Annotated in this window: 53 protein-coding genes and 1 pseudogene (1 of these 54 cut by a window edge); 27 read left to right on the top strand and 27 right to left on the bottom strand. The window is 71.4% G+C overall.

Annotated features, from left to right (window positions below):
* Both ME121_RS16215 and kce read left to right on the top strand, forming a co-directional pair.
* Positions 1-897: the 3' portion of a 3-hydroxyacyl-CoA dehydrogenase gene (locus ME121_RS16215; protein ID WP_024829645.1), read on the top strand. The gene continues 27 nt to the left of window position 1, outside the view; the window shows 897 of its 924 coding nt (coding positions 28-924); its start codon lies beyond the left edge, outside the window; it ends in the stop codon at positions 895-897.
* A gap of 2 nt (positions 898-899) precedes the next feature.
* Entirely contained in the window at positions 900-1,829 is a 930-nt protein-coding gene (gene kce, locus ME121_RS16210; protein ID WP_059409195.1) for a 3,5-dioxohexanoate:acetyl-CoA acetone transferase, read from the top strand.
* Positions 1,830-2,002: 173 nt separating this feature from the next.
* On the opposite strand, the gene ME121_RS16205 is transcribed toward kce, so the two are convergent.
* From ME121_RS16205 to ME121_RS16195, 3 genes are read right to left on the bottom strand one after another with little or no spacing between them, the layout of a single operon-like run.
* Entirely contained in the window at positions 2,003-2,284 is a 282-nt protein-coding gene (locus tag ME121_RS16205) for a DUF167 family protein (protein ID WP_024829646.1), read from the bottom strand.
* A 10-nt stretch (positions 2,285-2,294) separates the two neighbouring features.
* Positions 2,295-3,662: an FAD-binding oxidoreductase gene (locus tag ME121_RS16200; protein ID WP_234740629.1), complete on the bottom strand. Its 1,368-nt coding sequence runs from the start codon at positions 3,660-3,662 to the stop codon at positions 2,295-2,297.
* A 37-nt stretch (positions 3,663-3,699) separates the two neighbouring features.
* Entirely contained in the window at positions 3,700-4,893 is a 1,194-nt protein-coding gene (locus ME121_RS16195; RefSeq protein WP_059409194.1) for a fumarylacetoacetate hydrolase family protein, read from the bottom strand.
* Positions 4,894-5,169: 276 nt separating this feature from the next.
* Between ME121_RS16195 and ME121_RS16190 the strand changes: the two genes are divergently transcribed.
* The 6 genes from ME121_RS16190 to ME121_RS16165 all read left to right on the top strand — a co-directional run bounded on the left by ME121_RS16190 (position 5,170) and on the right by ME121_RS16165 (position 12,385).
* On the top strand, positions 5,170-6,231 hold the full coding sequence (locus ME121_RS16190) for an ABC transporter ATP-binding protein (RefSeq protein WP_029357517.1): 1,062 nt from the start codon (positions 5,170-5,172) through the stop codon (positions 6,229-6,231).
* Positions 6,232-6,304: 73 nt separating this feature from the next.
* The gene (locus ME121_RS16185) at positions 6,305-7,615 is read left to right on the top strand and encodes an ABC transporter substrate-binding protein (RefSeq protein WP_059409193.1); all 1,311 of its coding nucleotides are present in this window, start codon (positions 6,305-6,307) and stop codon (positions 7,613-7,615) included.
* Between the two features lie 23 nt (positions 7,616-7,638).
* Positions 7,639-8,595, top strand: coding sequence for a carbohydrate ABC transporter permease (locus ME121_RS16180; RefSeq protein ID WP_012319844.1), 957 nt, complete (start codon positions 7,639-7,641; stop codon positions 8,593-8,595).
* Complete coding sequence (locus ME121_RS16175; protein ID WP_012319843.1) at positions 8,592-9,530, top strand: carbohydrate ABC transporter permease; 939 nt, start codon at positions 8,592-8,594, stop codon at positions 9,528-9,530. Before ME121_RS16180 ends, ME121_RS16175 begins: the two co-directional genes overlap by 4 nt.
* Positions 9,531-9,730: 200 nt before the next feature.
* Positions 9,731-11,359, top strand: coding sequence for a dihydroxyacetone kinase subunit DhaK (locus tag ME121_RS16170; protein ID WP_059409192.1), 1,629 nt, complete (start codon positions 9,731-9,733; stop codon positions 11,357-11,359).
* A 69-nt stretch (positions 11,360-11,428) separates the two neighbouring features.
* Complete coding sequence (locus tag ME121_RS16165) at positions 11,429-12,385, top strand: D-2-hydroxyacid dehydrogenase family protein (protein WP_024829650.1); 957 nt, start codon at positions 11,429-11,431, stop codon at positions 12,383-12,385.
* 26 nt (positions 12,386-12,411) lie between these two features.
* On the opposite strand, the gene ME121_RS16160 is transcribed toward ME121_RS16165, so the two are convergent.
* The 4 genes from ME121_RS16160 to ME121_RS16145 are packed head-to-tail and all read right to left on the bottom strand — an operon-like array spanning position 12,412 to position 16,464.
* Entirely contained in the window at positions 12,412-13,521 is a 1,110-nt protein-coding gene (locus tag ME121_RS16160; RefSeq protein WP_024829651.1) for an ABC transporter permease, read from the bottom strand.
* Positions 13,518-14,441, bottom strand: a complete 924-nt coding sequence (locus ME121_RS16155; RefSeq protein ID WP_059409191.1) for an ABC transporter permease — start codon at positions 14,439-14,441, stop codon at positions 13,518-13,520. The genes ME121_RS16160 and ME121_RS16155 overlap by 4 nt, the downstream gene beginning before the upstream one ends.
* Positions 14,438-16,024 carry a peptide ABC transporter substrate-binding protein gene (locus ME121_RS16150; protein ID WP_059409190.1) on the bottom strand — a complete coding sequence of 529 codons (1,587 nt, stop codon included), beginning with the start codon at positions 16,022-16,024 and terminating at the stop codon, positions 14,438-14,440. Before ME121_RS16150 ends, ME121_RS16155 begins: the two co-directional genes overlap by 4 nt.
* Before the next feature lie 2 nt (positions 16,025-16,026).
* Positions 16,027-16,464: a GlcG/HbpS family heme-binding protein gene (locus tag ME121_RS16145; RefSeq protein WP_024829654.1), complete on the bottom strand. Its 438-nt coding sequence runs from the start codon at positions 16,462-16,464 to the stop codon at positions 16,027-16,029.
* A gap of 175 nt (positions 16,465-16,639) precedes the next feature.
* Here ME121_RS16145 and ME121_RS16140 point away from each other — a divergent pair, with 175 nt between their 5' ends.
* Positions 16,640-17,374 (top strand): dihydrofolate reductase family protein, encoded by a 735-nt coding sequence (locus tag ME121_RS16140; RefSeq protein WP_059409189.1) that lies wholly within the window; start codon positions 16,640-16,642, stop codon positions 17,372-17,374.
* Here the strand turns inward: ME121_RS16140 and ME121_RS16135 are convergent.
* The gene (locus ME121_RS16135; RefSeq protein WP_059409188.1) at positions 17,343-18,371 is read right to left on the bottom strand and encodes an alpha/beta fold hydrolase; all 1,029 of its coding nucleotides are present in this window, start codon (positions 18,369-18,371) and stop codon (positions 17,343-17,345) included. The two genes, ME121_RS16140 and ME121_RS16135, sit on opposite strands and share 32 nt — an antisense overlap.
* Before the next feature lie 80 nt (positions 18,372-18,451).
* Positions 18,452-19,516 (bottom strand): WcbI family polysaccharide biosynthesis putative acetyltransferase, encoded by a 1,065-nt coding sequence (locus ME121_RS16130; RefSeq protein ID WP_059409187.1) that lies wholly within the window; start codon positions 19,514-19,516, stop codon positions 18,452-18,454.
* A 718-nt stretch (positions 19,517-20,234) separates the two neighbouring features.
* On the opposite strand from ME121_RS16130, the gene ME121_RS16125 reads away from it, so the two are divergent.
* A complete protein-coding gene (locus tag ME121_RS16125) occupies positions 20,235-20,900 on the top strand; it encodes a hypothetical protein (RefSeq protein ID WP_059409186.1) in 666 nt (221 codons plus the stop codon).
* 67 nt (positions 20,901-20,967) lie between these two features.
* Here ME121_RS16125 and ME121_RS16120 read toward each other — a convergent pair whose 3' ends face one another.
* Complete coding sequence (locus ME121_RS16120; protein WP_024829658.1) at positions 20,968-21,822, bottom strand: LysR substrate-binding domain-containing protein; 855 nt, start codon at positions 21,820-21,822, stop codon at positions 20,968-20,970.
* A gap of 92 nt (positions 21,823-21,914) precedes the next feature.
* On the opposite strand from ME121_RS16120, the gene ME121_RS16115 reads away from it, so the two are divergent.
* Positions 21,915-23,219, top strand: a complete 1,305-nt coding sequence (locus ME121_RS16115; protein ID WP_043073942.1) for an aspartate aminotransferase family protein — start codon at positions 21,915-21,917, stop codon at positions 23,217-23,219.
* 69 nt (positions 23,220-23,288) lie between these two features.
* Here ME121_RS16115 and ME121_RS16110 read toward each other — a convergent pair whose 3' ends face one another.
* The gene (locus ME121_RS16110; RefSeq protein ID WP_059409185.1) at positions 23,289-25,154 is read right to left on the bottom strand and encodes an ABC-F family ATP-binding cassette domain-containing protein; all 1,866 of its coding nucleotides are present in this window, start codon (positions 25,152-25,154) and stop codon (positions 23,289-23,291) included.
* Between the two features lie 268 nt (positions 25,155-25,422).
* Here ME121_RS16110 and ME121_RS16105 point away from each other — a divergent pair, with 268 nt between their 5' ends.
* Entirely contained in the window at positions 25,423-26,487 is a 1,065-nt protein-coding gene (locus tag ME121_RS16105; RefSeq protein WP_059409184.1) for an HD-GYP domain-containing protein, read from the top strand.
* A 27-nt stretch (positions 26,488-26,514) separates the two neighbouring features.
* On the opposite strand, the gene ME121_RS16100 is transcribed toward ME121_RS16105, so the two are convergent.
* The gene (locus ME121_RS16100; protein ID WP_058606833.1) at positions 26,515-27,417 is read right to left on the bottom strand and encodes a UDP-3-O-acyl N-acetylglycosamine deacetylase; all 903 of its coding nucleotides are present in this window, start codon (positions 27,415-27,417) and stop codon (positions 26,515-26,517) included.
* A 245-nt stretch (positions 27,418-27,662) separates the two neighbouring features.
* On the opposite strand from ME121_RS16100, the gene ME121_RS16095 reads away from it, so the two are divergent.
* Genes ME121_RS16095 through ME121_RS16080 form a run of 4 tightly spaced genes read left to right on the top strand, consistent with a single transcriptional unit; the run spans position 27,663 to position 31,153 of the window.
* Positions 27,663-28,349, top strand: a complete 687-nt coding sequence (locus tag ME121_RS16095) for a Crp/Fnr family transcriptional regulator (protein ID WP_012319827.1) — start codon at positions 27,663-27,665, stop codon at positions 28,347-28,349.
* 4 nt (positions 28,350-28,353) lie between these two features.
* Positions 28,354-29,415: an ABC transporter ATP-binding protein gene (locus ME121_RS16090; protein ID WP_179240028.1), complete on the top strand. Its 1,062-nt coding sequence runs from the start codon at positions 28,354-28,356 to the stop codon at positions 29,413-29,415.
* Positions 29,412-30,383 (top strand): ABC transporter permease, encoded by a 972-nt coding sequence (locus ME121_RS16085; protein WP_059409182.1) that lies wholly within the window; start codon positions 29,412-29,414, stop codon positions 30,381-30,383. Before ME121_RS16090 ends, ME121_RS16085 begins: the two co-directional genes overlap by 4 nt.
* On the top strand, positions 30,380-31,153 hold the full coding sequence (locus ME121_RS16080) for an ABC transporter permease (RefSeq protein ID WP_029357495.1): 774 nt from the start codon (positions 30,380-30,382) through the stop codon (positions 31,151-31,153). Before ME121_RS16085 ends, ME121_RS16080 begins: the two co-directional genes overlap by 4 nt.
* Before the next feature lie 6 nt (positions 31,154-31,159).
* Here the strand turns inward: ME121_RS16080 and ME121_RS16075 are convergent, their stop codons facing one another.
* Both ME121_RS16075 and ME121_RS16070 read right to left on the bottom strand, forming a co-directional pair.
* Positions 31,160-32,620, bottom strand: a complete 1,461-nt coding sequence (locus ME121_RS16075) for a sodium:solute symporter family protein (protein ID WP_012319823.1) — start codon at positions 32,618-32,620, stop codon at positions 31,160-31,162.
* Positions 32,617-32,820, bottom strand: coding sequence for a DUF3311 domain-containing protein (locus tag ME121_RS16070; protein ID WP_012319822.1), 204 nt, complete (start codon positions 32,818-32,820; stop codon positions 32,617-32,619). Before ME121_RS16070 ends, ME121_RS16075 begins: the two co-directional genes overlap by 4 nt.
* 197 nt (positions 32,821-33,017) lie before the next feature.
* Between ME121_RS16070 and ME121_RS16065 the strand changes: the two genes are divergently transcribed.
* Positions 33,018-33,248, top strand: coding sequence for a hypothetical protein (locus ME121_RS16065; RefSeq protein WP_012319821.1), 231 nt, complete (start codon positions 33,018-33,020; stop codon positions 33,246-33,248).
* 50 nt (positions 33,249-33,298) lie between these two features.
* On the opposite strand, the gene ureG is transcribed toward ME121_RS16065, so the two are convergent.
* The 6 genes from ureG to ME121_RS16035 form a co-directional block, all read right to left on the bottom strand.
* Positions 33,299-33,916 carry an urease accessory protein UreG gene (gene ureG / locus ME121_RS16060; RefSeq protein ID WP_059409181.1) on the bottom strand — a complete coding sequence of 206 codons (618 nt, stop codon included), beginning with the start codon at positions 33,914-33,916 and terminating at the stop codon, positions 33,299-33,301.
* Between the two features lie 9 nt (positions 33,917-33,925).
* On the bottom strand, positions 33,926-34,636 hold the full coding sequence (locus tag ME121_RS16055) for an urease accessory protein UreF (RefSeq protein ID WP_245337862.1): 711 nt from the start codon (positions 34,634-34,636) through the stop codon (positions 33,926-33,928).
* Positions 34,602-35,096, bottom strand: coding sequence for an urease accessory protein UreE (locus ME121_RS16050; RefSeq protein ID WP_059409180.1), 495 nt, complete (start codon positions 35,094-35,096; stop codon positions 34,602-34,604). The genes ME121_RS16055 and ME121_RS16050 overlap by 35 nt, the downstream gene beginning before the upstream one ends.
* Before the next feature lie 12 nt (positions 35,097-35,108).
* Positions 35,109-36,836, bottom strand: a complete 1,728-nt coding sequence (ureC, locus tag ME121_RS16045; RefSeq protein WP_012319817.1) for an urease subunit alpha — start codon at positions 36,834-36,836, stop codon at positions 35,109-35,111.
* A gap of 2 nt (positions 36,837-36,838) precedes the next feature.
* On the bottom strand, positions 36,839-37,459 hold the full coding sequence (locus ME121_RS16040; RefSeq protein ID WP_012319816.1) for an urease subunit gamma: 621 nt from the start codon (positions 37,457-37,459) through the stop codon (positions 36,839-36,841).
* 148 nt (positions 37,460-37,607) lie between these two features.
* A complete protein-coding gene (locus ME121_RS16035) occupies positions 37,608-38,621 on the bottom strand; it encodes a LysR family transcriptional regulator (RefSeq protein ID WP_059409179.1) in 1,014 nt (337 codons plus the stop codon).
* 97 nt (positions 38,622-38,718) lie between these two features.
* Between ME121_RS16035 and ME121_RS16030 the strand changes: the two genes are divergently transcribed.
* From ME121_RS16030 to ME121_RS16020, 3 genes are read left to right on the top strand one after another with little or no spacing between them, the layout of a single operon-like run.
* Positions 38,719-39,972, top strand: coding sequence for a GNAT family N-acetyltransferase (locus ME121_RS16030; RefSeq protein ID WP_059409178.1), 1,254 nt, complete (start codon positions 38,719-38,721; stop codon positions 39,970-39,972).
* Positions 39,969-40,583 (top strand): cysteine hydrolase family protein, encoded by a 615-nt coding sequence (locus ME121_RS16025; RefSeq protein WP_024829671.1) that lies wholly within the window; start codon positions 39,969-39,971, stop codon positions 40,581-40,583. The genes ME121_RS16030 and ME121_RS16025 overlap by 4 nt, the downstream gene beginning before the upstream one ends.
* Positions 40,576-40,791 carry a hypothetical protein gene (locus ME121_RS16020; RefSeq protein WP_012319812.1) on the top strand — a complete coding sequence of 72 codons (216 nt, stop codon included), beginning with the start codon at positions 40,576-40,578 and terminating at the stop codon, positions 40,789-40,791. Before ME121_RS16025 ends, ME121_RS16020 begins: the two co-directional genes overlap by 8 nt.
* Here the strand turns inward: ME121_RS16020 and ME121_RS16015 are convergent, their stop codons facing one another.
* The 3 genes from ME121_RS16015 to ME121_RS16010 form a co-directional block, all read right to left on the bottom strand.
* Positions 40,792-40,971 carry a hypothetical protein gene (locus ME121_RS16015; protein WP_012319811.1) on the bottom strand — a complete coding sequence of 60 codons (180 nt, stop codon included), beginning with the start codon at positions 40,969-40,971 and terminating at the stop codon, positions 40,792-40,794. It abuts the gene before it with no gap.
* A gap of 232 nt (positions 40,972-41,203) precedes the next feature.
* Positions 41,204-41,356 carry a hypothetical protein gene (locus tag ME121_RS33700; RefSeq protein WP_179240027.1) on the bottom strand — a complete coding sequence of 51 codons (153 nt, stop codon included), beginning with the start codon at positions 41,354-41,356 and terminating at the stop codon, positions 41,204-41,206.
* A 65-nt stretch (positions 41,357-41,421) separates the two neighbouring features.
* Positions 41,422-41,649, bottom strand: a complete 228-nt coding sequence (locus tag ME121_RS16010) for a hypothetical protein (RefSeq protein WP_029357482.1) — start codon at positions 41,647-41,649, stop codon at positions 41,422-41,424.
* Positions 41,650-41,903: 254 nt separating this feature from the next.
* On the opposite strand from ME121_RS16010, the gene ME121_RS16005 reads away from it, so the two are divergent.
* From ME121_RS16005 to ME121_RS15980, 6 genes are all read left to right on the top strand, one after another.
* On the top strand, positions 41,904-43,157 hold the full coding sequence (locus ME121_RS16005) for an efflux RND transporter periplasmic adaptor subunit (RefSeq protein WP_029357480.1): 1,254 nt from the start codon (positions 41,904-41,906) through the stop codon (positions 43,155-43,157).
* A 49-nt stretch (positions 43,158-43,206) separates the two neighbouring features.
* Positions 43,207-46,371 (top strand): efflux RND transporter permease subunit, encoded by a 3,165-nt coding sequence (locus tag ME121_RS16000; protein ID WP_059409177.1) that lies wholly within the window; start codon positions 43,207-43,209, stop codon positions 46,369-46,371.
* Positions 46,372-46,607: 236 nt separating this feature from the next.
* A complete protein-coding gene (locus ME121_RS15995) occupies positions 46,608-47,744 on the top strand; it encodes a CaiB/BaiF CoA transferase family protein (protein WP_059409176.1) in 1,137 nt (378 codons plus the stop codon).
* Positions 47,745-47,787: 43 nt separating this feature from the next.
* Positions 47,788-48,537: an SDR family oxidoreductase gene (locus tag ME121_RS15990; protein WP_029357475.1), complete on the top strand. Its 750-nt coding sequence runs from the start codon at positions 47,788-47,790 to the stop codon at positions 48,535-48,537.
* A 10-nt stretch (positions 48,538-48,547) separates the two neighbouring features.
* The gene (locus tag ME121_RS15985) at positions 48,548-49,696 is read left to right on the top strand and encodes an acyl-CoA dehydrogenase family protein (protein ID WP_059409175.1); all 1,149 of its coding nucleotides are present in this window, start codon (positions 48,548-48,550) and stop codon (positions 49,694-49,696) included.
* Between the two features lies 1 nt (position 49,697).
* The gene (locus ME121_RS15980) at positions 49,698-50,531 is read left to right on the top strand and encodes an HTD2 family dehydratase (RefSeq protein WP_024829675.1); all 834 of its coding nucleotides are present in this window, start codon (positions 49,698-49,700) and stop codon (positions 50,529-50,531) included.
* 153 nt (positions 50,532-50,684) lie between these two features.
* Here ME121_RS15980 and ME121_RS15975 read toward each other — a convergent pair whose 3' ends face one another.
* Positions 50,685-51,110, bottom strand: a complete 426-nt coding sequence (locus ME121_RS15975; protein WP_012319803.1) for an organic hydroperoxide resistance protein — start codon at positions 51,108-51,110, stop codon at positions 50,685-50,687.
* A gap of 86 nt (positions 51,111-51,196) precedes the next feature.
* Positions 51,197-52,918, bottom strand: coding sequence for an adenine deaminase (ade, locus tag ME121_RS15970; RefSeq protein ID WP_059409174.1), 1,722 nt, complete (start codon positions 52,916-52,918; stop codon positions 51,197-51,199).
* Between the two features lie 127 nt (positions 52,919-53,045).
* Here ade and ilvD point away from each other — a divergent pair, with 127 nt between their 5' ends.
* A complete protein-coding gene (ilvD, locus tag ME121_RS15965) occupies positions 53,046-54,875 on the top strand; it encodes a dihydroxy-acid dehydratase (RefSeq protein WP_012319801.1) in 1,830 nt (609 codons plus the stop codon).
* Here ilvD and ME121_RS15960 read toward each other — a convergent pair whose 3' ends face one another.
* Together ME121_RS15960 and ME121_RS15955 are read right to left on the bottom strand one after the other, a co-directional pair.
* Positions 54,876-55,568, bottom strand: a complete 693-nt coding sequence (locus tag ME121_RS15960) for a GDSL-type esterase/lipase family protein (RefSeq protein ID WP_059409173.1) — start codon at positions 55,566-55,568, stop codon at positions 54,876-54,878. It abuts the gene before it with no gap.
* A gap of 3 nt (positions 55,569-55,571) precedes the next feature.
* Positions 55,572-55,759: pseudogene (locus ME121_RS15955) on the bottom strand (SGNH/GDSL hydrolase family protein); the annotation flags it as partial.

Raw genomic sequence — 55,759 nt, 5'->3', positions numbered from 1 at the left:
GCCGGCCTGATCGGCCGGGCCTGGGCGATGATCTTCGCCCGCGCCGGCTGGGACGTGCGCCTGTTCGATCCCGCGGAGGGCGTCGCCGAGGCCGCGATCCCGCTCTGCGCCGAGGGGCTGCGGACGCTCGCGGCGCATGACCTCTGCGCCGACCCTGCGGCCGCCGCGGGGCGCATCCGCGCGGCCGGCACCCTCGCGGCCGCCCTCGACGGCGTCGCCTTCGTGCAGGAGAACGGGCCGGAGCGGCTGGAGGTGAAGCGGAGCCTCTTCGCGGACCTCGACGCCGCGGCGCCGCGGGAGGCCGTCATCGCCTCGTCCTCCTCGGCGATCCGCTGCTCCCTGTTCACCGAGGATCTGCCTGGTCGGGCGCGCTGCCTGATCGGCCATCCGGTGAATCCGCCGCACCTGATCCCGCTGGTGGAGATCTCCGGCGCACCGTGGACGGCCCCCGACGCGCTGGACCGGGCCCGGCAGGTCTACGAGCAGATCGGGCAGGTGCCGATCACCGTGCTGAAGGAGATCGAGGGCTTCATCCTCAACCGGCTCCAGGGCGCCCTGCTGGCGGAGGCGTTCCGCCTCGCCTCGGAGGGCTACGTCACCCCGCAGGATCTCGACAAGACCGTCGCGGACGGCCTCGGCCTGCGCTGGAGCTTCATGGGTCCGTTCGAGACGATCGAGCTCAACGCGCCGGGCGGCATCGCCGATTACTGCGCGCGCTACACGGGCTTCTACAAGAGCCTCGCCGCCGACCCGGCGCCGCCCTCGGTCTACGAGGCACCGGCCACCGAAGCCATCCTGGCCAACTGGCGGCCGCCGACCGATCTGCCCGCACGCATGAACCGCCGCGATTCGCGGCTGGCGGCGCTCCGCGCCCACAAGGCTTCACGGAAGGACTGAGCATGGCCTCACAGCGGAAAGTCATCATCACCTGCGCGGTGACGGGCGCGATTCACACGCCGAGCATGTCGCCGCACCTGCCGGTGACGCCCGAGGAGATCGCCGACGCCGCCATCGGCGCTGCCGAGGCGGGCGCGGCCATCGTGCACCTGCACGCCCGCAACCCGGAGAACGGCCAGCCCGATCAGACACCGGAGGCCTTCGCCAAGTTCCTGCCCGTGATCAAGCAGCGCTCGAACTGCGTGGTGAACATCACCACGGGCGGCGCGCCGACCATGTCGATCGAGGAGCGGGTGCGCCCGGCCGCGACCTTCCAGCCGGAGGTCGCCTCGCTGAACCTCGGCTCGATGAATTTCGGCCTGTTCGGTATGCTCGACCGGTTCAAGGACCTGAAGCACCAGTGGGAGCGGGACTATCTCGGCAACAAGGACATCATCTTCCGCAACACCTTCGGCCAGATCGAGCACATCCTGACGACCTGCGGCCCCAACGGGACGAAGTTCGAGTTCGAGTGCTACGACACGGCGCATCTCTACAATCTGAAATACTTCTTCGACCGCGGTCTCGTGCAGGCGCCGCTGTTCATCCAGACGGTGTTCGGCCTCCAGGGCGGCATCGGCGCGCATCCGGACGACGTCATGCACATGAAGCGCACCGCCGACCGTCTCTTCGGTGACCAGTACCGCTGGTCGGTGCTCGGGGCGGGCCGCAACCAGATGAACATCGCCGCCATGGCGGCCGCGATGGGCGGCAACGTCCGCGTCGGACTGGAGGACAGCCTCTGGGACGGTCCGGGCAAGCTCGCCGAGACCAACGCCGCGCAGGTCCGGCGCGTGCGCGCGATCGCCGAGGGGCTGGGCCTCGCGGTCGCCTCGCCCGACGAGGCGCGGGAGATCCTGGCGCTGAAGGGCGGCGACAAGGTCGCGTTCTGACCGATCAGTCGATGGATGATGCGTCCTGGAAGGTGGGACGCATCGTCCAGGACCAGCTGACGTTCAGGCTCTTCCGTCCTTGCGAGCGCAGCGAAGCAATCCAGTGTAGCGCGCCATCTGAGGCCTGGGCGCTTCTAGATTGCTTCGCTGCCTCGCAAAGACGTCGAGAAGCCTCAGGGAGACCCGAACACGCGGTCCAGATCCGCCTGCGCGACGCCGTCGATCTCCAGGATCTTCAGCCGGCTCTGATCGCCGGTGACGATGCGGACCGAGCCGCGACTGACCTTCAGCGCCTTGGCGATCAGCGCGACCAGCGCCCCGTTGGCCGCGCCCTCGACCGGCGGTGCGGCGACGCGGGCCTTCAGGTAGGGCTGCCCCTTCTCGTCGCGGGCCCAGCCCTCCGCGGCGTCGCGCCCCCCGCGCGGCGTGAGGCGCACCGCCAGGCGGATCGCCACGGCGGAGCCCTCAGAAGATCTTGCCCGGATTCAGCCGGTTGTCCGGATCGAGCGCCCGCTTCACGAGCCGCATGACGGCGATCTCCTCGGGCGAGCGCGACAGCTTCAGCTTGGCCCGCTTCTCGAGCCCGATCCCGTGCTCCGCCGAGACGGAGCCGTTCAGCTCCGCCAGCGGCTCGTAGATCGCCGCGTCGATCGCCGCGTTGCCGGCGGCGTCGAGGCGGGTGGTGTTCCAGTGCAGGTTGTTGTCGCCGATATGGCCGTAGACGACCGCCCGGCAGCCCGGGATCGCCGCGAGCCGGTCGAGCGCGCCGCGGACGTAGCCGTCCATCCGCGCGAGCGGCACGCTCACGTCGAAGGCCCGGTCGATCCCGTCGGCGTTCAGGTGCTCGACGCGGTCGCGGATCCGCCACATGCCGCGGCGCTGCTCCTCCGAGGCGGCGACCACGGCGTCGAGGATCGTGCCGTCGCCCATCAGACCTTCCAGCAGGCCCAGGAACCGGTCCGATTCCTCGGGGACGCACTCGACCTCGATGATCGCGTAGAACGGGTAGTCCGGACCGAGCGGCGGGGTCGCGCGCCCGGGCGCGGTCATCAGCCGGTAGAAGTCGGGCCACAGGCCCTCGAACGAGGAGACACGCCCCTGGAAGGCGCTCTGCGCCGCCCGCAGCACCCGCGCGCCGTCGTCGACTCCGGGGCACGCGATCAGCGCCGTCGCGTAGCCGGCGGGCTCCGGCCGCAGGCGGATGACCGCCCGCGTGACGATGCCCAGCGTGCCCTCGGTGCCGAGGAAGAGCTGCTTGAGGTCGAGCCCGGTGTTGTTCTTGATGAGCGGCCGCATGGACGACACCACCGTGCCGTCGGCGAGCACCGCCTCCAGGCCGAGCACCATCTCGCGCATCATGCCGTAGCGCAGCACCCGCAGGCCGCCGGCGTTGGTGGAGATCGCGCCGCCGACCGTGGCCGAGCCGCGGGCCCCGAGATCGAGGGGGAAGAACAGGCCCGCCGCGGACGCGGCGTCCTGCACGCTCTCGAGGGTGGCGCCGGTGCCGACCACCACCGTCATGCCGAGCGGATCCACCGGCTCGATGCCGGTCATGCGCTCGGTCGACAGGGTGATCTCGTCGGGCTGGCAGAGCGTGCCGTCGACGAGGCCGGTGGCGCCGCCGCGCGGGACCACGGCGACGCCGGCCGCGCGGCAGGTGGCCATGACGGCGCTGGTCTCCTCCGTGCTGCGCGGGCGCACCAGCGCCAGGGCGGCGCACGGCTCGGTCGGGCGCGTCCAGTTGGCCGAGCGCCCGCGCAGCTCCGCGTCGGTGACGAGACCGGACGGTCCGACGATCGCGGCGAGGCGGTCGAGGAAGGCGGTGTCGGTCATCGGCATGCTCTCGGGGCTCGGTCCGGTCGCCGCTCTGTCACAGAATCCCGCGCGCGGCGAGATTCCGCATCAGCGCGCGGGCGCCGAAGGTCCAGGGTTCGCAGGCGTCGCACGGGCGCATGCGGTTGACGAGGCTGCCGAGCTCCGGGCTCGCCACCACGACGCGGTCGCCGTCGGCGTGGGTGAAGCCGAGCCCCGGGCCGTGCCGATCCTGGATCGGCGCGAACATGGTGCCGAGGAGGAGGAGGGCGCCGTCGGGATAATTGTGCGTCCGCCCCATCAGCGCGTCCGCCAGTTCCTCCGGATCGCGGCTGATCTCGGAGAGCGGCGAGGTGCCCTCCAGCCGGAAGCCGTCCGTGCCGGTGACCTCGAGGGTCACGGTGGTGCGGCGGACGTGGTCGAGACCGAACGTCCCGTCGAACAGGCGCACGAACGGTCCCAGGGCGCAGGAGGCGTTGTTGTCCTTGGCCTTCCCGAGGAGCAGCGCCGACCGCCCCTCGAAGTCGCGCAGGTTCACGTCGTTGGCGAGCGTCGCGCCGACGATCCGCTGGTCGGAGGCGACCGCGAGCGCCACCTCGGGCTCGGGGTTGTTCCAGTGCGAGTCCGGGTGCAGGCCCGCGTCCGCGCCGCAGCCGACGGCCGAGAGCGGCTGCGCCTTGGTGAAGATCTCGGCGTCCGGGCCGATGCCGACTTCCAGGTACTGGCTCCAGGCGCCCTGCGCGACCAGCACCTCCTTGAGGGCCATGGCCTCGGGCGAGCCGGGCTTGAGTCGGCGCAGGTCGCGGCCGACCAGGCGCTCGACCTCGGCGCGGATCGCCGCCGCGGCAGCGAGATCGCCGCGGGCGCGCTCCTCGATCACTCGCTCCAGCATCGAGGTGGCGAAGGTCACGCCCGCCGCCTTCAGGGCCTGCAGGTCGACCGGCGCCAGGAGCCAGGGCTTGGTGGCGTCGCGCGCGTCGGGCGGCGTGTTGGCCAGGGTCGCGTCGAGGCTGCCGAGGTCCTCGCCCCCGGCGCCGCGCAGGGCGGCGGCGGGATCCGGGGCCTCGCACAGGTCGCTGACCGTTGGGAAGGCGGCGGTGACGTCGAGGATTCGGGCCGCGCCGTCCGCGTCGGCGCGGATCGCCACGACGCTCGGACCGGCCACGTCCGGCCGCCACACCCGGCCCACGAGGGCGCCCCGGCATCCGTCGGCGGGCAGGATCTCCCGCGCGGTCAGGCCCGATAACGACATGTGCTCACGTCCCCTGGATGTCCGCCCGCGCGACGGCCGCGTGACGGGCCCGGTGCCGGCTCCGCGGCCGGCGCGCGATCCCATAGCATTCCGGGCGGCCCGTCATCCCGCCGCATGTTTCACCGGGCCCCGCTCGTCACGGGCGCCGGGCGGGTCCGCCTGACAGATCCAAGATTATCTGTAGCTTTGCCGGGGCGCCCGCTTGCTTTCCCCCGGCCGCTCCTTTGTACTGCCGACTTAGAGCCGCCGATAGAGTGGCCTTGATCGGGAGGAAGCATGGCCTCGGTGGGAATCCGCGAGGTTCGCAAGGCTTTCGGATCGACGAATGTCCTGCACGGCGTGTCCGTGGATATCCGGGACGGTGAATTCGTGATCCTGGTCGGCCCGTCCGGATGCGGGAAATCGACGCTCCTGCGGATGATCGCCGGGCTCGAGAATATCTCCGGCGGCGAGATCCGCATCGGGGAGCGCGTGGTGAACGATGTGCCGCCCAAGGAGCGGGACATCGCCATGGTGTTCCAGAACTATGCCCTCTACCCGCATCTCACGGTTCGCGAGAACATGGCGTTCTCGATGCGGATCCGGAAGGCGCCCGCCTCCGAGATCGACCTCCGGGTCAACAAGGCCGCGCAGATTCTCGGGCTCACCCACCTGCTGGACCGCTACCCGCGCCAGCTCTCCGGCGGCCAGCGCCAGCGCGTCGCCATGGGCCGGGCGATCGTGCGCGACCCGCAGGTCTTCCTGTTCGACGAGCCGCTCTCCAACCTCGACGCCAAGCTGCGCGTGGCGATGCGCACCGAGATCAAGGAGCTGCACCAGCGCCTGAAGACCACGACCATCTACGTCACCCACGACCAGATCGAGGCCATGACCATGGCCGACCGGATCGTCGTGATGCACGACGGGGTCGTGGAGCAGATCGGGCCGCCCCTCGAACTCTACGACCGGCCCGACAACCTGTTCGTCGCGGGTTTCATCGGCTCGCCGGCCATGAACTTCGTGCCCGGCCGGGTCCGGGCGAACGGGCGCCTCACCTTCAGCACCGAGACCGGCCTGTCGATCCCGCTCGCCGACGCGCCTGCCGGCGTCGACGGGCGGCCGCTCATCCTCGGCGTCCGCCCCGAGCATTTCGACCTCGCGCCCGACGGGATCGCCGCGGAGGTCGTCGTCGTGGAGCCGACCGGCTCCGAGACCATGCTGGCGGTGCGGGCCGGAGGCCAGGATCTCACCTGCGTGCTGCGGGAGCGCGTGCGCGAGCGGCCGGGCGAGACCGTCTCCCTGCGGCCGAACCGCGTACACTTCTTCGACGCCGAGACCGGCCGTCGCCTGCCGAGCTGACCCGCGTCGGATCCGGCGCGGGATCGGGGCGCGCGGCGCCCTCAGAAACAGGATCACCGAGGGAGAAGAAACGATGTCCGTTCTCGATCGCCGGTCCCTCCTCGCGGGCGCCGCCGCGGCCGGCCTCGCCGCCAGCGGCGACCTCCTCGGCTTCGCCAGGGCCTGGGCGCAGACCGCGGAATGGAAGCCCGAGCCGGGAGCGAGCCTGTCGCTCCTGCGCTGGAAGCGCTTCGTTCCGGCCGAGGACGAGGCCTTCATGAAGCTGGTCGACGCCTTCACCAAGGCGACGGGCGTCAAGGTCACGGTGAGCAACGAGTCCTTCGACGACATCCAGCCCAAGGCGTCGGTCGCCGCCAATACCGGGCAGGGGCCCGACATGGTCTGGGGCCTGTTCTCGTTCCCGGCGCTCTTCCCCGACAAGTGCCTGCCGCTCGAGGACGTGGCCGAGTCCCTGGCCAAGAAGTACGGCCCCTGGTTCCCGTCCGCGGAGGCCTACGGCAAGGTCAAGGGCAAGTGGATCGCGATCCCCGTGGCGTTCAACGGCGGCTACCCGAACTACCGCATCTCGGCGATGAAGAAGGCCGGGTTCGACAGGTTCCCCACCGACACCGCGGGCTTCCTCGAGCTCTGTCGCGGCCTGAAGAAGAACAACACGCCGGCCGGCTTCGCCCTCGGCCACGCCACCGGCGACGGCAACACGTGGTGCCACTGGGCGCTCTGGTCCCACGGCGGCAATCTCGTCGACGCCAACGAGAAGATCGTCATCAACTCGCCCGAGACCGCCAAGGCGCTCGAGTACGTCAAGTCCCTGTACGAGACCTTCGTGCCCGGCACGGTGTCGTGGAACGACTCGTCGAACAACAAGGCCTTCCTGGCCGGCGACCTCTACCTGACCAACAACGGCATCTCGATCTACGCGGCGGCCAAGAAGGACAACCCGAAGCTCGCCGAGGACATGGACCACGCGGTCTGGCCGATCGGACCCGTCGGCAAGCCCACCGAGTTCCAGCTCGCCTTCCCGATCCTGGCCTTCAAGTACTCGAAGGCGCCGAACGCCTGTAAGGCCTTCATCGCCTTCATGATGGAGGCGGCGAACTACAATCCCTGGCTGGAGGCGGCGCAGGGCTACCTCTGCGAGCCCCTGTCGAACTACCCGAAGAACCCGATCTGGACGAGCGACCCGAAGAACGCGGTCTTCGCCGAGGCGGGCCGGCGCTCCCTGGCGGCGGGCGGCCTCGCGCCGGTGAGCGAGCGCATCGCCGCGGTGCTCGCCGACTTCGTCATCGTCGACATGTTCGCCAGCCACTGCACCGGCCGCGAGGACGTGAAGGGCGCCATCAAGAACGCCGAGCGCGCCGCCACCCGCATCTTCCGGAACACCTGACCCCACCCGCCGGAGGCGAGACCATGGCGCACACGGCCCTGACGCAGCCCGCCCCGGCCGCAATCCCGACCCGCTCGGCCTGGCAGCGCGTGCGCGCGAGCCGGGGCTGGGCGGGGTTCTGGTTCATGTTGCCGACGGCGCTGATCCTCGGCCTGTTCCTGGCCTACCCGCTCCTGAAGGGTATCTGGCTGTCCTTCACCAACGCGCGGATCGGCCGCGAGGGCGTCTTCGTCGGTCTCGAGAACTACGAGTGGCTCTGGGACGACGACGTCTTCTGGCTCTCGGTGTTCAACACCTGCCTCTACACGGCGGTGGCGTCCGTGGTGAAGTTCGGCGTCGGCCTCTATCTCGCGCTGCTGCTCAACAAGAACATGCCGTTCAAGTCGATCATCCGGTCGATCGTGCTGATCCCGTTCGTGGTGCCCACCGTGCTGTCGGCCATCGCCTTCTGGTGGATCTTCGACAGCCAGTTCTCGATCATCTCCTGGTCGCTGCGCCATCTCGGGGTGATCGACGGCAACATCGACTTCCTTGGCGAGCCGGCCATGGCGCGCGCCTGCGTGATCTTCGCCAACATCTGGCGGGGCGTGCCGTTCATCGCCATCACGCTGCTCGCCGGTCTCCAGACGGTCTCGCCCTCGCTCTACGAGGCCGCGACGCTCGACGGCGCCTCGAACTGGCAGATCTTCTCGCGGATCACCCTGCCGCTCCTGACCCCGATCATCGCCGTGGTCATGACCTTCTCGGTGCTGTTCACCTTCACCGACTTCCAGTTGATCTGGGCGATGACGCGCGGCGGTCCGGTGAACGCCACCCACCTGATGGCGACCCTCTCGTACCAGCGCGGCATCCTCTCGGGGACGCTCGGCGAGGGCGCGGCCATCGCCACCGCCATGGTGCCGTTCCTGCTCGCGGCCATCGGCATCTCGTGGTTCGGCCTGCAGCGAAGGGCCTGGCAGTCCGGGGAGTCCGACCGATGAGCGCGCCCGCACCGCCGGCCCACGCCGACCCGCACCTCGCCCCCGTCCTCGCGGCCCAACCCGCCGGGCTCACCGACAACTCGGAGGGGATGGCCTATCTCGAGCGCCTGCCGCGGCGGCTCGTGACGACCTACCTGCCGCTCCTCATCATCCTCGCCGTGCTGCTGTTCCCGTTCTACTGGATGGCGCTCACCGCCATCAAACCGGACGAGCAGCTGATCGATATGGAGCGGTTCAACCCGTTCTGGGTCGTGGACCCGACGCTCAAGCACATCAACAAGCTCCTCTTCGAGACGCAGTATCCGCGCTGGCTCTGGAACACGATGTACGTGTCGGTGGCGGCGACCGTGCTGTCGCTGTTCGCGAGCGTGCTCGCCGCCTACGCGTGCGTCCGCGTGCGCTACCGGGGCGCCGGCTGGGTCGGGGCGGCGATCTTCCTCGCCTACCTCGTGCCGCCCTCCATCCTGTTCATCCCGCTCGCCACGATCATCCAGGCCTACGGCCTGTTCGACTCGCCGATCGCCCTGATCCTCGCCTATCCGACGATCCTGATCCCGTTCTCGACCTGGCTCCTGATGGGCTACTTCAAGACCATCCCCTACGAGCTCGAGGAATGCGCGCTGATGGACGGCGCCAGCCGGTGGCAGATCCTCACCAAGATCATCCTGCCGCTCGCCTTCCCGGGGCTGATCTCGGCGGGGATCTTCTCGCTGACCCTGTGCTGGAACGAGTTCATCTACGCGCTGACCTTCCTGTCCTCGACGCAGAACAAGACGGTGCCCATCGCCGTGGTGAGCGAGTTCGTGGACGGCGACGTCTACAAGTGGGGCTCGCTGATGGCCGGCGCGCTGCTCGGCTCGCTGCCGCTGGTGATCCTCTACTCGTTCTTCGTCGAGTACTACGTGTCCGCGCTCACCGGCGCCGTGAAGGAGTGAGGGGACGCGTCAGATCATCGTTCTAGCGAGCGCGGCGAAGCGAGCCAGGGCAGCGGGACGTCGGTCGGCTTGGCGCTGCCCAGCTCGCTTCACTCTGCTCGCGGGGACGGAGACCGTTGCCAGCAGGGCTCGACAGCGCGGACAATGCGCGCGGATCCGCCGGCGCAGAATCGCGGGCCGGCCCCATCGAAGGTCACGCCATGGCCCATTTCATCGACGCCCGCTCCACCCTGGTTAACGATGCGGTCGACGGCCTCGTCGCGGCCAGCGGCGGACGCCTGGCGCGGCTCGACGGCGACCCGGGCATCCGCGTCGTCCTCCGCGCCGCTCCGGATCCCGGGAAGGTCGCGGTCGTCTCCGGCGGCGGCTCCGGTCACGAGCCGGCCCATGCCGGCTTCGTCGGGCCGGGCCTGCTGAGCGCCGCCGTCTGCGGCGACGTCTTCGCCTCGCCGAGCGTCGACGCGGTCCTGGCCGGGATCCTCGCGGTGACGGGACCGGCCGGGTGCCTGCTCGTCATCAAGAACTACGCGGGCGATCGGTTGAACTTCGGCCTCGCCGCCGAGCGCGCCCGGGCGCTGGGCCACAAGGTCGAGACCGTGATCGTGTCGGACGACATCGCGCTGCCGGACGCCAAGCAGCCCCGCGGCGTCGCCGGGACGCTGTTCGTGCACAAGGTGGCGGGTCACGCCGCGGAGGCCGGAGAACCGCTCGAGACCGTGGCGGCGCTCGCCCGCCGGGCCGCCGGGGCGGCGAAGTCGCTCGGCATCGCGGTCTCGACCTGCACGATCCCCGGCTCGGCGCGCAGCGAGCGGCTGGCGGAGGGGCAGGCCGAACTCGGCCTCGGTATCCACGGCGAGCCCGGCGCGGAGCGCATCGCCCTGCCCAAGGCCAGCGAGCTCGCCCGCATGATGGCCGAGCGTCTAGCGCGGTCCGTCCCGGGCGCGGACGGGCTGGCGCTGCTCGTGAACAATCTCGGCTCCGCCTCCGCCCTGGAGATGCAGATCCTCACCCGGGCGGTGCTCGCGACCGATCTGGGCCGGCGCGTCCGCCTGCTGCTCGGGCCCGCCCCGCTGATGACGGCGCTCGACATGCACGGCGCCTCGCTGTCGGTCCTGCCGCTCGACGACGCGCTGGAGCGCGCCCTTTCGGAGCCCGTCCCGGTCCCGGCCTGGCCCGCGGCGGTCCGGGTCGAGCCGCCGATCCTGCGGCCGGTGCCCGAGGGGCTCGCGGGCGAGGCCTTCGCGCCGTCGCACGACGCCGTCACCGCTGCCCGGATCCGGGCCGTCGCCGAGGCCCTGATCCGGGCCGAGGGTTCTCTGAACAGCCTCGATGCCAAGGTCGGCGACGGCGACGCCGGCACGACCTTCGCGGGCGCGGCCCGCGCCGTCCAGGCCGATCTCGACCGCCTGCCGCAGGCCGAGCCCGCGGCCTTGTGCCGGGCGCTCGCCGAGCGGATCGGGCGCGCGGTCGGCGGATCGAGCGGCGTGCTCGGTTCGATCTTCTTCGCCGCGACGGCCTCGGCCCTCGCCGACGGCGCCGCGTGGCCCGAGGCTCTCGGGCAGGGGGTGGCGCGCGTCCAGGGCTACGGCGGCGCTAAGGCCGGCGACCGCACCCTGCTCGACGCCCTGATCCCAGCCGTGGAGGCGCTGAAGAACGGCGATCTGGCCGCCGCCGCGGCGGCCGCCCGGGCCGGTGCCGAGGTCACGGCCGGGATGGAGCGCGCCGGCGCGGGCCGCTCGAGCTACCTGGCGGCCGGGGACCTCGCCGGTGTCCAGGATCCCGGCGCCGCCGGCGTGGCGGCAGCGTTCGCGGCTCTGGCCGGCGCATAGGAACAGGGCGCCGCGCGTCGTCGCACGGCGACCGTTGACGCACCTTCCACCGAGGCCTAACCCCCTCTCATGCGCACCTGCCTGATCCTCGACGATTACCAGCAGGCGGCTCTCGCGCTCGCGGACTGGACGCGCCTCTCCGATCGCGTCGCCGTCTCCGCGATCGCCCAGCACATCGCGAATCCCGACGATCTCGTGGCGCGGATCGCGCAGGCCGAGATCCTCGTGATCATGCGGGAGCGGACGCCGTTCCCGGCGGCGCTGCTGGAGCGGCTGCCCCGGCTCGAGCTGCTCGTGACCAGCGGCATGCGCAACCTCGCCATCGACCTCGCGGCGGCCAGGGCGCGCAACGTCGTCGTCTGCGGCACGGATTCGAGCCCGACGCCGCCGACGGAGCTGACCTGGGCGCTGATCCTCGGACTGGCCCGTCACGTGGCGCCGGAGAGCCTGACCCTGCGGGCAGGCGGCCCCTGGCAGAGCACAATCGGCACCGACCTCGCGGGTGCGACCCTCGGCGTCCTCGGCCTCGGGAAGATCGGGACTCGGGTGGCCGAGATCGGGCGCGCCTTCGGCATGCGGGTGATCGCCTGGAGCCCGAATCTCGACGACGCCCGCGCCGCCGCCGCCGGGGTGGAGCGGGCGGCCTCGAAGGAGGCCCTGCTGGAGGCGAGCGACGTCGTCACGATCCACCTCGTGCTGGGCGACCGGACGCGCGGCCTGCTCGGCGCGGCCGAGCTGCGCCGCATGCGCCGCGACGCCTTTCTCGTGAACACCTCGCGCGCGCCGATCGTCGATCAGGCCGCGCTGCTCCAGGCCCTGGAGGAAGGCTGGATCGCGGGAGCCGGCCTCGACGTGTTCGAGACCGAGCCCCTTCCGGCCGACAGCCCGTTCCGGCGCCTGCCCAACGTGCTGGCCCTGCCGCATCTCGGCTACGTGTCGCGCAGCAACTACCGGACGTTCTTCACCCAGGCGGTGGAGGACATCGAGGCCTGGCTCGCCGGTGCCCCGATCCGGCGCCTGGGCTGAGTCCGGGTACGCCGCCCGACGCGGCCTCAGTCCCCGCGGGGATCCAGCGCATCCGCGAGGCCGTCGCCGATCAGGTTGAGCGCCACCAGGGTCGCGATCAGGAAGGCGGCCGGGGCCGCGAGCAGGTGCGGCGCCGCCTCGATGGAGCGGGCGCCCTCGGCGATCAGGACGCCCCAGCTGGTCTGCGGCTCCTGCACGCCGAGCCCGAGGAACGACAGGAAGCTCTCCAGCAGGATCACCTGCGGCACCAGCAGCGTGGCGGTCACCACCACCGGGCCGAGGGTGTTGGGCACGATGTGCCGGAGGATGATGCGCGGTGTCCCGAGGCCGAGCGCCCGCGCGGCGCGGACGAAGTCGCGCTCGCGCAGCGACAGGGTCACGGCGCGCACCACCCGGGCCATGTCGAGCCATTCCACCGCGGCGATCGCCACCAGCATGAGCAGCAGGCTCGGGCGGAAGAACACCAGCAGCAGGATCACGAAGAACACGAAGGGGAGGGCGTAGAGCACGTCGACGACGCGCATCATCGCGGCGTCGACGGCGCCCCCGACGAAGCCCGCCGTCGCGCCGCAGGCGACACCGATGAGCAGGGCGACGAGGCTGGCCGCGAGCCCGATCGCCAGCGAGATCCGTCCGGCGACGAGGCAGCGGGTCAGCAGGTCGCGGCCCTGGATGTCGGTGCCGAGGGGGAAGTGGAGGCGCCGGATCGGCACCGCTACGACGAGGCCGCGCCCGCCGTCCCGGTCCTCCAGGACGGCGGGCGTCCCGAACAGCGCCGAGCGCGGCAGGTAGACGAGGCTGCGGCGGTCGACGCCCGCGTCGGACCCCAGGGTGAGCCGCATCGCGTCGCCGTCGCGCTCGACCGCGTCGAGCCGCGCGCGCATGCGGAAGGCCAGGCGCTCGAGCGCCGGCCGGAGACGCGCGGCGTCGGGCTGCGCGGTGAGGCCGGCCGGGAGCTGGCGCAGGTCCGGATAGGCGCGCTCGGGATCGTGGCCGGTGAGGCCCGGGCCGATCAGGCAGGCGAGGGCGATCAGGACCAGCAGGGTGAGCGCCGCCACGGCGGTGCGCTCCCGCGCGAACCGGAGGACGGCGCGCCGGGCCGGACCCGGCGCCGCCACGGTCGCGGTCGCGGTCACGCCGCCACCCGGAGGCGCGGGTCGAGCCACGCGCAGGCGAGGTCGGCGGCGAGGTTGAGCAGGATCACCAGCCCGGCGACGAGCAGGACCGTGCCCATGACCAGCGTGTAGTCGCGGTTGAGCGCGCCCTCCACGAAGTACCGCCCGATGCCCGGCAGCCCGAAGATCGTCTCCACCACCACCGAGCCGGTGAGCAGGGCCGCCGCGAGCGGCCCGAGGTAGGCCACCACCGGCAGCAGCGCCCCCCGCAGGGCGTGCCGGGCGACGCGGGCCGGCGGCAGCCCGAGGCTGCGCATGGTGCGGACCGGCTGCGTCCGCAGGGCCTCGGCCAGCGAGGTCCGGGTGAGCCGGGCCAGGGCACCGACCTGCGGCAGGGCCAGGGTCAACACCGGCAGGATCAGATGGCTCGGCGCGCCGTCGTTCCAGCCGCCGAGCGGCAGCCAGCGCAGGGTCAGCCCGAAGGCGATCTGGAGCAGCGGCGCGACGACGAAGCTCGGCAGCGAGAGGGTCAGGGCGGCCCCGATGCCGAGGAGCCGGTCGACGAACCCGCCGCGCCGGAGCGCCGCCACGATCCCGAGCCCGACGCCGAGCGCGGTGGCCAGCGAGAGGGCGAGGGCGCCCAGCGTCGCGGAGACCGGCAGGCCCCGCGCGATCAGGCCGAGGACGCTCTGGTCGCGGAACGAGAAGGACGGACCGAGGTCGCCCCGCGCCAGCGCCGCGAGGTAGCTGCCGAACTGCGCGATCAGCGGCCGGTCGAGGCCGTAGACCCGGCGCAGGTTCTCCATGGCGGCGGGCGCCAGCGGCCGCTCCAGGTCGAAGGGGCCGCCCGGGGCGAGCCGCATCAGGAAGAAGCTGACGGTCACCACGGCGAGCAGCGTCGGCACCGCCTGGAGGAGGCGGCGCAGGATGAAGCGGATCACGCGTCGAGCCTCATGAAGCGGGTCGGCGCGGCGTTGCGCAGGTTCGGGTGGTAGCCGTGCAGCCGCGGCGCGATCAGCGCCTGGGAGCGGTAGTGCATCAGCGGGATCCAGGGCAGCTCGCGCAGGGCGATCGCCTCCGCGTCGTAGAGCAGGCCGGCCCGGCGGGCGAGGTCGCGCTCGGTGGCGGCCCGCGCCATCAGGGCGTCGTAGGCGGGGTCCGACCAGTGGCCGGCATTCATGCCGTCGTTCCCGCTCTGGAGCAGGAACAGGAAGTTCTGCGGATCGGAATAGTCGGCGATCCAGCTGTAGCGGGCGACGTCGAAATCGCCGCCGTCGCGCAGGTAGGCGAAATGCGTCTTCGCGTCCGTGTAGACGAAGCGGGTCACGATCCCGAGGTCGCGCCACATCTCGCCGATCGCCACCGCGATGGTGCGGTTGTTGTCGCTGATGTTGAACCGGTATTCCACGGTGAGCGGCCGGTCGGGCCCGAATCCCGCCTCCGCGAGCAGCCGGCGCGCCTCCGCCTCGTGATCGATCGGCAGGCCGAGGCGGCCCTCGGTCTCGGGGGGCGTCCGATAATTGTCGAGGCCGGGCGGGCACAGGGAGTAGGCCGGGCTCATCGTGCCGCCGTTCAGCCCGTCGGCAAGGTACTCGCGGTCGATGACGAGCGACAGCGCCCGGCGGACGCGCCGGTCCGAGAACGGCGCTTTGCGCGTGTTCACCACCAGCGCCGCGAGCCCCAGCGAGGGGCCGAGCACCACCTGCGGCCCGAAGCGGCGGCGCAGGTCGGCGATCTGGTCGACGGGCAGGTCGGAGAGCGAGTCGATCTCGCCGGCGGCGTAGCGGCGCACCGCGGCGGCGATGTCGGGCGTCGGCAGGAAGGCGACGCGCGAAATCGCGAGGCTCGCGGCGTCCGGATGGTGCGGGTTGGCCTCCAGCGTGATCGCGCCGCCCGGCACGCGGTCGGCGAGCCGGTAGGGTCCGTTGGTCACGAGGTTTCCCGGCCGGGTGAAGCTGTCGCCGTAGCGCTCGACCGAGGCGCGGTGGACCGGCAGCGCGGTCTGGTGGGTCAGGAGCTCCAGGATGTAGGGCGTCGGCTGTTCCAGCGTGATCGCGAGCCGGAGCGGCCCCTCGGCGGCGACGCCGAGGGCGTCGGCCGGGGCCGCGCCGCGGTTCACGGCGGCGGCGTTGCGGATCGGGAACAGGATCTCGGCGTACTTCGCCGCCGTCGTCGGGTCGAGCATCCGGCGGAACGCGTAGACGAAATCGTCGGCGGTGACCGGCTCGCCGTTCGACCAGCGACCGTCGGGGCGCAGGTCGAAACGCAGGCTCACCCCGTCCTCGGAGACGGACCAGGCGCGCGCCGCGCCCGGGATGATCGTGCCCCGGTTGTCGTAGGTGAGCAGTCCGTCGCAGAGGTCGCGCAGGATGTGCGCCTCCGCGACCGTGGACGAGCGGTGCGGGTCCAGCGTCTCGGGATCGGCGTCGTTGCCGCGCCGGTAGAGCGCGTCGGCCGCGCGGGCGGGCCGCACGGCCGCGAGGGCGATCGCGCCGGCCAGCCAATCGCGCCGCCGCGGGCGCACGGTCAGGCGCCGGTATCCGGCCTGAGGCCGGCCGCCTCGATCCCGGCCACCGCGCAGATCTCGTCGTTGTCCGAGGTGTCGCCGGAGATGCCGACCGCGCCGAGGAGACGTCCCGCGCCGGAGCGGATCAGCACGCCCCCCGGCACCGGCACGAGGGCGTCGGGACCGGCGAGGTGGGTGACGGCGGCGACGAAGTAGGGCTGCTGCTCCGCCCGCGCGTGGATCGCCCTCGAGCCGAGGCCCAGCGCCAGGGCGCCGTTGGCCTTGCCGCTCGCGATCTCGGCCCGGCGCAGGGACGTGCCGTCCTCGACCGCGACCGCCTTGAGCGCGCCGCGGGCATCGTAGACGACGACGGCCAAGGGCTTGAGGTTGCGGTTCCGCGCCTCCCGCAGGGCGGTGTCGACGACGGTGCGGGCGGCCTCGAGGGTCAGGTCGATCATCGGATTCCAGCGCGGACGCCGCTCCCGGCGGCTTACTCATCCTTACGGACCGGGGCCCGCCGGGTCCACCGACGCGAAGCGCTGCGGCGTTCGATCCGCTGGGCCCGGCCGGCGCGCCGCCTAGTTTCGGCGTGGCCCGCGCGGGAGGCCCCGGCGCGCCAAGCGAGGAGCGCCCATGGAATCGGCTGAACGCCCCTACGTGATCTGTCACATGACCTCGTCGGTCGACGGCCGGATCAAGGTGCGACGCTGGAAGACGCTGGACGCCGACAGCCATTACGAGCGCGTCCACGGCGAGTTGAAGGGCGATGCCTGGATGTGCGGGCGCGTCACCATGCAGGGCTACGCCGACAGCGCCGATCCGCTGCCGGAGCCGGTCGCGGACGACGGCGTGCCGGTCCCGCGGGAGGACCGCGTCGCCCGCCGCGACGCGCCCGGCTACGCCGTGGCCCTCGACGCGCGGGGTCGCCTGGATTGGGGCGCGCGCGACGCGATCGAGGGGGACCACGTCGTGGTGGTGCTCACCGAGTCCGTGCCGGATTCGCACCTGCGCGCGCTGCGGGCGGGCGGCCAGTCCTACCTGTTCGCGGGCGACCGGGCGGTCGACTTCCCCCTGGCGGCCGCGAAGCTGCGCGCCCTGTTCGGGATCGAGCGGCTCCTCGTCGAGGGCGGCGGCCACATCAACGGGTCGATGCTGAAGGCCGGGCTCATCGACGAGCTGAGCCTGCTCCTCGTGCCCGCGGTCGATGGCCTGAGCGGGACGCCGGCGGTGTTCGACATCGGCGGCGAGGAGGCGGACACGATGGGCAGCCGCCGCAAGCTCGACCTGACGGCCTGCGAGCGCCTGTCCGACGGCGTCGTGTGGCTCCGCTACCGGATCACGCCGGTCGAGCCGCCGGCAGGCGAATGATGCTCGCCAGGAACGCGTCGTAGCCGGCCGCGACCGCCTCCGGCCGCTCGAAATGCGGGAAGGCGCCGGTCGGCAGGGTGTCGACGCGCCAGTTGGGCCGGTCGGCGACCCGGGGCACCAGCCGGTAGTCGACGAAGTCGCCGCGCTCCCCGTGCACCATCCAGACCGGGAGGCGCAGGCGCTCGTAGAGGCGCGTCGCGTCGGTGGGAAACAGGTGGCCGGCGATGAAGCAGAAGGGCGCGTGCTCGGCGCCGGGCTGGTGGGCCGACGCGTAGTCGTAGGCGAGCAGCCCCGCGTCGATGTCGGACGAGCCGAAGGTCTTCGCCAGGAAGAACCGCATGCTCGGCCGCGTCACCAGGGCATCGAAGAGCGGCCGCCCCAGGGGAGGGCGGTCGAGGACGCGGCGCAGCCAGTCGCGGCCGCGATGGTCGTCCGGCGGCCCGTCCCCGGAGAGCCGGGCGTCGAACCCCGTCGGGCTGATCAGCGCGAGGCTGCGATAGGCGTCGGACCGCTCCAGGCTCGCCCGCGCCAGGAACGAGCACGAGAGCGACAGGGCCAGGGCGTCGATCGCCCAGCCGCCGTGGCGGCTCCGGATCTCGTCGACCGCCGCGTGGATCGCCTCCACCATCAGGCGCGGCGTGTAGCGCCGGCGCGAGCGCTCCGAGAAGCCGAAACCCGGGAGATCCAGGGCGTAGACCGGCCGCGTGCCGCGGTAGCGCAGGTACAGCGGCCGGACCTCGTAGGCGTTGGCCGCCGCGTTGATCGAGTGGATCAGCAGGAGCGGGACGCCCTCGGCCTCCGCGGACCCGTACAGCGAGAGCGCGCCGGCGCGCCGGGTCCGGAGCCGCTCGTGCCGGCCCGGCAGGGCGGGCGGCAGAGGCATGCGCCGGTTCACCGCGAGCGCGCTCCAGCCGACCAGGGCCGCCGCCGAGCCGACGAGCGTCAGGGCCGCCGCGGTCGCGGTACGACCCGCGCGATGGCGGGACACGGAACTCATCGGGACACCTCGACGTCCATCCCGCGGCGGCGGGCCGTGCGCGACAACGCCGGGACCGCGGGGAAGTGCCCGGACGGTCGCTACGAGGCGTGGCCGGCAAGGCTGCCGGCATTCACCGCCGGGGCGCGGCTTGCCGGCCGCGCCGGCGCCTCGCCCCGGCCCGCGGCCTCGCGCAGGAAGTCCACCGTGGGCTGATCGTTGAGCCAGCCCTGGACGCGCTGCGAGATCAGGAGCTTCCGCTCGCGCCGGTCGTAGTTCGCGTAGGAGGCGGCGACGAACTCGGCCCGGCTCATCGTGCGCGCGGGGCCGGACCGGCGCGTCTCCGCCTTGAAGAACAGGGCGCTGCCGGGCACGCCGTAATGCTGGGCGATCTCCGGATAGACCGGCCAGCTACCCTGGCCGCCGAGATCGTCGGGGAGGAACGCGTCGAGGTCGCATTCCTCGAAGGGCACGCCGGCACGGGTCAGCAGACCCCGGGCGAGGTCGGCCACGACGTAGAGCTTCGTGTGGTTGATCGAGTGCATGAAGCAGCCCCGGCGCGCCCAGCGCGTGAGGTGCGTGTCGAGATCGTACCCGGCCTGGACGCCGAGCCCGCGCAGGTACGCGACCGACTCGTCCCAGAGGTTGAAGTATCCCAGGCGCTCGAAGACCGGTTCGGAGAACAGCCGCAGCGCCTGCGCCTGCGCGAAGCCCGACAGGTAGGCGAACAGCGTGATCGCCGAGTGCGAGTGCCCCATCGGCCCCGAGATCAGGCCGTTGAGGGTGACGGAATCCTGCACGCCGACGTGGACCAAGTCGGGATGGTAGGCGCTGAACACGATGGTCGGGATCAGGCGGACCTTCGGATGCGTCCGCAGGGTGTCGATCGTGCCGCCGCCCTTGAACTTGGGCAGGTAGATGCTGGTGAAAACGTGGTCGTACCCGTCCGCATGCGCCATCAGGTCGGCGAGCCGCGGGAACCGGCGTGAGGCCGTGAACGCCGAGACGAAATCGACCTGCGCGTGCGGCAGCAGGTAGCGCATCGTCTTGGCGATGGATCCGGCCTGACAGACGCCGATCACGAGGATGCGCGGCGAGCCTGTCCGCTTCTTCCCGAACTGCGCGAGCCGGTGCCGCGCGCGCCAGAGGCTATCGACGGTCAACATCCGGCCTCTCTCGCATGTCCGCGGGCCGCGGGCAAACACCGCACCCATGCGCATCCCGCAGGGCGGGACCGCCGGTCCGGCCCCCGCCACAGGCGCGCCCTCTGAGCCGGCGTCGGGGCGGGTCGCGAGACCCGCGTGGTCAAGCGGACGCCGCAGCAGCCCCCGCCACCTGTGGATCGCCCGAACTTTCAGTGTCGCCGTCCGAGAGCCCCGAATACCCGATACGCGCCTCTGTCTTTCTCCAGCGGAGCGAAGCAACGCATCGATCGACCCGAGCTTATTTTCGAATTCGTCACCAAATCGGGTGCGGGGAATCGGAACCGTGCGAGGATTCAACTTACGCATCGTTGACAGACTCAAGTCCTTGCCCACAAATCCGATTCAACGAGGCATGAAGCTCGCGGATGGGGCGCTCGCGGTCATGAGGACCGGCGGGCCCTCGATGACCGAGGTGGTCCCTCTCTCGTCGTTACCCCGCAAAGCGGCCGCTCCGGCAGGCGCGGCGTACTCCGATCGACCGGCCCGCACGGCCGGCCTCGGGCAGAGCTGATTTCACGGCGCTGCCGCAGAACGCTCGGGGTCGCGGCGCTCCGCATCGCCATGACGGACGTCAATGCCCGCGCCACGTGGCCGTCGGCGGCCAGTAGACGCCGGGGCGACGACGCTGCGCGGATCGGAGGCCGGGTTCCGCGTCGGAGGAAAAGCTGGAGACTGCGCGATGGATTACGTACCTCCGATGGCCGCGATCACGGCGGGCGCCCAGAAGGCGCTCCCCGCCGAGGCGGCCGCGCTCGCGCCGGCGCACGACGTGAAGCCCGTCGCGGCGCCGGATCCGCGGTCGATCTACACGCTCACGCCGGAGGCGGCCGGCGCCGTCTTCGCCCTGGTCGAGAACCGCATCCAGGTGATCGACGCTGCGCTCGACGTGACCGACCGGCGCGGCACGCAGGTCGCCGCCGCGGCGATGGCGGCGGCCACAGCGACGACGCCGGTCGTGTCGCCGGAGACGACGAAGACGATCGCCGCGGCCAATCGCAACTGGAGCGAGGATGTCCGGCTGGATCACAGCCCGTCCCGGCTCGTCGGGACCGACACGGTCGTGGCGTACGACAGCCCGCGGGTGACGGCGGCCTGGAGCGTGGCCTTCCCGGAACTGGCCGGCAGGAAGCTCCGAGCCGTGCACTTGCCGGGTCCGAGCCTCCGCTCCGTCGTGCACGAGGCCGAGGCACGCCTGGACGACTCCGGGAGCGACATCTACCTCCTCTGCAACAGCGCGCATTTCGAGACGATCCGCCAAGCCCATCCGCGGACGCACATCAACTGGATCAACGTCGACAACGACGACATCGTCGTGGTCTGGCAGAAGCCGTCCGCGGAGGGCTAGGGCCGCGCTCGCCACCGGTCCCGGTCCGCGGAGCCCGGACCGACGGGTGCCCTGTGCGGTCGCCCGATCAGAGCGTCGGCAGGATCGCGCGCAGGTGGGCGGCGAAGGCGCGAGTCAGCGGCGCGGCATGCGCGGCGTCCAGGCGGATCGTCAGGCCGATCCGCGGCAGCGCGGGCAGGCCGCTGCCGCGGGTCAGGATGCGCAAGTCGGGCGGGACCGCGGCGCGGGTGAGCACCGCCACAGCCTGGGCAGAGCGCGCCACCGCCAGCAGCCCGGACAGGCTGCCGCTCGCGTAGGCGATCCGGTACGCGCGCCCGGCCTGGTCGAGGGCGGCCCGGGCCGCCCGGTGGTCCAGGGTATCGGGGTCGCCGAGCGCGAGCGGCAGCGGGTTGGGCCAAGGCGCCGCGGCGCCGCGTGGCGCGACCCAGACGAGGTCCTCGCGCCGCAGGATCTCCCGCCCGGCCGTCAGGGGGACCGAGACGAGCGCCAGATCGAGCCCGCCGCGGCCCAGGCGATCCTCCAGACGGGGCGTCGCGGCACAGACCACCTCGATCGCGGCGTCGGGGTGAAGGCGCGCGAAGCCGCGCAACAGGGCTGGAAGGAAGGCCTGCGCATAATCGTCCGGGCAGCCGAACCGCAAGGTGCCGTTGAGGCGCCCGCCGGACAGCTCGGCCACCGCGTCGTCGTGCGAGGCGAGGATCCGGCGCGCGTGGACGAGGAGGCGCTCGCCCTGGACGGTGAGCACCACACCGCGCCCGGTCCGCCGCAGCAGCGGCTGCGCGACCAGATCCTCCAGCCGCTTCATCTGCATGCTCAGGGCGGCCTGACTGCGCCCGACCCGCTCCGCGGCCCGGCTCAGCGCACCCGTCTCCGCCACCGTGGCGAAGCTGCGCAGGAGGTCGATGTCGAGGCTCTGGGCCATCAGGATCGCTGAACCCTCGGTTCAGAACTATAAGCTTCTCTGGGGTCTTCGGTCGTCCTAGCATGGGCCGGCCTGCCACGGGACCCGGATCGATGACGACGCGGAACGACGACCCCGATTTCTGGACGCGCGCCCGCCGGCACCTGGTGCGCTACGGCGGCACCTTCGCGCCGGTGATCATCGAGCGGGCCGAGGGGAGCTTCGTCTACGACGCGGACGGCCGGGAGATCCTGGACTTCACCTCCGGCCAGATGAGCGCGATCCTGGGGCACGGGCATCCCGAGATTGCCGCCGTCGTCTCGGACCACGTCGGCCGCCTGGATCACCTGTTCAGCGGCATGCTGAGCCGGCCGGTGGTGGACCTCGCGACGGAGCTGGCCGGCCTCGCCCCCGGCGGGCTGGAGCGGACGCTTCTCCTGACCACCGGCGCCGAGGCCAACGAGGCCGCCCTGCGCATGGCCAAGCTCGCCACCGGCGGCTGGGAGATCGTGAGCTTCGCGCAGTCCTGGCACGGCATGACGGCGGGCGCCGCCTCGGCGACCTACAGCGCCGGCCGCAAGGGCTACGGCCCGGCCCCCGTCGGCTCCTTCGCGATTCCCGCACCGAACGCCTACCGCCCCACCTTCGCGCGGGACGGGGCCGCCGACTGGCAGACCGAGCTCGACTACGCCTTCGCGCTGGTGGATCGGCAGTCGACCGGCAACCTCGCGGCCTTCCTGGCCGAGCCGATCCTCAGTTCCGGCGGCATCCTCGAACTTCCGCCCGGCTACCTCGCGGCCCTCAAGCGCAAGTGCACCGAGCGGGGCATGCTGCTGATCCTCGACGAGGCCCAGACGGGTATCGGCCGCACCGGCCTGATGTTCGCCTGCGAGCGCGACGGGGTGGTGCCCGACATCCTGACCCTGTCGAAGACCCTAGGCGCCGGCCTGCCGCTCGCGGCGGTCCTGACCACGCCGGAGATCGAGGATCTCTGTCACGCCCGCGGCTTCCTGTTCTACACGACGCACGTCTCCGACCCGCTTCCCGCCGCGGTGGGGCTCAAGGTGCTGGAGATCGTCCGGCGCGACGGCCTGGTCGGCCGGGCCGAGGCGGCCGGCGCGCGGCTCGCGGCGCGGCTGCGGGCGCTCCAGCAGCGCTTCGCCTGCATCGGCGACGTGCGCGGGCGCGGGCTCCTTCAGGGCATGGAGATCGTGGCCGACCGGGACACGAAGGTGCCGGCACCGGTGCTGGGCGACGCGATCACGCGGCGCTGCCTCGAACTCGGGCTGAGCATGAACATCGTGCAGCTGCCCGGCATGGGCGGCGTGTTCCGCATCGCCCCGCCGCTGACCGCCACCGACGCGGAGATCGACCTCGGCGTCGACATCCTGGAGCGGGCGATCGAAGGTGCGGTGTGAGGCGGCCGCCGCGCCGGTCGCCCGCGCCGGCCGGCCCGCGCGCTCGGCCGAGTGGCGCGGGCCGCCGCGTCACGCCGCCTCAATCTCGGTGCTGACCGTCAGCCACTCCTCCTCGGCGGCGGCCAGCGCGGTCGCGGCGTCCGACCGCATCTTGGCGATCTCGCCGGCCTTGGCGGCGTTTTCCCGGAACGCGGACCCGTCCTCCAGGGCCGCGTCGATCTTCTGGATCGCCGCGGTCAGCTTGGCCATCCGCGCCTCGATGGCCTCCAGCCGCTTGCGCAGGGGCGCCAGGGCCGCGCGGCGCTCGACGCCGGCGCGGCGCGCCTCGGCCTTCTGGCCGCCGGACGGCTCGGCCTCGCGCTCGGCCTCGCGTTCGGGCCCCGACAGGACGAAGCGCCGGTAATCGTCCATGTCCCCGTCGAAGGTCTTCACCGTGCCGTCCGCGACCAGCCAGAGCCGGTCGGCGCAGGCCTCGACCAGGAACCGGTCGTGCGAGACGAGGATGACGGCGCCCTCGTAGTCGTTGATCGCCTCCACGAGGGCCTGCCGGCTCTCGATGTCGAGGTGGTTGGTCGGCTCGTCGAGGATCAGGAGGTGCGGGCCGTGGAAGGCCGCGAGCCCCATCAGCAGTCGCGCCTTCTCGCCGCCCGACAGCTTCTCGACCGGCGTGTCGGCCTTGTTAGCGCCGAAGCCAAGCCGCGCCGTGGCGCTGCGCACCTTCGCCTCCGGCACGTCGGGCATCAGGGTCCGGACATGCGCGTAGGCGCTCTCGGCGGGGCGCAGCTCGTCGAGCTGGTGCTGGGCGAAATAGGCGACCTCCATCTTGGAGGAGCGCTTCACCTCGCCGGCGACCGGCCCGAGCCGGCCGCCGATCAGCTTGCAGAAGGTCGACTTGCCGTTGCCGTTGGCGCCCAGCAGCGCGACCCGGTCGTCCGGCGCGAGGCTGAGGTCGAGGCCGGTGAGGACGATCCGGTCGCCGTAGCCGGCCTTGACCCGCTCCATGGCGACGATCGGCGGAGACAGCGGCTTCTCCGGGCTCGGCAGGTGGATCACCGGCACGTCGTCCTCGAGGAGCGCGGCGATCGGCTCCATCTTGGCGAGCCGCTTCATCCGCGACTGGGCCTGCCGCGCCTTGGTGGCCTTGGCCTTGAAGCGGTCGATGAAGCTCTGCAGATGCGCGCGCTCGGCATCCTGCTTGGCCTTCGCCTTGGCCTGGAGAACGCGCTTCTCCGAGAGCTGCTTGGCGAAGCTGGTGTAGCCGCCGCGGTAGATCGTCAGCTTGCCGCGGTCGAGGTGCAGGATGTGGTCGACGCTCGTGTCGAGCAGGTCGCGGTCGTGGCTGATGATGATCGCGGTGCGCGGGTAGCGCTCCAGGTAATCGTACAGCCAGAGCGTGCCCTCGATGTCGAGGTAGTTGGTCGGCTCGTCGAGGAGCAGCAGGTCCGGCTCCGAGAACAGCACGGCGGCGAGCGCCACGCGCATCCGCCAGCCGCCGGAGAAGTCCGAGCAGGGTCGCGCCTGGGCGGCCGCGTCGAAGCCCAGCCCGTGCAGGATCGCGGCGGCCCGGGCCGGCGCCGAGTGGGCGCCGATATCCACGAGCCGCGTCTCGATCTCGGCCCGGCGCAGCCCGTCCGCGTGCTCGGCCTCCGCCATCAGGCGGGCGCGCTCCGTGTCGGCGGCCAGCACGACGGCGTGCAGCGTCTCCGGTCCGGCCGGCGCCTCCTGGGCGACGGCGCCGATCCGCATGCCCTTGGGCAGCGCCACCGACTTCGCGTCGACCGGGAGGTCGCCGAGAATGGCCTTGAACAGGGTGGTCTTGCCGGCCCCGTTGCGCCCGACAAGCCCGACCCGGGCGCCTTCCGGGATCGTGAAGCTCGCGGAATCGAGAATCAGACGGTCGCCGATGCGATAGGTGAGGTCGTTGACGCGCAGCATGCCGGCGTTCTGGCGGTCCGGACGCCGCGAGGCAAGGGCGGCCTCCGCGCCGACCGTACCCCCCCCCGCGTTGATCCAGCCCCTCCGGCACGACGGCCATGAGAAGTAGCGAACACCAGCTTCGGCAGTCGGAATTTTAACGGAATGCCGTCAAATCTGCCGTGAGTGCTGTGCATATAGCCGGCGATATTATGGTGTCCGGTCCTATAGCGTCCGCACACTGGTGGGTGAAGCGCCCGGGCGGGGGGCGCGCCACAGGGGGGAGATCTTGGGCCAGACCGTGATCCTGACCGACGACGTCGAGCGCGGCGAGCGGCTCGCGCGCAATCTCGGCGGCGGCACGTCCGTGGTGCTGCACGACCTCTACGGCGACGCCGTCCCGCCGCGGGCCGCGTCGCTGATCATCAGCGACGTCAGCGCGCTGACCTCCGAATCCGTACGGCGCCTGCGCCAAGCGCTGTCCACCGCGCGCGGGCCCGACATCCCGTTCCTCGCCCTGATCCACGGCAATCTCGGTCGCGGCGAGATCCAGGCCACCGCCCTCGGCGCGACCCGCGCGATGCCGGCCTCCGCGGCGAGCGCCATGCTGCTGAACGCGGTCGCGGCGCTGACCAACGCCGCGCCGAGCCCGCCGCGGACCGGCAACTGGCGGCAGAACGTCAACGACGCCCGCTCGGCCTTCGTCAGCCTGTTCCGCGCCGATCAGGTCCCGCCGGCCGCGATGGTCGAGAACGGTGCCGACTTGGTGAACCAAGCGATCCGCGAGGCCAAGGTGCGCGACTGGCTCAAGGTCGTCGCGAGTTTCGACGACGTCACGCATCGCCACTGCCTGAGCGTCGCCGGCATCGCCGCCGAGTTCGCCCGCGTCCTCGGGCTCAACGAGGCCGATTCCCGATATCTCGTCAAAGGCGCGCTGCTGCACGACATCGGCAAGGCCAAGATCCCGCTCGCGATCCTGAACAAGCCCGCGCCGCTGACGCCGGCGGAGCGCGTCGAGATGGATCGTCACCCGGCGCTGGGACACGAGATGCTGCTCACGGGCGATTACGACGCGCTGACCCTGTCGGTGGTCCGCTCGCACCACGAGTATCTCGACGGGTCGGGCTATCCGGACGGATTGCGCGGGGCGCAGATCCCGGACCTCGTCCGGCTGATCACCATCTGCGACATCTTCGCGGCGCTGATCGAGGCGCGCCCCTACAAGGCGCCGAAAGCCCCGGGCGACGCCTACGCCATCCTCGGGTCCATGACGGCGAAGCTGGACGCGGATCTGGTCCGCGCCTTCGGCGCCGTCGCGGTCGCCTGCGAGACGCCCCGCCGCGCCTCGGCCTGAGACCGCGGCCAACCGGCGGACCGTCGCTCAGACGAGTTCCCAGGCCCCGCCGTCCCGCATCAGGGCGGCGACGAGGGCGTGGTTGAGCTCGTGGCCCGTGTGGAAGGCGCAGATCCGGCCCTCGATCGGGTGGCCGGCCAGCGCCAGGTCGCCGACGAGGTCGAGGACGCGATGGCGGACCGGCTCGCCGGGGACCCGCATGCCGCCGAGCACGTGCCCCCGTACGAGGAGCGCCGCCGAGCGGGGCGAGACGCCCTGCAGGAAGTCGTTGCGCGTCATGTAGCCGTAGGCGCGGCCCGCCATGGCGCGCATGTAGCGGCCGAAGCTGCGCGCCGGCGCGATCTCGCGCTCGAACGTGTCCGGTGTGATCGCGCCCGACCAGTCGATCGATCCGAAATGCGCCAGCGCGACGTGGCCGGTGATATGCAGGCCCCGGCCCGGCTCGATCTGGAGGCGGCGCCGCCCGTTCTCGACCGCCACCGTGCGCAGCAGCCGCATCACCCGGCAGGGCAGGCCCTGCTCGCGCCGACCGGCGGCCCGGATCGCCTCGCACCAGGGCGTCGCGCTCCCGTCGAAGATCGGCAACTCGTCCGCGTCGATCTCGGCCAGCACGTTGTCGATCCGCAGCGCGCTGAGCGAGGCCATGAGATGCTCGATCGTGCGCACCAGGACGCCGTCGCGCCGCAGCGCCGTGGAGAGCGGCTGCGATTCGCGGTAGTGCCAGTGGGCGGGAACGTCGACGGCCCGACCGTCCTTCAGGTGGCGGCGAAAGACGATGCCGTGGCCGGCCGGTGCGGGGCTGACGCGGACCGTGGCGTGACGCCCGGAATGGAGGCTGCGGCCCGACCGCTCGAAGGGGAACGCGAGCGTCGCCTGCTGGCGGGGACCGGCGGAGGATGTCGAGCGCGGGAAGGGAACGTCTTGATGCATCGGGACTGCCCGCCTCGGCGGGCCAGGAATTTAGCCCTCATACCTGATCCACGCTAATAAACTCCTGTTCATCGGCGCGCGGCTTGACCGCCCCGCCCGCGACCGTCACGATTGGCGCTGCCCGATCGATCCAGCACCGCCCCGGCGGGGCGCGGCTTCACTGTGCGGGCTGCTCCCGTCCCCAGATCTGCTGGCCGGCCCCCGTCAGGGCAGGGACGGAGGCCGGAGTTGAGGGAACACGATCGATGGCGCGGTTGGGGACAATACCTTTCTTCAAGGATCCCGGCATCGAGCTCAGCCCCTACGAGCCCCGCTGCCACTGGCGCCGCTTCGACGAGAACGAGGTCCTCGTCGACTTCGACGACATCTCCACCGACGTGTACTTCATCGCTTCCGGCGAGGTCCGCATCCTGAACCGGACCCAGTCCGGCAAGGAGGTCATCCTGGGTGAGATGCGCGGCGGGGCCTTCTTCGGCGAGCTCGCCGCCATCGACGGGATCGGCCGCTCGGCCAACGTCACGGCGCTGACGCGCGGCGAGGTCTGCGTGGTCCCGGCCCCGGTCTTCCGGCAGATCGTTTTCGCCTCCGAGGCGATCGCCGACCGGCTGTTCCGGCTCCTGGCCAAGCGCGTGCGCGAGCTGAACACGCGGCTCATGGAGCACGCCCTGCTCGACCTCAAGCACCGGCTCTACGCCGAGCTGCTGCGCCTGTCCGTGCCCCGAACCGGCACGGCGGGCGAGCGAGTCGTCTCGCCGCCGCCCTACCACCACGTCCTCGCCGCGCGGATCGGTTGCCGCCGCGAGCAGGTGACCCGGGAATTCACCGCGATGGCGGCGGAGGGTTTGGTCGACCGCACGCGCGGCGCCCTGGTCCTGCGCCGGCCGGACCTCCTCGAAGCGCGCGTGGCCGAGGCGCTGCGCGAGGATTCCTGATCCGTTGTCCGACAGGCCGGCGCCGCGCCTGCGGCTCGAGGAGCTGACCAAGCGCTTCGGCACCCATCGCGCGGTGGACGCCGTGTCCCTCGACCTCGAGGCGGGGGAGTTCTTCTGCCTGCTCGGCCCGTCGGGCTGCGGCAAGAGCACCCTCCTGCGCATGATCGCGGGCTTCGAGAGCCCGACCTCGGGGCGGATCCTGCTGGGCGAGCAGGATCTCACCGCGCTGCCGCCCCATCGGCGGCCGGTGAACATGATGTTCCAGTCCTACGCCCTGTTCCCGCACATGAGCGTGGCCGGCAATATCGGCTACGGCCTGAAGGGCCTGGGCCGCGCGGCCCTGGCCGAGCGGGTGTCGGAGCTGCTCAAGCTCGTGCGCCTGGACGGGTTCGGCGAGCGTCGCCCGGAGACCCTCTCGGGCGGCCAGCGGCAGCGGGTCGCCCTGGCCCGGGCGCTCGCCCGGGAGCCGAAGCTGCTGCTGCTCGACGAGCCGCTCGGCGCGCTCGACCGCGGCCTGCGCGAGGAGACGCAGGGTGAGCTGCGCGCCGTGCAGCGCCGCCTCGGCACCGCGTTCGTCGTCGTCACGCACGATCCCGAGGAGGCGATGATGCTCGCCGACCGGATCGGCGTCATGGAGGCGGGCCGCCTGATCCAGGTCGGGCCGCCGGCCGACCTCTACCGCCGCCCGGCGAGCCGCTTCGTGGCCGGCCTGCTCGGCGACGTGAACCTCATCCCCGGCCGGCTCGGGCCGGCGGCGGGCCCCGACGCGATCCGCACGGTCGAGACCGCGCACGGCCCGGTCCGGGGCTTCGCGGAGGCCGCGCTCGCGGAGGGCGCCGCCGTCGTGGTGGCGGTGCGGCCCGAGGACGTGGCATTGGGCGCGGAGGGGCTGCCGGTGGTCGTCACCGACGCCGTGTTCCTGGGCGACCGGGTTCGCCGAACGCTGCGCCTGCCGGACGGCGCCACCCTGCGGGCGAGCGGGCGGCCCGCGGAGGCCGGCGCGGCGCCGGGCTCGGACGCGCGCGCCGGTTTCGCGGCCGACGTCGCGGTGATCCTTCCGGCATGAGGACCGGTGTGCCGGACGAGGACCCCGCGGCGGGGCAACCGGGGGTCGGGTCCGCGCGCGGCCGGACCCGCGGCCGGCTGTTCGACCGGCTGGTCCGCCTCCCGCCCTTCCTGTGGCTGGCGGCGTTCTTCCTGCTGCCCTTCGCCATCACGCTCAAGATCAGCCTGTCGGAACCCGCCACCGCGATCCCGCCCTACCTGCCGCTCCTCGACTGGCGCGGCGGGCTCGACGGCTGGTCGGCCTTCCTCGAAGCCCTGAACTTCGACAATTACCTGACGCTCGCCGCCGATCCCCTCTACCGCGACGCCGCCCTCGGCTCCCTGACCTACGCGGGCGTGGCCAGCCTGATCCTCGTCGGGCTGGGGACGCCTCTGGCCTACGCCCTGGCGCGGGCGCCGTCCCGCTGGCAGCCGCTCCTCGTGGCGCTGGTGATCGTGCCGTTCTGGACGAGCTTCCTGATCCGGGTCTACGCCTGGATCGCGATCCTCAAGCCCGAGGGGCTGCTCAATCTCGCGCTGCGCCGCCTCGGCCTGATCGACGCGCCGCTGACCATCCTCAACACCGACGCGGCGGTGATCGTCGGCCTCGTCTACGCCTACCTGCCCTTCATGGTGCTGCCGCTCTACGCGGTGATGAACCGCCTCGATCCGACCCTGCGCGAGGCCGCGGCGGATCTCGGCTCTTCGCCGAGCCGGGTGTTCTGGACCGTGACCGTGCCGCTCAGCCTGCCGGGGATCGCGGCCGGCGCGGGGCTCTGCTTCATCCCGATGGTCGGCGAGTTCGTGATCCCCGACCTGCTCGGCGGGTCTGAGACGCTGATGCTCGGTCGGGTGCTCTGGACCGAGTTCTTCTCGAACCGCGACTGGCCGCTGGCATCGGCGGTCGCCGTGCTGATCCTCGCCATCGTCATCGGACCAGTGGTGCTGTTCCGGGACAGCCTGCGCGCGGGCGAGGGCGAGGCGCCGTGACCTGGGTGACCCGCACCGCCCTGGCGGCCGGCCTGGGTTTCCTCTACGGGCCGATCGCGGTGCTGATCGTGTACTCGTTCAACGCCTCGCCGATGGTGACGGTCTGGGGCGGGTTCTCGACCCGCTGGTACGGCGCCCTGCTCGCCGACGCGCCGCTCCTGTCCGCCGCCTGGGTCTCCCTGAAGGTCGCGGTCCTCGCGAGCCTGCTCGCCACGATCCTCGGCACGCTGGCCGCCCTCGCCCTGGAGCGGCAGGGCCGGTTCCGCGGGCGCGCCCTGTTCACCGGTCTCGTCTTCGGGCCGATCGTGATGCCGGAGGTGATGATCGGCCTGTCGCTCCTGCTGATGTTCATCGGGATCGGGCTGGACCGCGGCCTCGCGACGATTGTCATCGCCCACACGACCTTCTGCACCGGGTTCGTGGCGGTGGTGGTCGGCGCGCGCCTGCGCGGCCTCGACCGGTCCCTCGAGGAGGCCGCGGCCGATCTCGGCGCGGCGCCGGGGCGCGTGCTCATGACCGTGACGCTGCCGCTGCTGGCGCCCGCCCTGGCGGCCGGCGCGCTCCTCGCCTTCACCCTGTCGCTCGACGACCTGGTGATCGCGAGCTTCGTCTCCGGCCCGGGCTCGACCACCCTGCCGATGCGGCTCTACAGCCAGGTCCGGCTCGGCGTGAATCCGGAGATCAACGCGGCCTCGACCCTGCTCGTCGGTCTGGTGAGCGTCGCGGTGCTGCTGGCCTCCTGGCTCACCGGTCGCCGGCGACAGGGCTGAGCGGCGTCACTCCGCGGCCTGCGCCGCCGTCGCGCCCGCGCGCACCGCCTGCGCCACGACGAACGTCACGATGACGTTCACCACCAGCGCCACGATGCCGACATTGACGTCTTGGAGCGGCCCCAGGACCGGCAGCTTCGCCAGGCTGAACCCGGAGAGGACGGTCGCCGCCACCGTCGCCACGCCCGCGACGATCCCGGCGATCGCGGCGCGGCGGTCGAGGGGGTTGCGGCGCATCAGGCTGGTGATGAAGCACGGGAAGAGCTGCGTCACGAAGTTGTAGCCCATGAGCAGGAGCTGCACGATCGTGTCGCCGCCCGACAGGGTGAAGCCGACGCAGACCAGCGCCAGCACCGGCACGAGGATCTTGCACAGCCGCGCGGTGGCGGCGTCGTCCATGCCGGGACGCAGCGGCCGGACGAGGTTGTTCGCCACCAGCGTGACGCCGGCGATCAGGATCATCGAGCCCGGCACGAGGGCGGTGAGCACGCCCGTGGCGCCGATCAGCCCGATGACCCACGGCGGGAAGGTGGCGAGGGAGAGCTTGAACAGCGACAGGTCGACGTCGGGACCCGTGAGGCCCGGCACCTGCATCACGGCGGTGAAGCCGATCACGAACACGAACAGGTTGATCAGCTGATAGATCGGCAGGATCACCGCGTTGCGCCGGAACGCGCCCGGCTCGCGCGCCGTGTAGAGCGACGCGAAGGTGTGCGGCCACATGTAGCCGCCGAGCGCGGTGAGCAGGACCGTGGTGGTGAACCACGTCGGGCTCTGGCCGCGGTCGGGCAGGGCCAGGAAGCCGGGCTTGGCGGCCTCGATCGCCGTGAACAGGCCCTCGTAGCCGCCGTAGTAGTGCACCGGAAGGTAGATCCCGAGGAACACCACCACGAACAGGATGCTGGTGTCCTTGATCACCGCCGTCCAGGCGGAGCCGTGCACGCCCGACACGACCACGTAGGCGGTCAGCGCGGCCGCGCCGATCCAGACCGCGGTGGTCGACGAGATCGCGCCGTAGGACGCCGTCGAGACGATGATCCCGAGGCCCTTGAACTGCAGCACGAGGTAGGGGACGAGGGCGACGATCCCCACGAGCGCCACCAGCATGCCGAGCGCCCGGCTGCCGTACTTGCGCGCGAAGAAGTCGGGCTGCGTGTAGAGGTTGTTCTGCTTGGCGTAGCGCCAGACCGGCGGCAGCAGCCAGTACGAGGTGACGTAGGCGAGCGTCAGGTAGCAGAGGATGTAGTAGGCGGGGCCGCCCTTCCCGTAGGCGATGCCCGAGCCGCCGAGGAACGTGAAGGTCGTGTAGATCTCCCCGGCCATCAGCAGGAAGACCAGGGCGGTGCCGAAGCCGCGGCCGCCGACGGTCCACTGCTCCAGCCCCATCTCGCGGCCGAGCCGCGCGTAGAGGCCGAGGCCGATCGCCAGCGCGAAGCCGGCGGCCACGATGACGAGCGCGACGCTCATCGGGGATCCTCCGGCGCGCGGTTCTGAGGGTCGGTCAGGTAGATCAGCCCCATCACGGCCGAGGTTCCGATCACGCAGAACACCAGCCAGGCGAGGAGCAGCGGCAAGCCGAACACGAAGGGCTCGACCCGGTTCAGGAAGAACGGGCCGACCAGGATGCCGAGGAAGGGCAGGGCGGCCAGCCACCGCAGATTTCGCATGCCTGATACCGTTCAGAAGGCCCCGATATCGCGGGGTGAATCAGTCACGAACCGCTGTCAACGCTGCGAACGCCCGACGGCGCTCATCCCGATCACGTCTGCGTGCTGTGCGCGCGCGCACGCGGCCGCGCTCCCGGCGCGCATATCCTCGTGAGGCGTCGCGCCGTCCGACACGGCGGACGCCGAGGGACTTCACGATGACCCGTTCTCTGACCATCGCGGCACTGGCCGCGCTCCTCGCCGTTCCGGCAGCCCAGGCGGAAGCCCGCGCGCGACACGCGACCGCCAAGGCGCAGCCGAGCGCCGCGATCAAGGCGCGCCAGAACGTCATGAACGATTTCAACGCGCGGATGAGCCGCCTCGACGCGCTCATGGGCGTCCCGAGCACGTCGTCGGTTCGCGCGCGCTCGGCCGAGGCCGGACGCTAGGAAGGCCGAAGGAAGCCCCACGAGCCGGTCGTGCCGGCCGGCTCGTTGGCTCAGCGGCCCAGGCCGCCCGCCTCCTCGACGAAGCGCGCCACCGCGTCCGCGCCCGTCCCCTCGCGCAGGGACGCGAAGACGTAGGGCCGGGTGCCGCGCATCCGCTGCGTGTCGGATTCCATCACCGAGAGGTCGGCACCGACGAGCGGCGCGAGGTCGGTCTTGTTGACGATCAGCAGATCGGACCGGGTGATGCCCGGACCGCCCTTGCGGGGGATCTTCTCGCCCCCGGCCACGTCGATGACGTAGAGCGTGATGTCGGCGAGTTCAGGCGAGAACGTCGCCGCGAGGTTGTCGCCGCCGGACTCGATCAGCACGAGGTCGAGCTTCGGGAAGCGCCGGCTCATCTCGGCCACGGCGGCGAGATTGATCGAGGCATCCTCGCGGATCGCCGTGTGCGGACACCCGCCGGTCTCGACGCCGAGGATGCGCTCCTCCGGCAGGGCGCCCGCGACGGTCAGGATCCGGGCGTCCTCCCTCGTGTAGATGTCGTTGGTGATGGCGCAGATCTCGTAGCGGTCGCGGAAGCGCTTGCAGAGCTGCTCCATCAGGGCGGTCTTGCCGGAACCGACAGGTCCGCCGATGCCGACGCGGAGGGGGCCGTTCGTGGAAGTCATGCTGCGGGCTCAGGATCGGAAGATGCGGGAATACTGGGTCTCGTGGCGGAAGGAGCCGAGGTCCAGGCGGAAGGTGGCGGCACCGAGGGCGTCGAGATCGGACGCGGCGGCCGCCTCGGCGAGCCCCGCGAGGCGCGGGGCGAGGGCGGCGACGACCCGCGTGCCGGCGGCCTGCCCCACGGGCGCCGCCCGGAGAGCGGCGGAGACGAGATTCTGGAGGAAGGCGAGGCCGTAGGCGGCGAGCACGGGCTCCGGCGCCATGCCGTGCGCGCCCGCGGCGAGGCCGACCGCGACCGGATAGGCGACCGGCCCCGGTAGTTCCTCCGCCAGGGCGGCGAGGGCGTCGCAGGGCCACGCGCCCCGCGTCGCGTCGAGGAAGCTCCGTCCCTGCTGGCTCGTCTCCAAGTGCAGCTCGCGCGACGGCGCCAGGGCGAGCGCGAGATCGTTGACGGCGACCAGCGCGGCGCCGTCCGAGGTCCGCGCCGCCGCGTGGGCCTGGGCTGCCAGGATCAGGTCGTTGCGCAGGGCGCCGCGCTCGCAGACGTCGTGGAGCCACGCCGTCAGGCTCGCCTCGTCGCGGACATCGCCCGCTTCGACCGCCCATTCCAGCCCGTGCGAGTAGGCGTAGGCGCCGACCGGGTAGCCGGGCGACAGCCACGCCATCAGGCGCAGCGCCTCCAGGGCCTCAGCCGGCGGCATGGTCGTGATGGTGGCCGCCATGCGGGTGCGCGTGGTCGTGCCCGTGCCCGCCGGAATAGGCGCCGCCCTCCGGTCGGAACGGGCGTTCCACCGGCTCGGCGGTGCCGCCGAGGCCCCGGACCATCTCGGCGAGGACGTGGTCGTGCGCGATCCAGACCGCGTCCGACCCGATCTCGGCGGCGATGTGCCGGTTGCCGATGTGCCAGATCAGGCGCTTGAGGGCGTGATCGCTGGGGGCCCGGATCTCGAGCAGGCGCTCCGGTGCGGCCTCGACCCAGACGAGGCGGCCGTCCTGCAGGACCAGGGCGTCGCCGTCCTCCAGCACGGCCGGCTCCGGCAGATCCAGCAGGAATCCCAGCCCCCCGGCGCCGCGCATGGCGACGCGGCGGCGGTGGCGGTCGCCGTGATCGAGGACGACGCGGTCAACGATCTCGCCGCCCGACAGGGCGTCGCGGCGGACAATGCGGGTGGCGCGGATCATGGATGGCCGCGCTCAGAACAGGAAGTAGCGCTGCGCCATCGGCAGGACCTCGGCCGGCTCGCAGACCAGCAGCTCGCCGTCGGCGCGCACGTCGTAGGTCTCCGGATCGACCTCGATGACCGGCGTCGCGTCATTCAGCACCATGCTCTTCTTCGAGATGCCGCCGCGGACGTTCTCCACCGCGACCAGTTCCTTCTGCACGCCCAGCCGCTCCCGAAGGCCGTCCTCCACCGCCGCCCGGGAGACGAAGGTGAGGGCGGTGGCGAAGGGCGCCCGTCCGTAGGCGCCGAACATCGGCCGGTAATGCACCGGCTGCGGCGTCGGGATCGAGGCGTTCGGGTCGCCCATGGGCGCGGCCGCGATGCTGCCGCCCTTCAGCACGAGGTCGGGCTTCACGCCGAAGAAGGCCGGCGTCCACAGCACGAGGTCGGCGAGCTTGCCGGGCTCCACCGAGCCGATGTGCCGGGAGATGCCGTGCGCGATCGCCGGGTTGATCGTGTACTTGGCGATGTAGCGGCGCGCCCGCAGGTTGTCGGTGCCGGACGCGTCGCCCGGCAGGGCGCCCCGCTGGCGCTTCATCTTGTCGGCGGTCTGCCACGTGCGGATGATGACCTCGCCGACCCGGCCCATCGCCTGGCTGTCGGAGGACATCATCGAGAGCGCGCCGATATCGTGCAGGATGTCCTCGGCCGCGATGGTTTCGCGCCGGATCCGGCTCTCCGCGAAGGCGAGGTCCTCGGGAATCGACGGGTCGAGGTGGTGGCAGACCATGAGCATGTCGAGATGCTCGTCGATCGTGTTCCACGTGTAGGGCCGCGTCGGGTTCGTGGACGACGGCAGCACGTTCGGCAGCCCGGCCACCTTGATGATGTCCGGCGCGTGGCCGCCGCCCGCGCCCTCGGTGTGGAAGGCGTGAATGGTCCGGCCCTTGAAGGCCGCGATCGTGTCCTCGACGAAGCCCGACTCGTTGAGCGTGTCGGTGTGGATCATGACCTGGATGTCGTGGGCGTCCGCCACCGACAGGCAGGTATCGATCGCCGCGGGCGTGGTGCCCCAGTCCTCGTGCAGCTTCAGCGCGCAGGCACCCGCCCGCACCATCTCGACGAGGCTCTCCGGACGGGACGCGTTGCCCTTCCCGGCGAAGGCGAGGTTCATCGGGAAGGAATCCGCCGCCTCGATCATCCGGGCGATGTGCCAGGGGCCCGGCGTGCAGGTGGTGGCGAAGGTGCCGTGCGCCGGGCCGGTGCCGCCGCCGAGCATCGTGGTGACGCCCGAGCAGAGCGCCTCCTCGATCTGCTGCGGGCAGATGAAGTGGATGTGGCTGTCGAAGCCGCCCGCCGTCAGGATCTTGCCCTCGCCGGCGATGACCTCGGTGCCCGGCCCGACCACGATGTCGACCCCGGGCTGCACGTCCGGGTTGCCGGCCTTGCCGAGCCGGAAGATCCGGCCGCGCACGATGCCGACATCGCACTTCACGATGCCCCAGTGGTCGAGGACCACCGCGTTGGTGATCACCGTGTCGACGGCGCCGTCGGCGTTCGTGGCCTGGCTCTGGCCCATGCCGTCGCGGATGACCTTGCCGCCGCCGAACTTCACCTCCTCGCCGTAGGTGGTGAAGTCGCGCTCGACCGTGATCTCCAGGCTCGTGTCCGCGAGCCTGATGCGGTCGCCGACGGTCGGGCCGAACATGTCGGCGTAGGCCGAGCGCGGCAGGCTGGCGGGCTTGGGCGTGTTGGCCATGGTCAGAGCTTGCCCATCACGTCGCCGCGGAACCCGTAGACGGTGCGCCCGCCGGAGAGCGGCACCAGCGCCACCTCCCGCGTCGATCCCGGCTCGAACCGCACGGCGGTGCCCGGCGCGATGTCGAGGCGCTTGCCGCGGGCCTGCTCCCGCGGGAACACGAGGCCCGGATTGACCTCGAAGAAGTGATAGTGCGAGCCGACCTGGATCGGCCGGTCCCCGACATTGGCGACCTCGATCATGGTCCGCTCGGCGCCGGGGTTGAACACGATCTCGCCCGGCAGCGTCGTCACCGCGCCGGGAATGTCGGACGAGGCCGCGCCGCGGATCGGATGGTGCACGGTGACGAGCTTCGTGCCGTCCGGGAAGGTCGCCTCCACCTGGATGTCGTGGATCATCTCGGGCACGCCCTCCATGACCTGATCGGCGGTCAGCACGGTGGCGCCGGCCTGCATCAGGTCGGCCACGGTGCGACCGTCCCGCGCGCCCTCGACCACGAAGTCGGTGATCAGCGCCACCGATTCCGGATGGTTGAGCTTCACGCCGCGGGCGAGGCGATTCCGCGCCACCTGCGCCGCCATGGCGATGAGCAACTTGTCCTTCTCTCGGGGCGTCAGCAGCACGGGCAACCTCGTCGTCGCGGCGGCCGGAGCAAGGATCATGCGCGCGGCGCGGTCAAGGGCGGGCTTCGGCCGTTGCAGGACCCGGACCACCGACCGTCGGCGCCCGCGCGCGGAGGCGCGCCGGGATCGCGGCGCAGTCACGGCGCAGTCATGGCGCCATGGCGATGAAGCCGGCGAACAGGTCCGACAGAGCCTCGCCCTTCACGGCACCCGGCAGATCGCGGGGGTGGATGAACTCGTCGCGGAACCAGGGATAGCGCTTCGGATCGAAGGAGGCCCGCAGCCAGTCGATCGTCCGCCGCACGCGGGTGATCCGCTCGGCGTCCGGGTGATAGGTCAGCCAGATATCGATGCTGAATCGGCCGAGATTGTCCACCGGGACGACCTGGGCGCCGATCGCGCTGGCATAGGTCGGCAGCAGGCCGATTCCGGCCCCCTTGGCGATGGCCCAGTAATACGCGCTGCTGACGTTGACCCTCAGCGTGATCGGGACCTTCGCGGGGAAGCCCGGGACCGACCGCACGTAGTCCTCGAGGGCGACGGTCTGGCCGCCGTCCTGCACCACGATCCGGTGACGCTCGAGATCCTCCGGGCGCGCCGGGAGCCCGTAGGTCTCCTCGTAGCTCCGCGCGGCGTACGGCACCATGTGGATCCGGCCGATCTTGACGATGCGCAGGTCCGGGCTGGTCGGCCGCGTCAGCTGGATGGCGACGTCGGCCTCCAGCCTGAGGACGTCGGCGGATTCCATCGCGCAGCGCAGGTCGACGATCAGGCGCGGGTTGGCGCGCTGGAACTCGACGAGGCGCGGCGCGAGCCAGAAGGCCCCCAGCCCCTCCGTCACGGCGATCCGCACCTCGCCGGTCTCGGCGAAGGGCGCGCCCTCGCCGGTGCGCACGAGGCTGAAGGCGGCCGCCTCCATGCGGCCGGCGGCCTCGAGGATCGCGTGGCCCTCGGCGGTGAGGCGGATGCCGTCGACGTGGCGGGTCAGCAACGGCGCGCCGATCAGCGCCTCGAGATCGTCGATCCGGCGCCGCACCGAGTTCACCGACAGGCCGAGCTTCGTGGCCGCCGAGCGGAAGCTGCCGGACCGCTGGAGCGCCAGGAAGACCCGGATGCTCTGCCAGTCGGGCATCGGATCCCGGCTCGCCTCCGCCTGTTCCATCGACGGAACACCCCTGTTTCAAATTTTGCACATACAGCGAGAGCGCTAGATGCGAAGTGCTTAACCGTCAATCCGTACCCGAATGACAGGTCATCCGATGACGGTGCACATTGCTCGCGCGCAGTTTGTCGCCAAGGACGCCGATCAAGTCGGTACAGCGCTAGTCTCTCCCGAGCCGCGGCACGCGCTGAATGCGCTCGAGGTCGGCCGAATTGCCCGGCACCTCGTCATCTTCACGCCGACCCCGGACGATCTGGCGCGGCTGATCGCGGCGGCGCGCGCGGATCTGCCCGATCTCGCGCCCCTGCGCACCGTCCAGCGGGTGATGTCGATCAATCCCGACAGCGTCCTGGCGATCGCCCAGCGCCACCGGTTCGACGCCGCGGATCCGCGGGGCGAGGGGTTCGTGGCCTGCCTGATGCTGAACGCCGACGGCGTGGCCGCGCTCAAGAACGGGACGCTCGACGCGTCCGATCCGCCCGCCGCGATGCTGGCCGGCCAGCACGAACGTCCGGCCGGGATCTACGTCTGGGCCGTCTACGCGCGGCGGCGCCTCTCCGGCGGAGTCGGCCTCGTCTTCGATCGTCTGTCGAGCCCGACCTACCGGGGCGTGGACTTCTACGCCCGCGCGGCCACACCCGAGGGGGCCGACCTCCTGTCGGCCCTCGGCTTCGCGGCGCGGACCTCCGCCGGCGGGACCCTGTACCATTTCGCCCGCGGTCCGAAGGCGGAGCCGGCGCCCCCATACGACAGTCACCGGCCGGGCGCGACCGGCATCAGCGTCGCGGTCGCGCGGAACATGGAGGACCTGTCCCGGGTGATCGCCCTGCGCGCCGCCGTCTACATGGCGGAGCAGGCCTGCCCGTACGAGGAGGAGTTCGACGGCAACGACCTCTCGGCGACGCACCTGATCGGCTATGTCGGCGACGAGCCGGCGGGCTGCCTGCGCATCCGGTTCTTCGCCGATTTCGCCAAGATCGAGCGCCTCGCGGTCCGGGCCGAGTTCCGCAACACGCGCCTGTCCTTCGCGCTGGTCCGCGCCGGGATCGAGCTCGCCCGGGTGAAGGGCTACCGCCGGCTCTACGGCCACGCCCAGAAACGCCTCGTCGGCTTCTGGAGCCGCTTCGGCTTCCGGATCTTCGAGGGCGCGCAGGAGCTGGTCTTCTCGGATTTCGACTACGTCGAGATGCTGATGGAGGCGGAGCCGCACCCGCAGGCCATCGCGCTCGGCGCCGACCCCTACGTCATCATCCGGCCGGAGGGCCGCTGGCACCGGGCGGGCGCCCTCGACCGTTCGCGCAGCCGCGCCGTGACCCGCCCCTCCGTCGACCGCGCGGTCGCGGCGCGATGAACAGGCCGATCAACCCGGCGCTGTATCGCCGGCCGCGCAGCGTCCCGGTCCTGGTGCTGGTGGACATGCAGCAGGAATACGAGGTCGCCGGGCGCCCGCTCGCCCTGGCCGGGATCGAGCCCGCCCTCTCGAACTGCCGCCGCGCGCTCGCGCATGCCCGCGCGAGCGGCATGCAGGTGGTCTATGTCCGCTGGGTCGGCGCGCCGCTGTTCCAGGCGGGCAGCCGCTTCGTGCGCTGGATCGAGGGCTTCGAGCCCCACGGCTGCGACATGATCTTCGACCGGGATCGCCCGTCCTGCTACGCCAGCCCCGCCTTCGCGGACGCGATGGAGCGCGGCTCCCCGCCGCTGGTCATCGCGGGCTTCGCCGGCGAGTCGTCCTGCCTCGCGACCGCGATCGACGGCTTCCACCGCGGACAGGACGTGACCTTCCTGTCCGATGCCTCCGCCAGCCACGACCTCGACGGCATCTCCGCCGACGAGATCCACCGGTCGGTGAGCGCGGTGATGCGGGTGTTCGGCGACGTCACGGACACGCAGTCCTGGATCGCGGCCTCCGCGCCGTTCAAGCCCCTGCCCACAGCGTCGAGCCCCACGCACGCCAATGACTGACCGAAGCCAGAACGACGGGATTCCGGACGGGGGCCGGGGCGGCGACGAGGATGTGGACCTGCGTCTCGGCCGCCACGTGATCGAGCTGCTGCAGGCGGCGCGAGACGCCGGCGAGCCGACGCTGATCGCGCAGGCCGAGGCCATGGCGATGGCGGTCGGGTTCGTGCTGGCGAGCCGGTTGCCGGGCGCAGAGCCGGAGACCGCGTGATCAGTCGGCCGCGTCCTCGCCGCCGATGAGGCGCATGGCCCGCAGGCGCGCGGTCCGCTCGTCGCGCGCGCCCCTGTCGGCGTCGAGGGCACGCCACAAGGCGAGGAGGTCGCTCGCGTGTGTCGTATCGATGGTTTCGTCGGCGTCGTGCGCCATCTCGGCGTGATCGAAGGCGTCCATGTTCAAAGTCCCGCGCCTTGAGATGCGGTGCGCTAACAGGACATCCGCGCGATCGTCCAGCCCGAAAGATAGGCAGATCTTGTACAAGCCGGCGCGATCGTCACGCCCGGCACGATTCACTGCCGGCAAACTGATCCTCGGGCCGGCGCGAGGCGCGGCACGGATCCTCGACCGTGTCCGCGTCACAGGAGCGGCGCGTCGAATGCCCAAGACCCCACGGCAGGGCGGCATTTCAATCAAGGATCAGCCCTTGGGCGAAGTCGAAATCTAACAATTCAACAGTCGAGCGGCGCTCTTCTCCCAATTCGAACTGTTTGGAAAGAGCCCGATCCCGCGCAAGCCCGGTGATACCCTCAGAAACATCTCGGACACCGAACTGTGCCAATCCCGATCGGCAGAGGCCTGCGCCGGCTGCCGGGTCGGCTCTCCCGCGAGCCGAGACCGGCCGCGTCAGGCCCGGGATTGCGTCAGCGCGGCGATGATGGATTCGACCACCTCGATCTGCCCCTGTACGGCGACCAGCCGCGGCCCGGCCTCCGCGCCGTCGCCCAGCACGAAGGTGCCCTTCTGCCGGCGCGTGTCGCGCAGCTTGCGCACCGACGCGACGATGATCTGCCGCTCCTCGATCAGCGCGTCGCGCAGCTCGTTCAGGCCGTCCAGTTCCAGTGTCGGGGTCATGCGGCGTCCCGGTCCTACATCCTCGACGCGACCGCGGCGGGCACTCCGCGCCCCAGCGCCGGGCGCGAACCATCCGGACAGGGCGTCCGGCGGAGCGACGCGGCCCTCGGTCCGCGGCGGTAGCACGGTTTCCACTCACGGAACATTGCGGCGATCCGGGACGTGCCGCGATGTCTGGCGCGCGCATTGTATGCTATTGAATGCAAAATTATCCCGGCAGGCGAAGCGCGGGATCAACGGGCGGACAGCGGCGCATGCTGAGTGAGGACGTGCACGACCGCGGCGGGTCCCGCGCGGACCGGACGGTCGCGGACCGGGGCCTCGGCGACGCGGATCGCGCCGGGACCGGACCGGCGAAGAAGCGCTCCGGCGCGGCCGGCCTGATCCTGCTGCTGCTCGCCGTCGCAGGCGGCGGCGCCTACGGCTACACGCGCCTGAACCAGCCCGCGGTGAAGACCGGGACGGCCGCCCCGCTGCCGGTACCCGTCACCCTCGGCACGGTGGAGCAGGGACCGTTCGCCCTCGTGTCGAACGGCCTCGGCACCGTCCAGGCGTACAACACGGTCCAGGTGCGCACGCGCGTCGACGGCGAGATCCACCAGGTGGCGTTCCGCGAGGGTCAGACCGTCCACAAGGGCGACGTGCTGGTGCAGATCGACCCGCGGCCCTACCAGGCGGCGCTCGATCAGGCGAAGGCCAAGAAGGAGCAGGACACGGCCAATCTCGGCAACGCGAAGGCGGACCTCGTCCGCTACACCGGGCTCGGCGCCTACGCCTCCCGGCAGCAGACCGAGACGCAGACAGCCCTGGTCGCCCAGCTCACCGCGCAGGTGGCGTCCGACCAGGCCGCCATCGACAACGCCACCACGCAGCTCGGCTACGCCACGATCCGCGCGCCGATCGACGGCGTCACGGGGTTCCGGCAGGTCGATATCGGCAACATCGTCAACGCGGCCGGACAGACCCCGATCGTGACGATCACGCAGGTCGAGCCGATCTTCGTGGTGTTCACGGCCCCGGAGGACCAGCTGCCCGCGATCACCGCGGCCCTGAAGGCCGGCGACGTGCCGGTGGAGGCGTGGACCTCGGACGGACTGACCAAGCTCGCGGACGGCAAGCTCGCCCTGTTCAACAACCAAGTCGACACCGCCACCGGCACGATCCGCCTCAAGGCCGTCTTCGAGAACAGGACTCACGCGCTGTGGCCGGGCCTGTCGGTCTCGACCAAGATGCGGATCGGCACCGTCGCGGTCGCCACGACGGTGCCGGACAACGCGATCCAGCACGGACCCGACGGCCTGTTCGCCTTCGTGGTGGACGATGCCAGCCGGGCGCACCAGCGCGCGCTGAAGGCGGGACGCTCGGATTCGGGGCGGACGCGGATCCTCAGCGGCGATCTCCGGCCGGGCGAGCGGGTAATCGTAGCCGGGCAGTACAAGGTGCAGGACGGCAGCCTCGTGGCCGATCCGCACAGCGCGCACACCGCGCAGGCGGAGGCGGTCCAGTGACGCGCGCGGCACGTCTCACGGCGGCCGTGTCAGCGCGCGGGGTCCGGGCATGAAGGGCGGCATCTCGGCCCCGTTCATCCGGTTTCCGGTGGCGACCACGCTGATCATGGTCGGCATCCTGTTCCTCGGGGTGGTGGCCTACCCGCTGCTCGGCGTCGCGCCGCTGCCGCAGGTGGATTTCCCGACGATCCAGGTGACCGCGCAGCTGCCGGGGGCCAGCCCGGAGACGATGGCCTCGTCGGTGGCGCAGCCCCTGGAGCGGCAGTTCTCCCAGATCCCGGGCGTGTCGCAGATGACCTCGACGAGTTCCCTCGGGATCTCGACGGTCACGGTCCAGTTCGACCTCAACCGCAACATCGACGGTGCGGCGAGCGACATCCAGGCGGCGATCAACGCCGCCAGCGGCCAGCTCCCGAAGAACCTCCCGACACCGCCGACTTACCGCAAGGTCAACCCGGCCGATTCGCCGATCCTGCTGCTCTCGGCCACCTCCGACAGCATGCCGCTGATCGACGTCGACGACGCGGTCGACGTCCAGCTCGCCCAGCGGATCAGCCAGATCTCGGGCGTCGCCCAGGTCTTCATCGGCGGCCAGCAGAAGCCCGCCGTGCGGATCCAGATCGATCCGGCGAAGCTCGTGGCCAAGGGCCTGTCGCTGGAGGACGTGCGCGCGCAGCTCACCCTCACCACGGTCAACAACCCGAAGGGCAGCATCGACGGCGGCAGCCACAGCTACACCATCTACGCCAACGACCAGCTCACCGCGGCCCACAACTGGAACGACGTCATCGTCGCCTATCGCGACGGCGCGCCGCTGCGCGTCCGCGACATCGGACAGGCGGTCGCCGGTCCCGAGGACACCAAGCAGGCCGGCTGGACCAACGGCAAGCGCGGCATCTTCCTGGTCGTGTTCAAGCAGCCCGGCGCCAACGTCATCGACACGGTCGACAGCATCAAGGCGCAGCTGCCCCGCCTGACCGCCACATTGCCGGCCGCCATCAAGGTCGGCATCCTGAGCGACCGCACCCAGACCATCCGCGCCTCGGTCGAGGACGTGCAGTTCACCCTGCTGCTGACGATCGCGCTGGTCGTCGGGGTGATCTTCGTCTTCCTGCGCAGCTTCTGGGCGACCGTGATACCGAGCGTGACGGTGCCGCTCGCGCTGCTCGGCGCCTGCGCGCTGATGTGGATGGCGGGCTACACCCTCGACAACCTCTCGCTGATGGCGCTCACCATCTCGGTCGGCTTCGTGGTCGACGACGCCATCGTCGTGCTGGAGAACATCAGCCGCTACGTCGAGGAGGGGATGCGGCCCATGGAGGCCGCGTTCAAGGGCGCGGGCGAGATCGGCTTCACCATCGTGTCGATCTCGGTGTCGCTGATCGCCGTCCTGATCCCGCTCCTGCTGATGGGGGGCATCATCGGCCGGCTGTTCCGCGAGTTCGCCGTGGTGCTGTCGATGACCATCGCGGTCTCGGCCTTCGTGTCCCTGACTCTGACCCCGATGATGGCCTCGCGGCTGCTGAAAGCCCACGACGCCGAGCGTCACGGCCGCCTCTACCGGATGAGCGAGGCCGCCTTCGACTGGCTGCTCGCGGTCTACGCCGACGCCCTCGACGTCGCCCTGCGCTTCCGCCGCGTCACGCTGCTGGTCTTCTTCGCCACCCTGGCGCTGACCGGCTACCTGTTCGTGGCGATCCCGAAGGGCTTCTTCCCGCAGCAGGACACCGGTTTCATGATCGGCGTCACCGAGGCGGGCCAGGACATCTCCTTCTCGGCGATGAAGGCGCTGCAGGAGAAGGTCGGCGCGATCGTCCAGGCCGATCCGGCGGTGGCCACGGTCGGCATGTCGCTCGGCGGCAACGGCCAGGCGCTCAATTCCGGGCGCATGTACATCACGCTCAAGCCGCGCGAGGAGCGCGACGTCAACGCCTTCCAGGTGATCGGCCGTCTGCGCCCGAAGCTGGAGCGCGTCGAGGGCATCCGGACCTTCATCCAGGCGACGCAGGACGTGCGCACCGGCGGCCGCACCTCGCGGACGCAGTTCGAGTACACCCTCCAGGACCCGGACCTCGCCGAGCTGAACACCTGGGCGCCGCGCATCCTCGACAAGATGAAGACGCTGCCGGAGCTGCGCGACGTCGCCACCGACCAGCAGACCCGCGGCACGACCCTGACGCTGTCGATCGACCGCGACGCCGCCTCGCGCTACGGCATCACGCCCCAGCTGATCGACGACACGCTCTACGACGCGTTCGGCCAGCGTCAGATCGCGCAGTACTTCACGCAGCTGAACAGCTACCACGTGGTGCTGGAGGTGCTGCTGGCGCTTCAGGGCAGCGTCGAGAGTCTCGACAAGATCTACATCAAGGCACCGATCGGCGGCGGGCAGGTGCCGCTCGCGGCCTTCGCCCGCTGGACGACGGTTCCGGTGGCGCCGCTGGCCGTGAACCACCAGGGGCAGTTCCCGGCGGTGACGATCAGCTTCAACCTCGCCCCCGACGTCGCCCTGGGGCAGGCCACGGAGGCGATCGGCCGGGCGATGCGGGAGCTGCAGGTGCCGCCGACCGTGGTGAGCGGCTTCCAGGGCACCGCCCAGGCCTTCCAGCAGTCGCTCTCGACGGTGCCGCTGCTGATCCTCGCGGCCCTGTTCGTCGTCTACCTGATCCTCGGCATCCTCTACGAGAGCTTCATCCACCCGCTCACGATCCTCTCGACCCTGCCGTCGGCCGGCGTCGGCGCCCTGGCCGTGCTGATGTGGGCGGGGTTCGATTTCAGCCTGATCGCGCTCATCGGCATCATCCTCCTGATCGGCATCGTGAAGAAGAACGGCATCATGCTGGTCGACTTCGCGATCGTGGCCGAGCGCGAGGAGGGTCTCTCGCCCGAGGTCGCGATCCGGAAGGCGGCGCTGCTGCGCTTCCGGCCGATTCTCATGACCACGATGGCGGCTCTGCTCGGCGGCATCCCGCTGATGATCGCCACCGGGACCGGTTCGGAGATCCGGCAGCCGCTGGGCTACGCCATGGTCGGCGGCCTCGCGGTGAGCCAGGTGCTGACGCTGTTCACCACGCCGGTAATCTACATCTACCTCGACCGGCTGGCGCACCGGCTGTCGTTCCGGGACAAGCCGCAGACGGTGGACACCGCGCTCGACGATCCCGAGGCGGTGGATGAGGTTCGAGGCCCGCCGGCGCTGCGCGCGGCGGAATGAGTCCGACCGCCGCCTTCGCGCGCTGAGCGAAGCGACCCAGGGCGGCGGGACGTCGGCGAGCGTGACGCATCTGGATCCCTTCGCTCCGCGCGCGAGGACGCTGAGCGTCGCGGGACAGGCGCCGCGAAGCCGACGGCCGGGCGGCCCTGTCACCGCAACACGCTTGGCGGGGGAGCTCGCCGTTCCAGTTCATTCGCTGCCGGCCCTATGAGACCGCGCGACGCCGAAGGATCCGGATGAGCCAGAACCTGCCGCTGCGAGGGCTCACCTTGCTCGCCCTGGAGCAGGCGGTCGCCGCGCCCTACTGCACCTCGCGGCTCGCCGATGCCGGGGCCCGGGTCATCAAGATCGAGCGGCCGGAGGGTGATTTCGCCCGCGGCTACGACTCGGCGGTCAACGGGCTGGCGAGCTACTTCGTCTGGCTCAACCGCGGCAAGGAGAGCCTCGTCGCCGACATCAAGGATCCGGCCGATGCCCGCCTGCTGCACGCGATCCTCGCGCAGGCCGACGTGTTCGTGCAGAATCTCGCCCCCGGCGCGGCCGCCCGGGCGGGCTTCGGCGCGGCGGAGCTGCGGGCGCGCTATCCGCGGCTGATCACCGTCGACATCTCCGGTTACGGCACCGGCAACGCCTACAGCGACATGAAGGCCTACGACCTGCTGGTCCAGGCCGAGAGCGGGCTCGCCGGGATCACCGGACATCCGGCCGGACCCGGGCGCGTCGGCGTCTCCGTCTGCGACGTCGCCTGCGGGATGGACGCCCACGCCGCCGTTCTCGAGGCGCTGATCGCCCGCGGGATCACCGGACAGGGCTGCGCCCTGGAGGTCAGCCTGTTCAGCGGCGCCGCCGACTGGATGAACGTGCCGCTGCTCTACTTCGAGGGGACGGGGCAGGCCCCGCGGCGGGTCGGCCTCGCGCATCCCTCGATCTGCCCCTACGGCGCCTTCCCCACGGCCGACGGCAGCCTGGTGCTGATCTCGATCCAGAACGAGCGCGAGTGGGCGAGTTTCTGCGCCGGCGTCCTCGGGGAGCCCGACCTCGCCCGGGCCGAGGGCTTCGCGTCCAACAATGCCCGGGTGGCCAACCGCGCCGCGGTCGACCTGCGCGTCGGCGCCGAGCTGGTGCGGCTCAGCCGCGACGCGGCCGCCGCCCGGCTGAAGGCGGCGGGCACCGCCTACGGCTTCGTCAACACGCTGGCGGATCTCGCCGCGCACCCGGCGCTGATCCGCGCGGAGGTCCGGACGCCTTCGGGGCCGGCCCGGATCGTGGCGCCGCCGGTGCTGATCGACGGCGAGGTCCGCGCCCTCGGCCCGGTTCCGGCGATCGACGAGCACGGGGCGCGGATCCGGGAGGAATTCGGTCGCCGCGACTGAGGACTGCGATACGACGGCAGAACATGAACGGCGGGAGGAGACGATGAGACTGGACGGCAAGATCGCGCTCGTGACGGGGGCTGGCAGCGGCTTCGGGGCCGGGATCGCCCAGCGCTTCGCCGCGGAGGGCGCCAAGGTCGCCTGCGTCGACATCGACGGCGCGGCGGCCGAGCGTGTCGCCGCGGCACTCGGCGACAAAGCGATCGCGATCGCCGCCGATGTCGGCTTGGCCGCCGACGTCGCCGCCAGCGTCGCCGAGACGCGGCAGCGCTTCGGCGTGCCGAACGTTCTCGTCAACAACGCCGGCACCACCCATCGCAACAAGCCGCTGATGGAGGTGACCGAGGAGGACTTCGACCGGGTCTTCCGGGTCAACGTGAAGTCGATCTTCCACTACGTCCGGGAAGTCGCCCCGCTGATGCGCGACGCCGGCGGCGGCGCGATCCTGAATGTCAGCTCGACGGCGGCGCTGCGGCCGCGCCCGGGGCTGACGTGGTACAACGCCTCCAAGGGGGCGGCGAGCCTCGCCTCGAAATCCCTCGCCCTGGAGCTGGCGCCCTGGAAGATCCGGGTGAACGCCCTCTGCCCGGTCATGGGCGCCACGGGGCTCCTCGAGCACTTCATGGGCGTCCTCGACACGCCCGAGAATCGCGACCGCTTCATCGCCACGATCCCGCTCGGGCGCCTGTCGGAGGCGAGCGACATCGCAGCGGCGGCCCTGTTCCTCGCCTCCGACGAGGCGGCGTTCATCACCGGCGTCGATCTGCCGGTCGACGGCGGCCGCACGGCCTGAGGAGTTCCCGATGGAATCCTATACCGAGATCCGCGAGTCGGTCGCCAAGCTCTGCGCCGGCTTCCCGGGACCGTACTGGCGGGCCCTCGACCGTGAGATGGCCTACCCGACCGCGTTCGTGAACGCGCTGACCGAGAGCGGCTACCTGTCGGTACTGATCCCCGAGGCGTACGGCGGCTCCGGCCTGCCGCTCTCGGCCGCCGCCGCGATCCTCGAGGAGGTGCAGCGGGCGGGTTGCAACGGCGGCGCCTGCCACGCTCAGATGTACACGATGGGGACGCTGCTTCGGCATGGCTCGGAGGCGCAGAAGGCCGAGTACCTGCCGGCCATCGCGGAGGGCCGCCTGCGGCTCCAGGCTTTCGGCGTGACCGAGCCGACCTCCGGCACCGACACCGGCAGCCTGAAGACGACGGCGCGCCTGGAGGGCGACCACTACATCGTCAACGGCCAGAAGATCTGGACCAGCCGCGCCGAGCACTCGGACCTGATGCTGCTCCTCGCCCGCACCACGCCGAAGGCCGAGGGCATGAAGCGCACGGACGGGCTGTCGGTGCTCCTCGTCGACATGCGCGCGGCGAAGGGCAACGGCCTCACGATCCGGCCGATCCGCACCATGATGAACCACGCCACCACCGAGGTCTTCTTCGACAATCTCCGGGTGCCGGCGCAGAACCTCATCGGCGAGGAGGGCAGGGGCTTCCGCTACATCCTGTCCGGCATGAATGCCGAGCGGATCCTGATCGCCGCCGAGTGCGTCGGCGACGCCAAGTGGTTCATCGACAGGGCCCGCGCCTATGCCGGAGAGCGGTCCGTGTTCGGCCGGCCGATCGGCGCCAACCAGGGTGTGCAGTTCCCGATCGCGAAGGCTTACGCGAACATGCGCGCGGCCGAACTCATGGTCCGCGAGGCGCTGACCCTCTACGAGGGCGGCGCCAATCCCGGGGCCGAGGCTAACATGGCCAAGATGCTCGCCGCCGACGCCTCCTTCGAGGCGGCCAACGCCTGCATCCAGACCCATGGCGGCTTCGGATTCGCCGAGGAGTACGACGTGGAGCGCAAGTTCCGCGAGACGCGCCTCTATCAGGTCGCCCCGATCTCCACGAACCTGATCCTCGCCTACCTGTCCGAGCACGTCCTCGGCCTGCCGCGGTCGTACTGAGATGACCGATCTCACTGCCTGGATCGGCCGGACGCGAGAGGCGTCCGACCTCGTCACCCCGCGCCTCCTCGCGGAGTTCCGCGCGACCTTCGCGCCTCACCTGGCGCCGGTCTCCGACGGGATCGCGCCACCGGCGCTGCACTGGTGCCTCGCGCCCGAGACGCCACCGGCCGATGCCCTCGGTCCGGACGGCCACGCCGCCAAGGGCGGCTTCCTGCCGCCCGTGCCGCTGCCCCGGCGGATGTGGGCGGGGGGCGAGATCGAGACGGCCTCGGGCCTGCGCGCGGGGGACGCGGTGACGCGCACCGAGACCGTGCGGGACGTCGCCTTCAAGAGCGGTCGGAGCGGGAGCCTGTGCTTCGTCACCGTCGACCACACGGTGGCGACAGGACGGGGCGTCGCGATCCGCGAGCGGCAGGACATCGTCTACCGCGAGGCGGCGGGTGCGCAGACCGGAACAAGTGCTGCGCCCGAGCGCGACGATCCCGAAGCATACGCGGCGATCTGGGACGTATCGGCGACGCCGACGCTGCTGTTCCGCTACTCGGCGATGACTTTCAACGGCCACCGCTTCCACTACGATCAGCCCTACGCGACGCGGGTGGAGGGCTACGCCGACCTCGTCGTTCACGGCCCGATGCAGGCCACGCTGCTGATGAACCTCGCCGCGACGCTCCTGGGACACGGGCCGCGGAAATTCGCCTATCGCGGGGTGTCGCCGATGACCGCCAACCAGATCTTCCGGGTCTGCGGGCGGGTCTGCGGGACAGTGTTCGAGGGCGTGACGCTCGACGCGGCGGGCCATGTCTGCATGCGGGCCCGGGGCGACGCGTGAGAGGCCGGACCGCTCGGTCCGCGCCTGGGATCAGCCGGGGATCAGTGCCGTCGGCGCGCCGCGTGTGGCCGGCGGCGTCGCATCGGCCCGCGGATGCGTCGACGGGCCGAGTGGGCGCGGGCCGCGCGCACGCGCGGCCCGCGCCGAGCGGGCTCAGGCCAGCTTCAGACCGACGTTGACGTTGCCGCGGGTCGCGTTGGAGTACGGGCAGACCTGGTGAGCGGCGTCGACGAGCTTCTGCGCGTCGGCGCGGTCGAGGCCCGGCAGGCTGATCGTCAGGTCGGCGGTGATGCCGAAGCCGCCCTCGGAGCGCGGGCCGATGCCGACTTCTGCGGTGACGCTGGTGTCGGCCGGGACCTTCAGCTGCAGCGACGGCGCGACGGCCTTCATGGCGCCCAGGAAGCAGGCCGAGTAGCCGGACGCGAAGAGCTGCTCCGGGTTCGCGCCCGGACCGCCCGCGCCGCCGAGCTCCTTCGGAGTCGAGAGCTTAACCTCGAAGTTGCCGTCGGCCGTCCGAGCGGCGCCGTCGCGGCCGCCGGTGGCAGTGGCGGAGGTGCGGTACTTCACGTCTACGGGCATGGGACTCTCCGGTTTGGGGGATGCCGCCGGCATGTAGGTGCCGACTCGCTTCCGCACAGCCCAGTTAGATTGCGCGCAATCTAATTTCAAGGGTCGATCAGCGCGAAGCGGTCGACATCCACGAGACCCCGGTCGGTGATCTTGAGGTGAGGAATGACGGGCAGGGGCAGGAACGCGACCTGCAGGAAGGGCTCGGGGAGGACGACATCGAGGCTTCGCGCCGCGTCGCGCAGGGTTACGAGGGATCGCCGGATGGTTTCGAACGGCATCAGGCTCATCAGGCCGGCCACCGGCAGCGCGATCTCGGCCAGCACGCGGCCGCCCTCGACCACCACGAAGCCGCCCTCGATCTCTCCGAGCCGGTTCACCGCCACGGCCATGTCGGCATCGTCCGCCCCGACTACCGTGATGTTGTGGCTGTCGTGCCCGACCGACGAGGCGATGGCCCCGCGCCGGAGGCCGAATCCCTTGACGAACGCGACGCCGATGCCGCGCCCGCCCGGTGCCGTGCGGCCGTGGCGCTCGACGACGGCGACCTTGATGACGTCCTGACCCAGGTCGATCCGGCGCTCGCCGCCGGAATAGGGCAAGGTGAGGTCGTGGCGCAGAGTGATGATCTTACCGGGCACCACCCCGATCACCGGCGTCGACGGACCGGAGCCCGGCGCGGCAAAGTCCGCCGCCGTCACGCGCCGCGCCCGCACGCTCCGGCGACCGATCGGCTCGACCGGCGCGCGCGCGTCGAAGAGCGCTGCGTCGACCGGGCGCCCCGCGCTGAGCACCCGCGACACTGCGCAGGCGGCGAGATCGTCGAGGACCACGAGATCGGCGCGCTGGCCGGGCGCGACGAGGCCCCGGTCGTGCAGCCCGAAGGCGCGGGCCGCCGACCAGGACGCCGCGCGGTAGGCGGCCAGCGGCGGCACGCCGAGGGCGATGGCCGTGCGGACGACGAAGTCGAGATGGCCCTCCTCGGCGATGTCGAGGGGATTCCGGTCATCGGTGCAGAAGGCCAGGAACGGCGCCGTCCGCTCGGTCAGGATCGGCGCGAGGGCGTGCAGGTCCTTGCAGACCGAGCCCTCCCGGATCAGCACGGTCATGCCCTTCGAGAGCTTCTCGCGGGCCTCCTCGGGCGAGGTTGCCTCGTGCTCGGTGCGGATGCCGGCGGCGATGTAGCCGTTGAGCCCGAGGCCGCGCAGGAGCGGCGCGTGCCCGTCGATGTGCCGCCCTTGGAAGGCGGCGAGCTTGTCCAGCACGCCCGGATCCGCCGCCAGCACGCCCGGGAAGTTCATGAACTCGGCGAGGCCGATCACCCTCGGATGGGCCGCGAAGGGGGCGAGATCCTGCGCCTCGATCCGGGCGCCGGAGGTCTCCAGATGGTCGGTGGCGGGGACGCAGGAGGAGAGCTGCACGCGCAGGTCCATCGCCAGGGTCTCGGCGGATCTCAGGAACCACGTGAAGGCGTCGGTGCCGAGCACGTTGGCCATCTCGTGCGGGTCGCAGATCCCGGTGGTGACGCCGTGCGGCAGGACGCACCGCTCATATTCCTGCGGCGGCATCAGCGACGATTCGACGTGGAAGTGGGTGTCGATAAAGCCCGGCACCACGACCTTGCCGGACACGTCGATCTCCCGGGCGCCGCGGTACTGCCCGAAGGTCCCGACGATCCGGTCGCCGCAGATCGCGATGTCGGAGGCGACGAGGTCGCCCGTGACGAGGTCGAGGAAGCGGCCGCCCTTCAGGACGACGTCGGCGTCGACGCGGCCCTGACCCTGCGCGATGGCCCGCCGGAGGAAATCCACCTGTGTCATCGCGAGTCGCCCCTCCGCCCTGCCATCCGCCAGAAGCATGCCACGGGTGCCAGCCCCTCGGCGACGCTTGCGGATGCGCGGGCGCGGGCGCAGAAGCCGCTCACCTTTGAACTGGTCGAAGCTCTCGATGCCCGCCTATCGCTCACGCACCACCACCCACGGCCGCAACATGGCCGGCGCCCGCGGCCTCTGGCGCGCCACCGGCATGAAGGACTCGGACTTCGGCAAGCCGATCATCGCCGTGGTGAACTCCTTCACGCAGTTCGTGCCGGGCCACGTCCACCTCAAGGATCTCGGCCAGCTCGTCGCGCGGGAGATCGAGGCGGCCGGCGGCGTCGCCAAGGAGTTCAACACCATCGCGGTCGATGACGGTATCGCGATGGGCCACGACGGGATGCTGTACTCGCTGCCGTCCCGCGAATTGATCGCCGATTCCGTCGAGTACATGGTCAACGCGCACTGCGCCGACGCGATGGTGTGCATCTCGAACTGCGACAAGATCACCCCCGGCATGCTGATGGCGACTTTGCGCCTCAACATCCCGACCGTGTTCGTCTCCGGCGGCCCGATGGAGGCCGGCAAGGTCCAGCTGCCGGGCATCGCCAAGAAGGTCGACCTCGTCGACGCGATGATCGCCGCCGCCGACGACCGGATCTCCGACGAGGACGTCGCCGTCATCGAGCGCTCCGCCTGCCCGACCTGCGGCTCCTGCTCGGGCATGTTCACGGCGAACTCGATGAACTGCCTCACCGAGGCCCTCGGGCTGGCGCTGCCGGGCAACGGCTCGGTGCTCGCCACCCACGCCGACCGCAAGCGCCTCTTCGTCGAGGCCGGCCACCTGATCGTCGATCTGGCCCGCCGCCACTACGAGCAGGACGACGCCGGCGTGCTGCCGCGCGCGGTCGCGAGCTTCCGGGCGTTCGAGAACGCCATGACCCTCGACATCGCCATGGGCGGGTCGACCAACACGGTGCTGCACCTTTTGGCCGCCGCCCACGAGGGCGAGGTGCCCTTCACCATGGCGGACATCGACCGGCTGTCGCGGCGGGTGCCGGTTTTGTGCAAGGTCGCCCCGGCAGTGGCCAACGTCCACATGGAGGACGTGCATCGCGCCGGCGGGATCATGGGCATCCTGGGCGAGCTCGACCGGGCCGGCCTGATCGACACCAGCGTCGGCAACGTCTCGGCCGGGACGCTCGGCGCCGCGCTCGCCCGCTGGGACGTGCGCGGCGAACCGGCCGCCTCGGTGAAGACCTTCTACCAAGCGGCGCCGGGCGGCGTGCCGACCCAGGTGGCGTTCAGTCAGGAATCCCGGTTCGACGCGCTCGATCTCGACCGCGAGGGCGGCGTCATCCGCGACGCGGCACACGCCTATTCGCAGGATGGCGGCCTCGCCGTGCTCTACGGCAACCTCGCCGAGCAGGGCTGTATCGTGAAGACCGCGGGCGTCGACGCCTCGATTCTGACCTTCACGGGCACCGCCCGCGTGTTCGAGAGCCAGGACGCGGCCGTCGACGGCATCCTCAACGGCAAGGTGACGGCGGGCGAGGTCGTGCTGATCCGCTACGAGGGTCCCCGCGGCGGTCCCGGCATGCAGGAGATGCTCTACCCGACGAGCTACCTGAAATCGAAGGGGCTCGGGAAGGCCTGCGCCCTCGTCACCGACGGGCGGTTCTCCGGCGGGTCGTCGGGCCTCTCCATCGGGCACGTCTCGCCGGAGGCCGCCGAGGGCGGCCTGATCGGCCTCGTGCGCGACGGCGACCGGATCGCCATCGACATCCCGAACCGGCGAATCCAGCTCGAGGTCGACCAGGCAGAACTGGATCAGCGGCGCAGCGCCCAGGAGGCTGCGGGCTGGCAGCCGGCGAAGCCGCGCAAGCGCAAGGTCAGCGCGGCGCTGCGCGCCTACGCTCTGCTCACGACGAGCGCGGCGCACGGCGCGGTTCGCCGAGTCTGATCAGCGGAGTTCGAGAACCAGGGCGGTGATGGCGGCCAGCAGCGCCACCGCTGCCACCGCGAGGCCGGTGAGGCGCGCGCGAAGGGACCCTGTCGTCTCGGCGGGCGGTTCTCTCGCGGTCAGGACGGGCCCGGCATCCGGGATCCGCCCCAGGGCTCGGAGCATCAGCGGCTCGATCGCCGCGTAGCCCGCCGGGCTCAGGTGAAGCCCGTCCGTCCCGTAGTCGGGCCGGAGCCCACCGGTCTCCGTCGCCAGCACGGCGTGATAGTCGATGAACGTCGCGCCATGCTCGTGGGCATGGTCGCGGAGCCACGCGTTGACCGCCGCGATCATGGCGGGTGCGTCCCGCACCTCCGGGTTCCACGGGATCCCGTCCACCGGCGTCAGCGAGCCGATCCAGGCCTTCACGCCCAGGGCGCGGGCCTCGTCGAGCATGCCGGCGAGCGTCCGGCAGATCTCCTCGACCGGGACGAAGACGCCCTCGTTGCGGCTGATATCGTTGACACCGCACAGGAGATGCACGCCCCAGGCTTCGGTCTCCGCGAGGTCGCGGGCGAACCGCATGGTGATCCAGCGCGCCGTCTGGCCGGAGCCGCCGCGGGGGATGAGGTCGTAAGCCTCGAAGGTGCCGGCTCGATGGAAGCCCCAGAGCTCCGTGATCGAGTCCCCGACGAAGACGATCGGTCCGGCCATGGCTCAGGCAGGCGTCGCCATGCCGATTGTCTCGATCACCTCCGCCTGGAGGCGGTCGGCCATCATCTGGCGCCCCTCCGAGGTCACGTGGACGATGTCGGTGAACAGGGGACGGGTCTCGACCTCGAACAGTCGGCTCAGATCCCGCGCCGCGAAGATTCGATCGGCCGGATCCAGTCGCCCAAGGACGT

This window comes from Methylobacterium sp. ME121, assembly GCF_000974725.1.
Lineage (GTDB): Bacteria > Pseudomonadota > Alphaproteobacteria > Rhizobiales > Beijerinckiaceae > Methylobacterium > Methylobacterium radiotolerans.
This window is presented reverse-complemented; position numbering and strand designations above follow the sequence as displayed.

Bases quoted from the DNA above. Each gene is read 5' to 3' on its own strand.
- ME121_RS16165 (WP_024829650.1), top strand. From the start codon at position 11,429: ATGCGCACCTGCCTGATCCTCGACGATTACCAGCAGGCGGCTCTCGCG.
- ME121_RS16010 (WP_029357482.1), bottom strand. From the start codon at position 41,649: ATGACCCCGACACTGGAACTGGACGGCCTGAACGAGCTGCGCGACGCG.
- kce (WP_059409195.1), top strand. From the start codon at position 900: ATGGCCTCACAGCGGAAAGTCATCATCACCTGCGCGGTGACGGGCGCG.
- ME121_RS16190 (WP_029357517.1), top strand. From the start codon at position 5,170: ATGGCCTCGGTGGGAATCCGCGAGGTTCGCAAGGCTTTCGGATCGACG.
- ureG (WP_059409181.1), bottom strand. From the start codon at position 33,916: ATGACTTCCACGAACGGCCCCCTCCGCGTCGGCATCGGCGGACCTGTC.
- ME121_RS15985 (WP_059409175.1), top strand. From the start codon at position 48,548: ATGGAATCCTATACCGAGATCCGCGAGTCGGTCGCCAAGCTCTGCGCC.
- ME121_RS16140 (WP_059409189.1), top strand. From the start codon at position 16,640: ATGGAATCGGCTGAACGCCCCTACGTGATCTGTCACATGACCTCGTCG.
- ME121_RS16145 (WP_024829654.1), bottom strand. From the start codon at position 16,464: ATGATCGACCTGACCCTCGAGGCCGCCCGCACCGTCGTCGACACCGCC.
- ME121_RS16185 (WP_059409193.1), top strand. From the start codon at position 6,305: ATGTCCGTTCTCGATCGCCGGTCCCTCCTCGCGGGCGCCGCCGCGGCC.
- ME121_RS16085 (WP_059409182.1), top strand. From the start codon at position 29,412: ATGAGGACCGGTGTGCCGGACGAGGACCCCGCGGCGGGGCAACCGGGG.
- ME121_RS16195 (WP_059409194.1), bottom strand. From the start codon at position 4,893: ATGTCGTTATCGGGCCTGACCGCGCGGGAGATCCTGCCCGCCGACGGA.
- ME121_RS16125 (WP_059409186.1), top strand. From the start codon at position 20,235: ATGGATTACGTACCTCCGATGGCCGCGATCACGGCGGGCGCCCAGAAG.
- ME121_RS15980 (WP_024829675.1), top strand. From the start codon at position 49,698: ATGACCGATCTCACTGCCTGGATCGGCCGGACGCGAGAGGCGTCCGAC.
- ade (WP_059409174.1), bottom strand. From the start codon at position 52,918: ATGACACAGGTGGATTTCCTCCGGCGGGCCATCGCGCAGGGTCAGGGC.
- ME121_RS16050 (WP_059409180.1), bottom strand. From the start codon at position 35,096: ATGATCCGCGCCACCCGCATTGTCCGCCGCGACGCCCTGTCGGGCGGC.
- ME121_RS16000 (WP_059409177.1), top strand. From the start codon at position 43,207: ATGAAGGGCGGCATCTCGGCCCCGTTCATCCGGTTTCCGGTGGCGACC.
- ureC (WP_012319817.1), bottom strand. From the start codon at position 36,836: ATGGCCAACACGCCCAAGCCCGCCAGCCTGCCGCGCTCGGCCTACGCC.
- ME121_RS16115 (WP_043073942.1), top strand. From the start codon at position 21,915: ATGACGACGCGGAACGACGACCCCGATTTCTGGACGCGCGCCCGCCGG.
- ME121_RS15975 (WP_012319803.1), bottom strand. From the start codon at position 51,110: ATGCCCGTAGACGTGAAGTACCGCACCTCCGCCACTGCCACCGGCGGC.
- ME121_RS16175 (WP_012319843.1), top strand. From the start codon at position 8,592: ATGAGCGCGCCCGCACCGCCGGCCCACGCCGACCCGCACCTCGCCCCC.
- ME121_RS15990 (WP_029357475.1), top strand. From the start codon at position 47,788: ATGAGACTGGACGGCAAGATCGCGCTCGTGACGGGGGCTGGCAGCGGC.
- ME121_RS16110 (WP_059409185.1), bottom strand. From the start codon at position 25,154: ATGCTGCGCGTCAACGACCTCACCTATCGCATCGGCGACCGTCTGATT.
- ME121_RS16030 (WP_059409178.1), top strand. From the start codon at position 38,719: ATGACGGTGCACATTGCTCGCGCGCAGTTTGTCGCCAAGGACGCCGAT.
- ME121_RS16020 (WP_012319812.1), top strand. From the start codon at position 40,576: ATGACTGACCGAAGCCAGAACGACGGGATTCCGGACGGGGGCCGGGGC.
- ME121_RS16180 (WP_012319844.1), top strand. From the start codon at position 7,639: ATGGCGCACACGGCCCTGACGCAGCCCGCCCCGGCCGCAATCCCGACC.
- ME121_RS16075 (WP_012319823.1), bottom strand. From the start codon at position 32,620: ATGAGCGTCGCGCTCGTCATCGTGGCCGCCGGCTTCGCGCTGGCGATC.
- ME121_RS16070 (WP_012319822.1), bottom strand. From the start codon at position 32,820: ATGCGAAATCTGCGGTGGCTGGCCGCCCTGCCCTTCCTCGGCATCCTG.
- ME121_RS15960 (WP_059409173.1), bottom strand. From the start codon at position 55,568: ATGGCCGGACCGATCGTCTTCGTCGGGGACTCGATCACGGAGCTCTGG.
- ME121_RS16065 (WP_012319821.1), top strand. From the start codon at position 33,018: ATGACCCGTTCTCTGACCATCGCGGCACTGGCCGCGCTCCTCGCCGTT.
- ME121_RS16005 (WP_029357480.1), top strand. From the start codon at position 41,904: ATGCTGAGTGAGGACGTGCACGACCGCGGCGGGTCCCGCGCGGACCGG.
- ME121_RS16095 (WP_012319827.1), top strand. From the start codon at position 27,663: ATGGCGCGGTTGGGGACAATACCTTTCTTCAAGGATCCCGGCATCGAG.
- ME121_RS16200 (WP_234740629.1), bottom strand. From the start codon at position 3,662: ATGACCGACACCGCCTTCCTCGACCGCCTCGCCGCGATCGTCGGACCG.
- ME121_RS16135 (WP_059409188.1), bottom strand. From the start codon at position 18,371: ATGAGTTCCGTGTCCCGCCATCGCGCGGGTCGTACCGCGACCGCGGCG.
- ME121_RS15995 (WP_059409176.1), top strand. From the start codon at position 46,608: ATGAGCCAGAACCTGCCGCTGCGAGGGCTCACCTTGCTCGCCCTGGAG.
- ME121_RS16055 (WP_245337862.1), bottom strand. From the start codon at position 34,636: ATGGCGGCCACCATCACGACCATGCCGCCGGCTGAGGCCCTGGAGGCG.
- ME121_RS16035 (WP_059409179.1), bottom strand. From the start codon at position 38,621: ATGGAACAGGCGGAGGCGAGCCGGGATCCGATGCCCGACTGGCAGAGC.
- ME121_RS16015 (WP_012319811.1), bottom strand. From the start codon at position 40,971: ATGGACGCCTTCGATCACGCCGAGATGGCGCACGACGCCGACGAAACC.
- ilvD (WP_012319801.1), top strand. From the start codon at position 53,046: ATGCCCGCCTATCGCTCACGCACCACCACCCACGGCCGCAACATGGCC.
- ME121_RS16170 (WP_059409192.1), top strand. From the start codon at position 9,731: ATGGCCCATTTCATCGACGCCCGCTCCACCCTGGTTAACGATGCGGTC.
- ME121_RS16120 (WP_024829658.1), bottom strand. From the start codon at position 21,822: ATGGCCCAGAGCCTCGACATCGACCTCCTGCGCAGCTTCGCCACGGTG.
- ME121_RS16100 (WP_058606833.1), bottom strand. From the start codon at position 27,417: ATGCATCAAGACGTTCCCTTCCCGCGCTCGACATCCTCCGCCGGTCCC.
- ME121_RS16025 (WP_024829671.1), top strand. From the start codon at position 39,969: ATGAACAGGCCGATCAACCCGGCGCTGTATCGCCGGCCGCGCAGCGTC.
- ME121_RS16130 (WP_059409187.1), bottom strand. From the start codon at position 19,516: ATGTTGACCGTCGATAGCCTCTGGCGCGCGCGGCACCGGCTCGCGCAG.